50 protein-coding genes and 1 tRNA gene (2 of these 51 running past the window's edge) are annotated in these 57,671 nt (G+C 60.2%); 21 read left to right on the forward strand and 30 right to left on the reverse strand.

The features are described 5' to 3' along the window. Positions 1 to 676 carry the 5' portion of a hypothetical protein gene (locus ACWFVE_RS15475; RefSeq protein ID WP_447530152.1) on the reverse strand. 341 nt of this gene lie to the left of the window's left edge, so only the first 676 of its 1,017 coding nucleotides appear in the window; its start codon is at positions 674 to 676; the stop codon falls past the left edge of the window. Positions 677 to 1,066: 390 nt separating this feature from the next. Between ACWFVE_RS15475 and ACWFVE_RS15480 the strand changes: the two genes are divergently transcribed. Both ACWFVE_RS15480 and ACWFVE_RS15485 read left to right on the forward strand, forming a co-directional pair. Further along, on the forward strand, positions 1,067 to 2,524 hold the full coding sequence (locus tag ACWFVE_RS15480) for a carbohydrate porin (RefSeq protein WP_447530153.1): 1,458 nt from the start codon (positions 1,067 to 1,069) through the stop codon (positions 2,522 to 2,524). A gap of 195 nt (positions 2,525 to 2,719) precedes the next feature. Then, positions 2,720 to 3,760, forward strand: coding sequence for a LacI family DNA-binding transcriptional regulator (locus ACWFVE_RS15485; protein WP_447530154.1), 1,041 nt, complete (start codon positions 2,720 to 2,722; stop codon positions 3,758 to 3,760). Between the two features lie 35 nt (positions 3,761 to 3,795). Here the strand turns inward: ACWFVE_RS15485 and ACWFVE_RS15490 are convergent, their stop codons facing one another. From ACWFVE_RS15490 to araD, 7 genes are all read right to left on the reverse strand, one after another. Then, a complete protein-coding gene (locus ACWFVE_RS15490; protein ID WP_447530155.1) occupies positions 3,796 to 4,551 on the reverse strand; it encodes a TSUP family transporter in 756 nt (251 codons plus the stop codon). Then, entirely contained in the window at positions 4,551 to 6,662 is a 2,112-nt protein-coding gene (locus tag ACWFVE_RS15495) for an alpha-glucosidase (RefSeq protein ID WP_447530554.1), read from the reverse strand. Before ACWFVE_RS15495 ends, ACWFVE_RS15490 begins: the two co-directional genes overlap by 1 nt. After that, positions 6,614 to 7,381 (reverse strand): SDR family NAD(P)-dependent oxidoreductase, encoded by a 768-nt coding sequence (locus tag ACWFVE_RS15500; RefSeq protein ID WP_447530156.1) that lies wholly within the window; start codon positions 7,379 to 7,381, stop codon positions 6,614 to 6,616. The genes ACWFVE_RS15495 and ACWFVE_RS15500 overlap by 49 nt, the downstream gene beginning before the upstream one ends. A 9-nt stretch (positions 7,382 to 7,390) precedes the next feature. After that, positions 7,391 to 8,839, reverse strand: a complete 1,449-nt coding sequence (locus ACWFVE_RS15505; protein WP_447530157.1) for an NAD-dependent succinate-semialdehyde dehydrogenase — start codon at positions 8,837 to 8,839, stop codon at positions 7,391 to 7,393. Positions 8,840 to 8,882: 43 nt separating this feature from the next. Then, positions 8,883 to 9,764 carry an SMP-30/gluconolactonase/LRE family protein gene (locus ACWFVE_RS15510; protein WP_447530158.1) on the reverse strand — a complete coding sequence of 294 codons (882 nt, stop codon included), beginning with the start codon at positions 9,762 to 9,764 and terminating at the stop codon, positions 8,883 to 8,885. A 70-nt stretch (positions 9,765 to 9,834) separates the two neighbouring features. After that, entirely contained in the window at positions 9,835 to 10,635 is an 801-nt protein-coding gene (locus ACWFVE_RS15515) for an HpcH/HpaI aldolase family protein (protein WP_447530159.1), read from the reverse strand. Between the two features lie 12 nt (positions 10,636 to 10,647). Next, positions 10,648 to 12,381, reverse strand: coding sequence for an L-arabinonate dehydratase (gene araD / locus ACWFVE_RS15520; protein WP_447530160.1), 1,734 nt, complete (start codon positions 12,379 to 12,381; stop codon positions 10,648 to 10,650). Positions 12,382 to 12,752: 371 nt separating this feature from the next. Here araD and ACWFVE_RS15525 point away from each other — a divergent pair, with 371 nt between their 5' ends. Genes ACWFVE_RS15525 through ACWFVE_RS15535 form a run of 3 tightly spaced genes read left to right on the forward strand, consistent with a single transcriptional unit; the run spans position 12,753 to position 15,696 of the window. Further along, positions 12,753 to 13,304 carry a TRAP transporter small permease gene (locus ACWFVE_RS15525; RefSeq protein ID WP_447530161.1) on the forward strand — a complete coding sequence of 184 codons (552 nt, stop codon included), beginning with the start codon at positions 12,753 to 12,755 and terminating at the stop codon, positions 13,302 to 13,304. 2 nt (positions 13,305 to 13,306) lie between these two features. After that, complete coding sequence (locus ACWFVE_RS15530) at positions 13,307 to 14,596, forward strand: TRAP transporter large permease (protein ID WP_447530162.1); 1,290 nt, start codon at positions 13,307 to 13,309, stop codon at positions 14,594 to 14,596. A 32-nt stretch (positions 14,597 to 14,628) separates the two neighbouring features. Further along, a complete protein-coding gene (locus ACWFVE_RS15535) occupies positions 14,629 to 15,696 on the forward strand; it encodes a TRAP transporter substrate-binding protein (RefSeq protein WP_447530163.1) in 1,068 nt (355 codons plus the stop codon). A gap of 67 nt (positions 15,697 to 15,763) precedes the next feature. Here ACWFVE_RS15535 and ACWFVE_RS15540 read toward each other — a convergent pair whose 3' ends face one another. Both ACWFVE_RS15540 and ACWFVE_RS15545 read right to left on the reverse strand, forming a co-directional pair. After that, the gene (locus ACWFVE_RS15540) at positions 15,764 to 16,573 is read right to left on the reverse strand and encodes a cytochrome c oxidase assembly protein (RefSeq protein ID WP_447530164.1); all 810 of its coding nucleotides are present in this window, start codon (positions 16,571 to 16,573) and stop codon (positions 15,764 to 15,766) included. Beyond that, a complete protein-coding gene (locus ACWFVE_RS15545) occupies positions 16,574 to 17,041 on the reverse strand; it encodes a DUF2243 domain-containing protein (protein WP_447530165.1) in 468 nt (155 codons plus the stop codon). A gap of 242 nt (positions 17,042 to 17,283) precedes the next feature. Here ACWFVE_RS15545 and ACWFVE_RS15550 point away from each other — a divergent pair, with 242 nt between their 5' ends. The 3 genes from ACWFVE_RS15550 to ACWFVE_RS15560 all read left to right on the forward strand — a co-directional run bounded on the left by ACWFVE_RS15550 (position 17,284) and on the right by ACWFVE_RS15560 (position 18,242). Next, on the forward strand, positions 17,284 to 17,412 hold the full coding sequence (locus tag ACWFVE_RS15550; protein ID WP_447530166.1) for a hypothetical protein: 129 nt from the start codon (positions 17,284 to 17,286) through the stop codon (positions 17,410 to 17,412). Positions 17,413 to 17,421: 9 nt separating this feature from the next. Continuing rightward, positions 17,422 to 17,703: a hypothetical protein gene (locus ACWFVE_RS15555; protein ID WP_447530167.1), complete on the forward strand. Its 282-nt coding sequence runs from the start codon at positions 17,422 to 17,424 to the stop codon at positions 17,701 to 17,703. A 62-nt stretch (positions 17,704 to 17,765) separates the two neighbouring features. Beyond that, the gene (locus tag ACWFVE_RS15560) at positions 17,766 to 18,242 is read left to right on the forward strand and encodes a LabA-like NYN domain-containing protein (protein WP_447530168.1); all 477 of its coding nucleotides are present in this window, start codon (positions 17,766 to 17,768) and stop codon (positions 18,240 to 18,242) included. Here ACWFVE_RS15560 and ACWFVE_RS15565 read toward each other — a convergent pair. The 13 genes from ACWFVE_RS15565 to ACWFVE_RS15625 all read right to left on the reverse strand — a co-directional run bounded on the left by ACWFVE_RS15565 (position 18,239) and on the right by ACWFVE_RS15625 (position 30,883). Beyond that, complete coding sequence (locus ACWFVE_RS15565) at positions 18,239 to 19,048, reverse strand: alpha/beta fold hydrolase (protein WP_447530169.1); 810 nt, start codon at positions 19,046 to 19,048, stop codon at positions 18,239 to 18,241. The two genes, ACWFVE_RS15560 and ACWFVE_RS15565, sit on opposite strands and share 4 nt — an antisense overlap. Positions 19,049 to 19,086: 38 nt before the next feature. Next, positions 19,087 to 20,715, reverse strand: a complete 1,629-nt coding sequence (locus ACWFVE_RS15570; protein ID WP_447530170.1) for a putative bifunctional diguanylate cyclase/phosphodiesterase — start codon at positions 20,713 to 20,715, stop codon at positions 19,087 to 19,089. Positions 20,716 to 21,034: 319 nt separating this feature from the next. Beyond that, on the reverse strand, positions 21,035 to 23,305 hold the full coding sequence (gene gspD / locus ACWFVE_RS15575; protein WP_447530171.1) for a type II secretion system secretin GspD: 2,271 nt from the start codon (positions 23,303 to 23,305) through the stop codon (positions 21,035 to 21,037). Then, complete coding sequence (locus ACWFVE_RS15580; protein ID WP_447530172.1) at positions 23,302 to 23,817, reverse strand: hypothetical protein; 516 nt, start codon at positions 23,815 to 23,817, stop codon at positions 23,302 to 23,304. The genes gspD and ACWFVE_RS15580 overlap by 4 nt, the downstream gene beginning before the upstream one ends. Beyond that, positions 23,814 to 24,425 (reverse strand): type II secretion system protein GspM, encoded by a 612-nt coding sequence (gene gspM / locus ACWFVE_RS15585; RefSeq protein ID WP_447530173.1) that lies wholly within the window; start codon positions 24,423 to 24,425, stop codon positions 23,814 to 23,816. Before gspM ends, ACWFVE_RS15580 begins: the two co-directional genes overlap by 4 nt. After that, on the reverse strand, positions 24,409 to 25,446 hold the full coding sequence (locus tag ACWFVE_RS15590; RefSeq protein ID WP_447530174.1) for a PilN domain-containing protein: 1,038 nt from the start codon (positions 25,444 to 25,446) through the stop codon (positions 24,409 to 24,411). The genes gspM and ACWFVE_RS15590 overlap by 17 nt, the downstream gene beginning before the upstream one ends. Beyond that, complete coding sequence (locus ACWFVE_RS15595; RefSeq protein WP_447530175.1) at positions 25,443 to 26,156, reverse strand: type II secretion system minor pseudopilin GspK; 714 nt, start codon at positions 26,154 to 26,156, stop codon at positions 25,443 to 25,445. The genes ACWFVE_RS15590 and ACWFVE_RS15595 overlap by 4 nt, the downstream gene beginning before the upstream one ends. Further along, complete coding sequence (locus ACWFVE_RS15600; RefSeq protein ID WP_447530176.1) at positions 26,153 to 26,752, reverse strand: type II secretion system protein GspJ; 600 nt, start codon at positions 26,750 to 26,752, stop codon at positions 26,153 to 26,155. The genes ACWFVE_RS15595 and ACWFVE_RS15600 overlap by 4 nt, the downstream gene beginning before the upstream one ends. Beyond that, on the reverse strand, positions 26,749 to 27,117 hold the full coding sequence (locus ACWFVE_RS15605; protein ID WP_447530177.1) for a type IV pilus modification PilV family protein: 369 nt from the start codon (positions 27,115 to 27,117) through the stop codon (positions 26,749 to 26,751). The genes ACWFVE_RS15600 and ACWFVE_RS15605 overlap by 4 nt, the downstream gene beginning before the upstream one ends. Further along, positions 27,114 to 27,554: a pilus assembly FimT family protein gene (locus ACWFVE_RS15610; RefSeq protein ID WP_447530178.1), complete on the reverse strand. Its 441-nt coding sequence runs from the start codon at positions 27,552 to 27,554 to the stop codon at positions 27,114 to 27,116. The genes ACWFVE_RS15605 and ACWFVE_RS15610 overlap by 4 nt, the downstream gene beginning before the upstream one ends. Then, positions 27,555 to 27,977: a type II secretion system major pseudopilin GspG gene (gspG, locus tag ACWFVE_RS15615; protein WP_447530179.1), complete on the reverse strand. Its 423-nt coding sequence runs from the start codon at positions 27,975 to 27,977 to the stop codon at positions 27,555 to 27,557. It abuts the gene before it with no gap. 9 nt (positions 27,978 to 27,986) lie between these two features. Further along, on the reverse strand, positions 27,987 to 29,186 hold the full coding sequence (locus ACWFVE_RS15620; RefSeq protein WP_447530180.1) for a type II secretion system F family protein: 1,200 nt from the start codon (positions 29,184 to 29,186) through the stop codon (positions 27,987 to 27,989). Further along, on the reverse strand, positions 29,186 to 30,883 hold the full coding sequence (locus tag ACWFVE_RS15625) for a GspE/PulE family protein (protein ID WP_447530181.1): 1,698 nt from the start codon (positions 30,881 to 30,883) through the stop codon (positions 29,186 to 29,188). The genes ACWFVE_RS15620 and ACWFVE_RS15625 overlap by 1 nt, the downstream gene beginning before the upstream one ends. Positions 30,884 to 31,418: 535 nt before the next feature. Between ACWFVE_RS15625 and ACWFVE_RS15630 the strand changes: the two genes are divergently transcribed. Continuing rightward, positions 31,419 to 31,706: a hypothetical protein gene (locus ACWFVE_RS15630; RefSeq protein WP_447530182.1), complete on the forward strand. Its 288-nt coding sequence runs from the start codon at positions 31,419 to 31,421 to the stop codon at positions 31,704 to 31,706. A 49-nt stretch (positions 31,707 to 31,755) separates the two neighbouring features. After that, positions 31,756 to 34,452 (forward strand): glycoside hydrolase family 3 protein, encoded by a 2,697-nt coding sequence (locus tag ACWFVE_RS15635; RefSeq protein WP_447530183.1) that lies wholly within the window; start codon positions 31,756 to 31,758, stop codon positions 34,450 to 34,452. 35 nt (positions 34,453 to 34,487) lie between these two features. Here ACWFVE_RS15635 and ACWFVE_RS15640 read toward each other — a convergent pair whose 3' ends face one another. The 3 genes from ACWFVE_RS15640 to ACWFVE_RS15650 form a co-directional block, all read right to left on the reverse strand. Beyond that, on the reverse strand, positions 34,488 to 35,132 hold the full coding sequence (locus tag ACWFVE_RS15640) for a TetR/AcrR family transcriptional regulator (protein WP_447530184.1): 645 nt from the start codon (positions 35,130 to 35,132) through the stop codon (positions 34,488 to 34,490). 43 nt (positions 35,133 to 35,175) lie between these two features. Beyond that, a complete protein-coding gene (locus ACWFVE_RS15645; protein WP_447530185.1) occupies positions 35,176 to 36,555 on the reverse strand; it encodes an MATE family efflux transporter in 1,380 nt (459 codons plus the stop codon). Between the two features lie 162 nt (positions 36,556 to 36,717). After that, a complete protein-coding gene (locus ACWFVE_RS15650) occupies positions 36,718 to 37,476 on the reverse strand; it encodes a winged helix-turn-helix domain-containing protein (protein WP_447530186.1) in 759 nt (252 codons plus the stop codon). Positions 37,477 to 37,580: 104 nt separating this feature from the next. Between ACWFVE_RS15650 and ACWFVE_RS15655 the strand changes: the two genes are divergently transcribed. From ACWFVE_RS15655 to ACWFVE_RS15670, 4 genes are all read left to right on the forward strand, one after another. After that, on the forward strand, positions 37,581 to 39,881 hold the full coding sequence (locus tag ACWFVE_RS15655; protein WP_447530187.1) for a TonB-dependent siderophore receptor: 2,301 nt from the start codon (positions 37,581 to 37,583) through the stop codon (positions 39,879 to 39,881). A 205-nt stretch (positions 39,882 to 40,086) separates the two neighbouring features. After that, positions 40,087 to 41,061, forward strand: coding sequence for a porphobilinogen synthase (gene hemB / locus ACWFVE_RS15660; protein ID WP_447530188.1), 975 nt, complete (start codon positions 40,087 to 40,089; stop codon positions 41,059 to 41,061). Positions 41,062 to 41,319: 258 nt separating this feature from the next. Next, on the forward strand, positions 41,320 to 42,945 hold the full coding sequence (locus ACWFVE_RS15665) for a BCCT family transporter (RefSeq protein ID WP_447530189.1): 1,626 nt from the start codon (positions 41,320 to 41,322) through the stop codon (positions 42,943 to 42,945). Between the two features lie 343 nt (positions 42,946 to 43,288). Next, positions 43,289 to 44,209: a YihY/virulence factor BrkB family protein gene (locus tag ACWFVE_RS15670; RefSeq protein ID WP_447530190.1), complete on the forward strand. Its 921-nt coding sequence runs from the start codon at positions 43,289 to 43,291 to the stop codon at positions 44,207 to 44,209. A gap of 49 nt (positions 44,210 to 44,258) precedes the next feature. Here ACWFVE_RS15670 and ACWFVE_RS15675 read toward each other — a convergent pair whose 3' ends face one another. From ACWFVE_RS15675 to ACWFVE_RS15690, 4 genes are all read right to left on the reverse strand, one after another. Then, positions 44,259 to 45,413 carry a diguanylate cyclase domain-containing protein gene (locus tag ACWFVE_RS15675; RefSeq protein WP_447530191.1) on the reverse strand — a complete coding sequence of 385 codons (1,155 nt, stop codon included), beginning with the start codon at positions 45,411 to 45,413 and terminating at the stop codon, positions 44,259 to 44,261. 429 nt (positions 45,414 to 45,842) lie between these two features. Further along, a complete protein-coding gene (locus tag ACWFVE_RS15680) occupies positions 45,843 to 46,700 on the reverse strand; it encodes an alpha/beta fold hydrolase (protein ID WP_447530192.1) in 858 nt (285 codons plus the stop codon). Positions 46,701 to 46,967: 267 nt separating this feature from the next. Further along, positions 46,968 to 47,044 (reverse strand) — tRNA-Arg (locus tag ACWFVE_RS15685). A gap of 182 nt (positions 47,045 to 47,226) precedes the next feature. Further along, complete coding sequence (locus ACWFVE_RS15690) at positions 47,227 to 48,612, reverse strand: FAD-binding oxidoreductase (protein ID WP_447530193.1); 1,386 nt, start codon at positions 48,610 to 48,612, stop codon at positions 47,227 to 47,229. Between the two features lie 361 nt (positions 48,613 to 48,973). On the opposite strand from ACWFVE_RS15690, the gene ACWFVE_RS15695 reads away from it, so the two are divergent. The 7 genes from ACWFVE_RS15695 to fdhD all read left to right on the forward strand — a co-directional run. Beyond that, entirely contained in the window at positions 48,974 to 49,936 is a 963-nt protein-coding gene (locus tag ACWFVE_RS15695) for a TRAP transporter substrate-binding protein (protein ID WP_447530555.1), read from the forward strand. Between the two features lie 6 nt (positions 49,937 to 49,942). Next, entirely contained in the window at positions 49,943 to 50,476 is a 534-nt protein-coding gene (locus tag ACWFVE_RS15700; protein WP_447530194.1) for a TRAP transporter small permease, read from the forward strand. Further along, complete coding sequence (locus ACWFVE_RS15705) at positions 50,473 to 51,735, forward strand: TRAP transporter large permease (RefSeq protein ID WP_447530195.1); 1,263 nt, start codon at positions 50,473 to 50,475, stop codon at positions 51,733 to 51,735. Before ACWFVE_RS15700 ends, ACWFVE_RS15705 begins: the two co-directional genes overlap by 4 nt. Before the next feature lie 240 nt (positions 51,736 to 51,975). Then, positions 51,976 to 52,470 (forward strand): formate dehydrogenase subunit gamma, encoded by a 495-nt coding sequence (locus ACWFVE_RS15710; RefSeq protein ID WP_447530196.1) that lies wholly within the window; start codon positions 51,976 to 51,978, stop codon positions 52,468 to 52,470. Then, entirely contained in the window at positions 52,467 to 54,023 is a 1,557-nt protein-coding gene (locus ACWFVE_RS15715) for a formate dehydrogenase beta subunit (RefSeq protein WP_447530197.1), read from the forward strand. The genes ACWFVE_RS15710 and ACWFVE_RS15715 overlap by 4 nt, the downstream gene beginning before the upstream one ends. Beyond that, positions 54,020 to 56,911: a formate dehydrogenase subunit alpha gene (fdhF, locus tag ACWFVE_RS15720; RefSeq protein ID WP_447530198.1), complete on the forward strand. Its 2,892-nt coding sequence runs from the start codon at positions 54,020 to 54,022 to the stop codon at positions 56,909 to 56,911. Before ACWFVE_RS15715 ends, fdhF begins: the two co-directional genes overlap by 4 nt. Continuing rightward, positions 56,908 to 57,671: the 5' portion of a formate dehydrogenase accessory sulfurtransferase FdhD gene (gene fdhD, locus ACWFVE_RS15725; protein WP_447530199.1), read on the forward strand. The gene runs 88 nt beyond the window's last position; 764 of the gene's 852 nt are visible here — the first part of the coding sequence; its start codon is at positions 56,908 to 56,910; its stop codon lies off the right edge, out of view. The genes fdhF and fdhD overlap by 4 nt, the downstream gene beginning before the upstream one ends.

Consider the following 57,671-nt stretch of genomic DNA (forward strand, 5'->3'; position numbering starts at 1 on the left):
CGGCATTCTGCATCATCGGCTTGAGGTTCTGCCCATAAAGAATCAGGCCGTCCCGGGAGCCCGCCCACGCATTCGTTGAGCGTGTGCGCAGGCAGTACGCCAAAATCACTTCATCGATAAACCCAACCGCGATACGCAAAAACGCCTGCAGAATGTTCAAAAACTGCTGGGCCCCTGGAATGGGAAGAAGGCCGAAGACGGTTTTCACCAGGCCGATAAACGACTTGAGCACACCTTTAATCAGTTGATCGACCAGAAATAGCACGTTGGCTTGACCGAACCGCTCCTTGACGACTTGACTGGCGTGTTCAATTTGCCCACGCCCCTGGGGTAGCGTTTGTTCTTCCAGTAGCTCGACCAATACGGCGATATGTCCTGCCTTGACCATGTACAGGAGATACTCTCGCAAGAAGTACATGACGCCGCCCACGATACCAAACCCGATAGCGCCCCCCCAGAACGTGGTTGACTCCTGAAAGCCTGCGTCACCCAAACCGCCAACACCCCACCCAATACCGGCGCCGATACCAGTCATCAGCAGGTAGGCCAACGCCACCCCGAAATACACGGCTAACCGGAAAATAATAAAAGGTAACGTTTTGAGCATGAGGCCAATCGCCTGGCCAAGCCGGAAATCCCACATAGATACTCCCTTTCTTAAAAGTTGAAAATACACACACATCCAAGCCGAATGACATCGCTCACACGCCGCGATAATTCAGACAAAGCTAAAGCACCAGGAACGATAGCAAATTTTTGTTAGACCCGGGAGTTCGAGAAATGAAGTTTAAAGAAAGAAACTTACCGGCGATGCCGAGAGCGATGCCCAAAGGCGTACGAAAGCGCTTATGAATGATTACTTTTGAGTAGTGAATATGAAGCAGGACGGCCCCTCTTCCAGAAAAAGGTTTTCAACAGGGTCGATACTATCGTCTAGTACAAAATAAATTTCGTAGCGCTACGATGGCGTACTGCGTCAGCGCTCTATTTTTTTAATCGTTATATCTTAGCGCTACGAAATAACTCTGGATAACAACAACAGCTTATTAAGCAAAGGATCCTTACAATGAAGTTTTTGGCACTCGCTCCCTTAACGGCCGCCGTTGCATTTGCCGGCGTCAGTACATTCGCTCATGCAAACGACGCTGATATCGAAGCACGCCTGGCCGATCTCGAGGCGCGTTTGGAAGCAGCGGAAGCCCGCAACAATCAGCCCCAGGAACCCAATACCACATCGGTCTCTCAGCGTCTTGATGTGCTGGAAAGGCGCGCCTCCAGCGACGAGGGTCTTTCCCTCAATGGCTATGCCCGCTCGGGGCTACTCATTGGAGAGGATGGCAAAAGTATTTCAGGCGGCCCCTATGTGACACCCGTGGGCCCCTTGGGCGGCGCGGTTGGTCGCTTGGGAAACGAGCCGGATACCTACGTCAACCTGATGTTCAATTTACGCAAGCAGCTGGATAGCGGCGCCAGGTCGCTTTTCCGCGTGGCGATTGCCGACTCGGTGACCACGAGCAATGACTGGACGGCCAACGAGTCGGAACTCAACGTGCGCCAGGTGTACGTCGAGCTGGACCAGCTTCCAAGCTTTACCGGGGCATTCGAAGATGCCGCTATCTGGGCAGGTAAGCGTATCGATCGCGACACCTTCGATATCCATTGGCTGGACAGCGACGTGGTGTTTTTGGCCGGTACCGGCGCCGGGATATACGATGTAAAGCCCACCGATAACTGGCGTACCAATGTCTCGCTCTATGGACGAAGCTTTAACGACTTTCCAGTGGGTGACCCGCGCGACCCGGGGAGAGGCAGCACGGACAGCCTGATCTTGACGTCCAATAACTACGTGGGTAACTGGCAGATGATGGTCAACGCGATGTCTGCCGCTGATAACGACGACCGCCTAACGGAAAGCCGCGATACCGCCGCCGATAACGGCGCCCACGGCATGGTGGCTTACCATGGAGACACCTTTTTTGGACTCTCTGAAGGTAACTTCAAGGCGGCGCTGCTTTACGGCCAGGGGCTCGGCGCCGAGGTCAAACGCCTGGGGTCCAACGGGGATTTGATCGACGACGCTAAAACAGCCCGTTTAGCGGTCTACGGCACCACGTACCTCTCCCCTAACTGGCGTATTGCGCCGGCGCTGCTGGCCGAAACGAGTGAAGATCGGTTTTCGCAAGGGGATAGCTATCGCTGGGTTACGGCGAACGCACGGCTTGCCAACGAGCTGACGCAAAATTTCGAAATGCAGTACGAGGCGAGCTATCAATACATGGATCTCAGCCCCGAAGGGTATCGAAACCGCAATGCGGTCAGCGGGAATTTTGCCAAGTTCACCATCGCCCCCACGTTCAAGCTGGATGTAGGCGGCTTTTGGCAAAGGCCCGAGCTTCGTGCGTTTGCCTCCTACACCGATTGGGACAGCGACCTTAACGGCTATGACACTGAAGACCCCTTTGGTAATGATAACTTCACGGGCGGCCAATGGAGCTTTGGTGTACAGGCTGAAACCTTCTTTTAAGGTGCCGTTAACACCGCTCACATCGTGTTGACTGTCTTGATGTTCGTCTTTGCCCATGGAGCGCGCTCCATGGGTTTTTAGTGCTCACCCGTCGCTCCTAGCGCTACGAAAATGCCGCTTATGATATAATTAAACATGCTTTAAAGCGTGTAGGGTACCAAGCCCTCGACATCGTGTTTGCTAGAGAGCCAGGGTATGAATAATAAATCTCGCCAGCGTCGTTCGACCCAGCGCGTCACAATGAACGACGTCGCCAAGTTTGCTGATGTGTCGGCCAGCACAGTATCGCTTTATCTGCGTAAACCCGATGAGGTTTCCGGACAGTTGGGCAAGCGCATACAAGCGGCGATCGATACGCTGGGCTACGTGCCCAATTTGATGGCAGGCGCCCTTGCGGCCGCACGAACACGCGTCATTGGCGTAGTGGTTCCCTCCATGGTGAATGCCATTTTTGCCTCGACGGTCAACACCATGCAGAAAGCCCTGGGGGCACAAGGGTATCAACTGCTGCTGGGCCATAGCGACTACGCGGAGGCCGAAGAAGAGGCGGTGGTCAGAACGTTTCTGTCCTGGTCGCCCAGCGCCATGGTACTGACGGGCTTGAATCACAGCCGGGAAACCCGGCGGATGCTGAGCAATTCGGACGTTCCCGTCATCGAGATGTGGGAACTGGGCTCGAACCCGTTGGATACCCTGGTCGGCTTTTCGCATCACGATGTCGGCCGTGCTCAGGCACGTCACCTGATCGAATCCGGGTGTCAAAAGATCGCGTTTATCGGCACCCGCTTGAGCGTCGACGAACGCGCGAAGCAGCGCTGCGCCGGTAGCGAAGCGGCGCTGGTGGACCTCTTGGGCAGATCTCATACACGCGTTATCGACTGCGGGCCGGGGCGCATGGCAGAAGCGGCCAACCAGGCGTTCATCGACCTGCTCGCGAGCCATCCCGATACGGATGGCATCATTTTCGGTAACGATATGCTGGCCCTGGGTGCGATAGGTGAAGCCCAGCGGCGGGGAATCCGGATTCCTGACGATATTGCCATGATCGGCTTCGGTGACATGGACTTCAGTAACTGCACGCTCCCGCCTTTATCGACCATCCGCCCGCCCCGAGAGGAAATTGGCAACGTGGTGGCCCAGTGCGTTCTTCAACGCCTCCAGGGCCATTTGCAGGAACGTAGCCTGGATCTTGGGTTCGAATTGCTCCCCAGGGCCAGCAGCCTTCGCCAACGCTAGTTCTACGGGGTCGAATAACAAGGCGGGGCCATGCTTCAAGCCGCAAGAAGCGAAGAGGCGCATAAGCTCAAACCCGAGGCGAACAGCAGTAAAAAGGCCACCCGGCGTAAGCTTCGCTCACCAAGCGGTGGCGGGTAACGCCGCCCAAGCCAGGTAAACAGCATCACCACGGGTATCGCCGTCGCCGCCAATACCAGGATATTCAGGGTTAGCTGGCCGCTCATCCCCACGATGATCAGGCGCTGAAGCGAGTTGATTGCAAAGATCAGAAGCAAACAGTCGCGGATCACTGCCAGCGTCAGCGGCTGGCGGTAGAAGTGAAATACCAGCGGCGGGCCCGAGGTGGAGAACATGCCGCCCATAAAGCCCGACAAACCTCCAAAGAACAGAAACGATAGCCGCCCGGACCGGGCATTTTTGGGCACCGGATTAAGCACCAGCATCAAGCTACTCAAAATGATCGCTAGCCCCAAAATCAATTGCAGCCAGTGCACGTAGCTTCCGCTTAAAAACTCCAGCGCCCAAACCCCCACAATGAGCGTCGCGAAACCGCTCAGTGAGCATAAAACAATGATCTCCCAATCCAGGTTGCTCATGTTGCGATAAAGCGCCAGCGCACAGTTGAACAGACTCAGAATACTGATCAGTATGGCCACCATCGACACCGGTGCGAGCCCGGAAAGTACCACGCCCGCCATCAATATCAGCCCGAACGCGAACCCGGTGATCGTTTGGGCATAGGTGGCCAACGCCACCCAGCCCAGTAGCAGTAAGGTGGCCGAGACACTCATCACTTTTGGCCAGCCACTTCTTCAAATAGCGATGTCCAGGCACTATCGCCGCGGTAGAACACCGGGGGCTGCCCATAGGGGGCGTCTACCGTGACGCGCTGGCCGCCGGCATGGCGCTGCCCACTCCAAAGGTGTACCCACTCGACGCCTTTGGGTAAATAGACGCGCCAGTCGCTTCTACCCGCCTCGTGAACCGGCGCGACGAGCACATCCGGCCCATAGAGGTATTGATCCTGAATGGCGTAGCACTCCTCGTCCGCTTCGAAGTGCAAAAACAGTGGACGCTGTACCGGCACGCTCTTCTCGCTGCCCTCGACGACCAGTGACTTGAGATACGGCGATAAGCGCGCGTAAATGCGGCTCATGCGGGCCAGGTGTGCGGCTACTTCCTGGTCATCGAACCACTGAAGGTTCTCGGTCGGCCGGTTGGACTCGTGGGTACGCATGACCGGGGTAAAGGCGGCCATATCGGTCCAGCGCATGAACAGCTCGCCGTCGCGAGTGTTACCAAACAGGCTGGTATAGCCGCCAATATCGCTATGGTGGAAGGCGTTGCCCATCAACCCGGATGAGAGTGCGGCGCAGATAACCGTCGCCAGCCCATCATGACGTGTGAAATCGACCGATTGATCACCGGCCCAGAGCAGCGGGCAATGTGCCTGCACACCGCTGTAGCCCGCCCTCATGAAGAAGGTGGCCTCATCCGTCAGACCGGCTTCGGCAATCGCTTCTGCGTTCACCTGCGCCCAGCGTACCGGCCAGCGGTTATGCTCTTGCTTGGCACAGACGCCATTACTCAAGGTGACATCGATAGGCAGGTACTCACCAAAGTCCGCCATCCAGCCGCGCACGCCCAGATCCAGCATCTGCTGCTTGATGATGACGTCTTTAAACCAGGTGCATGCCGACGGATTGGTAAAGTCCACGACGCCGCAATCGAACTCACCAAAATCGACCACCGCCGTCTGGCCCTGCCCATCCGTCGCCAGGTAGCCCTGGGCCTGTGCTTCGGGGAAGAAGTGCCCATCCACGCACAGATAAGGGTTCACATAGCCAAGAAACTGCACGTCCTGTTGGCGCAACTCTTCGATCATCGAGTCGAGGCTTGGGTAGCGCTCGGCCTGCCAGCGCCAATCCCAGAAAAGCCTCGTACCGAAACTGGTTTCGCGCACGCCCGCCCAGTCTTCGCACCACAAGGCGGATACCGACATATTCGTGGCGAGCGCTTCGGCCAGTTTGGCTTCGGCGTGTTCCTGGCCGCGCTTGAGCCCCAAAATGACCCCGTTATACACCCATTCGGGCAGTTGGGGCTGGCGGCCAAAATGCGCGCCGATACGCTCGACCAGCTCGAGAAAGGTTGGGGCGCTGCGCAGCAAAATGGTCGATGGAACGCCCCATACCTGTAGCTCGTGGAAGGCGTCATTTCTGAAATCGAAATCCGCGTAATTGGTCGTCTCCAGGTCACAGAAGTAACGCCGCGAGGAAACGAAGGTCGGCTGGGGGTAGTTGGTGTGGTAATAGTCGCCGCCCGCGCGATTGACCACATCCGACTGCCACGTCACGTAGGTCGACTTGTCGCGCCCTACCCCGGGCTCGGACGTCCAGAGCGGGAAATGACGCCCTCTCAAATCGAAGTAGGACATCTGCTCGCCGCAACCCCATACCCGCTCTTCCTCTTGCGCCGCTAAACGCAGCCAGAAGCGGTTAACACCTTCGGAGGCGCCCAGCGACTCCAGACGAACCCCGTCTTCCACTTCGACCAAACGCAGCGTCAGCTGTACCTTGTCCTCGCGATAACGACGCAGCGCCAGCTGGATCCCGCCCGCCTCTTCAACGGCCGTTAAATGCGCCAAGGCTTCGCGACTTTCCAGATAATCCTCGATCTCGAAATTACCCCGGTACATCTCCATGCGCTCTTTGCCGCGGCCAATAAAGAAAGCCGGCGCTTCGGGTCGGTGAACAAGAAGGGCTTCGCCGCCCAGCGTCACACTTAGCTGGCCTTGTGTGGTCGTTATTTGCATAGGAGTTTCTCGTTGAAGGGGCGGCGCCGAACGCCGCTTAATCAGTTGAGGGTCAGGCCTGCATCGACGATGAAGTTCTGGCCGGTACAGCCGCGGCTCTCCTCGGAGCCGAGAAAGAGCGCCATGCGCGCGACATCATCAGCTTGAAGCCGGAATTTCAGCGCCTGCAGGTCAAGAAAGCGCTGATTGACTTCCGGCGTCAGCCAGAGCCGCTCCTGGCGCGGCGTTAGAATGGCGCCCGGCACCAGGGAGTTGACTCGAATGCCGTGCTCCCCCAGCTCCTGGGCCAGGGTGCGGGTCAACCCATTGATCGCTGCCTTGGCGGCGGTGTAGCCCACCATGCCGGGGCGCCCTCGCATCCAGGAAATGGAGCCCAGGTTGATGATGGCGCCAGTGCCGGCCGCCTTCATGGCAGGCAGTACGGATTGAGTGGCAAACACGTGATGGCGCAGGTTGATGGCCTGGCAGTTGTCCCAGTACTCAGGCGTAATGTCCTCAATGGAGTGCCGATCATCGAGCCCTGCGTTGTTGATCAGGATCTGCGTGGGCCCTTGCGCTGCCTCGATCTCTTTCACCACCGCCTGCAAGCGCTCGATATCGCGGATATCGCAGGCATGGAACGTAGCTTTCGGCCCAAGCGCTCGTACCAGCTCTTCCCCGGCATCCGTGTCGATATCCAGAAACGCGACTCGGGCGCCCTGGGCAATAAACGCCTTGACCAGCTCGGCCCCGATGCCCGACCCACCGCCGGAAATAATCACACGCTTGTCATTGAGCGACTGATACGTCACATCACGATAATCATTCATGAGAGCGCTTCACTCGATGGCCATGTTGATATATTTGGTTTCAAGGTAATCCTCGATACCCAGATAGGAGCCCTCACGACCCTGGCCCGATTGCTTGATACCGCCAAAGGGTGCCTCGCAGGTCGATACGTGACCGTTGTTGATACCGACCATGCCGTACTCCAGCGCTTCGGACATGCGCCAGGCGCGGCTCAAATCGCGGGTGTAGCAGTACGCCGCCAGCCCGTATTCGGTGTCATTGGCCTGGGCGATCACTTCGCTTTCGCTTTCGAAGCGGAACACCGGCGCCAGCGGGCCGAACGTCTCTTCACCAAAACAGGTCATCTGCGGCGTTGCGCCGGTCAGTACGGCCGGCGTCAGGAAGTTGCCTTCCTTGCGCTGCCCACCCAGCAGGAGCTGGCCGCCTTTGGCGAGCGCATCCTCGATCTGCTCCAACACCTTGTCAGCGGCCGATGCATCGATCATCGGCCCGACATCGACCCCGTCCTCGTGGCCTGGGCCCACTTTGAGCTTGGCGACCTCTTCGGCAAGGCGCTTGGTAAAGGCATCGTGGATACCGGCCTGTACGAAGATTCGGTTCGCACACACGCAGGTCTGCCCGGCGTTGCGGAATTTCGCCTGCATGACGCCTTCGATGGCCTTTTCAAGGTCGGCATCGTCGAACACGATAAACGGCGCGTTACCGCCGAGCTCCATCGACACTTTCTTGACGGTATCGGCGCTTTGCTTGAGCAGCATCTTGCCAATAGCGGTGGAGCCAGTGAAAGAGAGCTTGCGCACTTTCGGGCTTTCGGTCATGGCTTTACCGATAGCACGTGCCTCGCCGGTGACCACATTGACCACCCCGGCCGGAATGCCCGCCCGCATGGCAAGCTCCGCCATGGCAAGGGCCGAATAGGGCGTTTGCGCCGCCGGTTTGATGACGATGGTGCACCCCGCCGCCAGCGCTGGTCCGGCCTTGCGGGCAATCATCGCCGCGGGGAAGTTCCAAGGCGTAATCGCAGCACACACACCGACGGGCTGCTTGACGACCAGCAAACGGCGGTCACTTTGCGGTGTCGGGATCACATCCCCGTAAGTACGCCGGCCCTCTTCGGCAAACCACTCGAAGAAGCTGGCCGCGAAACCGATCTCACCGCGTGCCTCGGCCAGCGGTTTACCCTGTTCGGCGGTCATGAGTGCCGCCAGGTCTTCCTGGTGTTCGAGGAGCAAATCATGCCAGCGCCGCAAAAGCGCGCCGCGTGCCTTGGCGGTCATCGCCTGCCAGGCAGGCAGCGCCGCTTCGGCCGCATCGATGGCACGTAGCGTTTCGCCTTCGCCCAGCCGCGGTACCTGGCCCAGTACGCTTTCATTTGAGGGGTCGGTGACGTTACTTACGTCATTGTTATCAGCGCCTACCCACTCACCACCGATCAGGCACGCCTCACGCTGTAAAGTGGCATCGTTTAGTTTCAACATCATGTGCTCCTCAACGTTATTCGAATTCAGACCAGCTCAAACGCTAGCCAATGAACAGAGGCTCGCTCTGCCCTGCCACGTCTACGCGCATGGCAAAAAGATTCCCGGACTCGGGGTAGCGCTCGAGCTCCTCCGCCGAGCGCCCCTGGCGGGCCGAGGTAACATACAGGGTCTTTAAATCCGGCCCGCCGAACGCGCACATCGTGGGGCAACGGGCGGGCAGCGGGTACTCGGCCACGATCTCCCGCGCCGGCGATAAGCGCACCACCCGGCCGCCCTCGTAAAGTGCTGACCAGTAGTAACCTTCGCTATCGACCGCCGCCCCGTCGGGGCGCCCGTTACCAAAGGGGAAGCGATGAAACACTTCCCGCGGGCCCGCTATATCACCGGTTTCCGGGTTAAGGGGGTAGCGGTAAATCACGTGATTGGGCGTATCGGAGTGATAGGCCCAGCTACGGTCCGGCGGGAACGCGACGCCGTTGGAGACCTTGATATCACCCGCGAGCCGACGGCATTGGAGCTCTGCATCGACCTGAAAAAGCGACGCGGCCGGTACGTCCCGGGGCTCATGAATGGTGCCCGCCCAAAAGCGCCCCCAAGGGTCGACACGGCCATCATTGAAGCGGCTAATCGAGGTATCCTCGACCGGGCGCGCCACGCAGTGATCCAATTGCGCTTCGCTGTCCAGCAGCCATATTCCCGAACGCAGCCCTGCAATGAAACCGCCCCCCTGGCGGCGCCCGAAACAGCCGATATTTTCCGGCATCGGCCACTGCTGGTTCTGCTGAGTGGCCGGGTCAAACCGATTCAGGGCAGGGGCTTCGATATCCACCCAGTAAAGCGCCTGCTGGTCTTCGGCCCATACCGGGCACTCGCCGAGCAGGGCCTGAGCAGGCAGAACCGTCGTGAAGGAAGTATCCATCATGGTCACTCTCGAATCTCGGTTGCAGATGACAAAACATCGTGTCACGGCTGATGCCCAAACGGCGATGGCGTCAGTAGACGCCGCTATTGCCCGTGTCCACATCGCCGCCCTTGAGAGCGCCCACGTACTCTTTGGCCCGCGACATCATCAGGCTCATATCCGAACCCACGGCGACAAAACCGAAGCCCAGAGACCGGTACTGGCCCACCAGTTCGGGGTCGGCGCCCACGATGCCGCAGGGCAGCTTCAGCCGCTGGCTCTTCTCTACGGCCTCTTTGATGGCGGCCTGGACATCGGCGTGGCGTATATCGCCAATGTGCCCCATGGCCGCGGAAAGATCGCCCGGGCCCACGAAGAATCCGTCGATATCTGGCACCGCGGCAATGTCTTCCATGGCCGCCAGCGCTTCGGGGGTTTCCAACTGCAGGATCACCGCGATCTCTTCGTCCGCCTGCTGCAAATAATTGGCGACCGTGCCGTAGCGGCTGGCGCGGTGAACCGCTGCCACGCCGCGGCTGCCTTTACCGGGATAGCGCGTCGACGACACCGCCTGGGAGGCTTCCTCGGCATTTTGGATATAGGGGAACATCAGCGTCTGGGCGCCGCTGTCGAGCACCCGTTTGACGATGACCGGATCGTTCCAGGGAAGGCGCACCACGAGCTCAGTCGGCGTACCCGCGACGGCCTGCATGATGGCGACCGCCTCGGGGATACCAATGGGGACATGCTCCATATCGAGCACGACGTAATCGAAACCGGCCCAGCCAATGGCTTCGGCTACATTGGGGCTTGCCGTCATCAACCAGGTGCCCACGGGCACCTTGTCGGGTTCATTCAACCACTGCTTGAACTTGTTTTTGGGAAGGGTCATCGGATTGATTCCTTAAAAGATTTCCGGCTCTGGCTGACGCTGGCCGTTTTGTAGAATGTCGAAGTCGCAGCCCTGGTCGGCCTGGGTGACATGCTCCTGATAAATGGCGGTGTAGCCGCGATCGATACGCGGGCTGGGGGGGCGCCACGCCTGGCGACGCTTTTCGAGTTCGTCATCACTGATGCAAAGCGCCAGGCGTCTGTCGGCAACATCCAGCTCGATTTCATCGCCATTGCGCACCAGCGCGAGTGGCCCGCCAACGGCGGATTCGGGCGCAATATGAAGCACACAAGTACCGTAGTGGGTGCCACTCATGCGGGCATCCGACAGGCGCAGCATGTCTCTGACACCCTGGGCCAATAGCTTCTTGGGAATCGGCAAGGCGCCCCACTCGGGCATACCCGGTGCACCCTTGGGGCCGGCGCTACGCAATACCAGTACACTGTCCGCCGTCACGTCCAGATCCGGGTCATCGATACGCGCCACCATGTCGGCGTGGTTTTCAAACACGATCGCCTTACCACGGTGTCGAGTCAGTTTGGCATCGGCGGAGCTTGGCTTGATGACCGCCCCTCTCGGCGCCAGGTTACCGCGCAGCACGGCCAGCGCCGCACCGTCGCAGACCGGGTTATCCAGGCGGCGAATAACATTCTCGTCGTAGCACTCGGCTTCTTGCAGGTTCTCGCCAAGTGTCTGACCGCTGACGCTGGCCGTACCAAGCTCGAGGTGATCGCTCAAATGCAGCAGCAGGGCGGGTAGCCCCCCGGCGTAATAGAAGTCTTCCATCAGGTGGTTGCCTGACGGAAAAATATTCGCCAAAACGGGAATTTGGCGCGCGACCGTGTCCATATCGTCTAGGGTGAGCTCGACATTGGCGCGCCGGGCCAGCGCGATAAGGTGAATCGCGGCGTTGGTCGAGCCGCCCAGCGCCATATAGCATTTGACGCCGTTAAGAAAATTATCCCGGGTCAGGATGTCGGAAGGCTTAAGGTCTTCCCAGATCATCTCTACGATACGACTACCACACTCGGACGCCATGCGGGTATGCGCGGCGTCCGCCGCCGGAATGCTCGAAGCACCCGGCAGGCTAAGGCCCATCGCATCGATAATCGACGTCATGGTCGAGGCCGTGCCCATGGTGTTGCACGTGCCGTTGGAGCGCGTCATTCGCGACTCCAGGTCGATCCACTCTTCCTGGGTAATGTTCCCGCTGCGTAACTCATCCCAATATTTACGCGTATGGGTGCCAGCACCCAGCGTTTTACCTTTCCACTTTCCGTTGAGCATGGGGCCGGCCGAGCAGAATATCGCCGGTATATTCATGCTGATGGCGCCCATAAGCAAAGCGGGTGTGGTCTTGTCACAGCCGCCCAAAAGGACCACACCGTCGATGGGGTGGCAGCGGAGCAACTCTTCGGCTTCCATTGCCAGAAAATTGCGGTAAAGCATCGTGGTGGGTTTGACGAGCACTTCCCCCAGCGACAAGGCAGGCAGCTCGACGGGATACCCGCCGCTCGCCCACACCGCCCGCTTGACCGCCTCGGCGCGATCCCGCAGGTGCGCATGGCAGGGGCTCAAATCACTCCAGGTATTGATGATGCCAACGACCGGTTTGTTCATGAACTCATCGCGGCGCAAGCCCATTTGCTGGGTCCGTTGGCGATGCGCAAACCCTCGCATATCCTGGGAGTCGTACCAGCGCTGACTGCGCAGCTCTTCGATCTTGCGTCGCTGTTGTTTTGTCACGTCGTATGCCTTTAGGTCGTAACGGGCGTTTATAGGATGGCTTCCCTTTTTATTATATTTTCGTAGCGCTACGAAAATATAGCGTTCGGCGTTTAGAACTGTCAACTTCATGACGGGAACAGCCATCGAAATAATAGTAATAATAAATTAAAATCATAATCTTAACGATCTATAAGTTGGTTATTTTTTATATATAAGACTTATGTCTAAGCCTATAAACCTCTTACTGGCGCCGGTTTGCTTGACAGCCTATAGGGGCATCACTAACATTTTCGCAGCGCTACGAGAAACGCTATTAAAAGCTCACCTTTACTACTACAAAGAAGAAGGCAACCTCCCAATGGAGGCTTAACTGCCTTACGGAGGCGGCAATGCCCACGTTCATCGCCCTACTTGATCGTATAAACGGGATAACAACACGCTGGGCGGGATATATGGCAACGCTTCTGCTGGCCGCCATGCTCGGCATCATGATTACCCATGTTTTTTTCCGTTACGTGCTCAGCGACAGCTTCGGATGGACGGAGGAGTTGGCGCGTTTCATGATGGTATGGATGGCGTTTTTGTTCTTCCCCGCCGCCCATCGCCAAGGGCTTAACGCAAGCCTTGAAATAGTGACGGATTGGTTTAAAGACGCCTTTTTATGGCGACTTCTGCAGTTGTTGCTCGAACTATGTGTTTTAGCGGTACTGATATGGTGTATCAAACTCGGCTTTGACCGTATCGACCGAGGTGCCACGATCGCGAGTCTATCGCTTGGCATTAGCATGTCGATCGTTTACTACGTCCTCCCCTTAAGCTTTTTTCTCACGGCTTTAAGCTCTTTTGAACGCGTCCTGCGTTTGGGATATAGCCTCTTTTTTAACATCCACTTACCAGCCAGGCATGAAACGTCTGCTGATAACGACAACGTCGAGGTATAACCATGGCCTTTGCTTATTTATGGGTATTCCTCTTTCTTTTAATCGCGGGCATGCCGATTGTTTTTCTCATGCTTTTTGCCCCGGGCGTTAGCCTGCTGCTGGAAGGTCGGCCGGTCTTTCTCAATCTTTTATTCCAGCGTCTTTTTGCCGGTATCGATAGTTTCCCCTTGATGGCGCTGCCCTTCTTTATTCTGGCGGGCGAGCTGATGACAGCGGGCGGGGTCACTGCGCGTATCGTGCGTTTTGCCGAAACGATTATTGGCCACCGCAAAGCCGGCCTGGGCCAGGTCTCGGTTGCCTCCTCCCTCATGCTGGCGGGTGGTTCAGGCTCGGCAGTCGCGGATGCATCCGCCATGGGGTCCGTGATGATCCCGGCCATGCGCCAATCGGGTTACACCAACCGTTTCTCGGCGGCGATCACCGCCGCATCCGCGGTCATTGCCAGCATTATTCCGCCCAGCGGCATCTTCATTCTTTATGCGTTCATCATGAACGTCTCCGTGGCGGGCATGTTTGCGGGCGGCATCGTGCCGGGCATCCTGATCGGTGTAGGGCTCATGATCACGATTGCCATCATGGCCCGTTTCAAGGAGTTCCCGGAGCCGCTACGTAAAGCCACGTGGAAAGAGAAGTGGCAGGCATTCGTGACCGCCTTCATGCCGCTTCTTACGCCGGTCATTCTTATCGGCGGTATCGTGGGCGGTATTTTCACGCCCACGGAAGGCGCGGCCGTTGCTGCCTTTTACGCATTGATTCTTGGGCTTTTCGTGACCCGTGAAATCAGCTTCAAAGAGCTTCCCCGTCTGTTTGGTAAAGCTGCGTTGAACTCAGCGGTCATTCTGCTGCTGGTAGGGGCGGCCGTCGCGTTTGCATCGCTGGTCAGCCTGAAAGGCACGCCGCAACTCGTAAGCACCTTCATTCTCTCCGTTACCGACGATCCGCGGATTCTGTTCTTTCTGGTCGTGGTTTTTCTATTGGCCGTCGGCACCATCATGGATGCCGGGCCTGCCATTCTGATTTTGGGTCCCATCCTGGCCCCCGTCATGACCGGGGTCGGGGTTGATCCTATTCATTTTGCTGTCGTGATGAGTATCACCTTGATCATGGGGCTCATAACGCCACCGATGGGCCTGGTCCTCTTTGTGGTCAGCAGTATCAGCAAAGAACGCATCGAGAGAATCGCGTGGGAGATGCTGCCGCTATTTTTTGTCGAGATCGCGATCCTTTTCGCTTTGGTTTATATCCCTGACCTCATTTTGGCACTACCCAGAATGTTTGGTTATGTCGCTTGACCTGTAATAAAACTCCAAGGAGAACAATGACAATGTCCATGAAACACGCCCGTAAAACCCTCGCTACGCTGCTAGTGGGGGGCACGCTTTTCACGCCAGCTCTGGCGCACGCCACCGACCTCAATCTGGTGTTTCTCGCCAACGAAGAAGACCAGGAATATGACGCGGCGCTGGTATTCAAAAACTACGTGGAGAGCCGTACCGCCGGCGACATCAACGTCAATATCTTTGCCGGCGCACAGCTATGTGGCTCAGCCAACGAGTGTTTCGAAGCCATGCAGGCAGGCATCGTCGACATCTACACGGCGACGGCCGGTGGCGTCGCCTCGGTTTACCCACCGATTCAGGGGTTGGATATTCCTTACGCGTTCCCCGATGACCGGGCGGCGATGAACATGCTCACCGACCCGGAATTTACCGGCTTTTTACGCGATGAGATTCTCCAGGCCAGTAACGATGGCATCCGCCTGATGTCCATGACGCAGACCGGTGGCTGGCGCAACATCGTCAACGGTGAGCGTGAAATTCGCACGCCCAGCGATGCCGAAGGGCTTCGTTTTCGCACGATAGAGTCTGAAATCCAGCAGCTCATGGTCAGAGAAATGGGCGCATCGCCAACTCCGCTGCCTTGGCTTGAAGTGTATACCGGCCTGCAGACCGGCGTGGTCGACGGCACGCTCAACTCGATTTCAGACATCACCAACATGAACTTCCAGGAAGTCATCAAGTACATGACCATGGATAACCATGCGTACATGGCGGCCATGTGGCTCATGGGGAATCAGAAGTTTCAATCTCTGTCTGCTGAGCAACAGCGTGTGGTGGCCGACGGTGCGGCAATGATGGCGACGGTTCAGTTTGGTATCCAGCCACGCAAGGAGCTGGAGGCTTATCGCAAATGGGAAGAGGCGGGAGGCGAGATCTACACGCCGACCGAAGAAGAGATGGAAGAGTTTCGCGCCCTGGCCGACCCTGTCAGGGAGTGGTACCTGGAAACGTTTGACGAAGATGGCGAAAGCTTTCTGGACGCCTTCGAAGCGGCCCGTGACCGGGCAGAAGAGCGTGCCAATGCTGACCGGGATTCCATTCTGGGGTCATAAGCGCCGAACAATAGCTTAAACTTAAGATAACTGTCAGCCTGGCCACTCCACCAGGCTGACAGTCACACTACCCCCCTTGCACCCTCTTTCTTCCCCCTATCTCTTCTCGCCGCCCCACCGGCCGTCTCAACCAAAACGTCATCAACACCACCGCCAACAGCACCTCGGCCAGGTCGCCGCCGTAGTACATCAGCTGCGCGGCGGCTTGCACGTCTTCAAGAGCGTGGCCGGTGCCGCGGGGCAAACCTTGAGCGTACATCAGTTTGCCGAGCAGGCTGTGGGTGGCGATGGCGGCGAACAGCACGCCGAGGCGAAAGCGCAGGCTGAGCCGGTGGGGCGAGGTGTCGGGCTCGGCAAGGATCGCCCAGCAGAAAAGATAACCTGCCAGCAGGAAATGCAGGTGAATGGCGTAGTGAAGCGTCGGGCTTTCAAGCGAAGCGGCGTAAAGCGGCGTCATGTAGAGCACGTACATGCCGCCCACGTTGAGAAATAGTGCGGTGACCGGGTGAGCGATCAAGCGAACGAAGCGGCTATGCAGCAGCGCCACTACCACCTTGCCGCCCGGCTGTGGAAGCGTTTTGAGCAGCAATGTGACCGGGGCGGCCAACACCCAGGCAAGCGGCGCGAACATGCCGATCAAAAGGTGCAGCGTCATGTGCCCGATCAGGTCGTGGTGCGCCCAATTCATCAGCGAGGGCCAGAAAGCCACGCCCAGCAGCGCGCTGCCCAGCACGAAGAAGCCGCACCGCTTAAGGCTCCAGAACGCCCGGCGGTGAAGCCCCTGGGCGGCAACCAGGTACACCAGCGTGATGAGAACGACCAGCGCGAAGGGCAGCCAATCCAGCAGCGAGCCGTGGGGGTTGGCGTGGGTGTGCATTTAACGCGCGGCGCTTGACCGGGCGCGCCGGTAAAACCCCACCCCGACCAGCAAAAAGACGAGGGCGAAGGCGTTCCACACCAGGTCGTACATCAGCGGGTCCACGCCGTAACGAATCTGATGCAGGCCCAACACCTTGTGGTTGATCAGGCCATCGAAGAGCTGAAAGCCGCCCATCCCCAGAAAAAAGCCCGCTTTCGTCCAGGCAATGCTCAAACATTGGCGCTGAGAAAGATCCAGCAGCATGAAGACCCCCACCACCACCGCCAACAGCTCGAAAGCGTGCAGCAGCCCGTCGGACACAATGCCGAATGCCGGGGTGGAGAAGTCGAAAAAGTGGTGCCACTGCAAAAGCTGGTGGAAGACGATTTCATCGACGGCCGCCATGACCCCGATGCCCACCAGCACCGCCGCCCAAAGCGAGCGTTTTGCGCTCAACGTGGTAGATGCATTCGCCATTCTAGTCATCGCCGTTCTCCCTGACAGTCATGTAAGCGTAGGCAAGCCCAAACCCTGGGTAAAGGGCGGGCGGCGCCTGGCGCAATGAGCAATTGCCCTGCCCAGGGGCGCTCTCTAGAATAGCGCGCGTCGGTGTTTCTTCGGAAACTTAATAGAGAATCCAAAGCGGCCTTGCCGCGAACCGGAACTGCCGACGACTCTTCACTCACCACGGCGCCCCAGGCGGCCGCGGATCATGCACGGGAGTGTACATGATGCTGATATTACGCAAGGCGATGGCCCTTTTGGGCCTTTGCGCGGCGCCGGCTGCCTTGGCGGCCACCGACTACCTGCTCACGCTTGAAAAGGCGCCGGAGCAGATGGTCGGCACCTCACTTTAGGTCAACACGGTGCTCGATGCGTTGGAGCACCTCATTGACGACGCGCCCAGTTTTGAAAGCGTGATCAACCGAGAGCCAGACCTGGTGATTTCCGCTTTTGAGTGGATGGTCGGGCCGGCCGGTGTGGTGGGCACGCCCGAGATGTTCGACGATGCGGGGGTGGCGTTTTGGACCCTGCCCACCGAGGTGCTCACCCCGGCGCACATGAACACGCTATTTGCCGTGAATGCCCGCCTGGTGGACGACCCGGAAGGCGGCGCGCCGCTCATCGCTTTTCAAAGGATTCATTAGATGCCCCAACGACTGACCCGACTGTTTGGCGGCCCCTGCACCGCGCAAAAGGGCCCACGCCCATGACCACCGTCGCCATTTTTGTGGATACCCAAAACGTTTACTACACCGTGCGCGACGCGTTTGGTAAACACTTCGATTACCATGCGTTCTGGCGGCGGGTTAGCGCGAATCGCGAGGTAACGGCGGCCTACTGCTACGCCATCGACAAGGGCGACGCCAAACAGCGAGAGTTTCAGAACATCCTTCGCCGCATCGGCTTCGAGGTGAAGTTGAAACCGTTCATCCAGCGCGCCGACGGCTCGGCCAAGGGCGACTGGGATGTCGGCATCACCCTCGATGCCATCGAACACGCCCCGCTTGCCGATGTCATCGTGCTGGTCTCCGGCGACGGCGACTTCGACCTGCTCGCGGAAAAAATTCGCCGGGTTCACGGTAAACGCGTCGAAGTATACGGCGTCGCCCCGCTCACCGCCGCCTCGCTGATCCAAGCGGCCAGCGCCTTCATCCCTATCGATCAGGCGCTGTTGCGCACCTAGCGGTCGAGCCAGGCGTTGATTTCCAGGCCCACGGTCTCCGGGTCGGTCATGTGAATACAGTGGCCCACGCTTGGCAGCTCCCTCAACGTGCTGTCCGGCATATGCGCGTGCATATAGCGGCCCACCTCCGGGTTGGCCAGCGTATCGACCTGGCTTTGTAGCAGCAGCGCCGGATGGCGCACGCAGGGCAGCACCGCCCGGTAGTCTGCAAAGAACGTGGCCCGGGCGAATACCTTGGCAATAACCGGGTCGGTGGAGCAGAAGCTCTCGGAGAGCTCGCCGATGAGCTTCTCGGAGCTTTCCGGGCCCATGACCAGCGGCGCCAGATAGTGGGCCCAGCCGATGTAGTTACGCTCCATCAAATCCAGAAGCTCTTCCAGATCCTCACGCTCGAAGCCGCCGTGATAATCCGGCGGCCGGTTCAAAAAGCATGGCGAGGGGCAGATCATCAGCTGGCTGGCGAAGCGCTCGGGTATTTCGAGCGCGGCCAGTTGGCCGATGGTGGCACTGACCGAATGGCCGACGAAGTGCACCTCGTTCAAATCCAATGCTTCGATGATCTCGATGACGTCCCGGGCGTAACCCTGGAGCGTTGCGTAACGGTTCATATCGAACGCCGCTAGCTGCGACTGCCCGGACCCTACGTAGTCGAACAGCACCAGCGTATAGCGCTCTTTCAAGGCCGGCAGCAGGTAGTGCCATACCTGCTGGTCGCAGCCAAACCCGTGGGCCAACATGAGCGTTTGGGTGCCCTCGCCCACCACGGTAATATTGTTGCGCGCCATGACGCCCGCTTTGGTTAACAAACCGCTTCCTCCCTGGTTGAAACATTAATCCCCGTACTTTAATCCCCGTACTTTCTTTGAAACGCGTCTCGCGTCCACGCCGCGACCCAACCGGGGAAGTGGCTGGCGGGCATGGGGCGGGCAATGAAGTAACCCTGGCCTATTTCGCAGCCCAGTTCCAAAAGCGCCCGGCTATGCTCAAGGGTCTCCACGCCTTCGGCAATGACGCCGAATTCGAACGCCTGGGCAAAGCCGATCACCCCTTTCAAAATGGCCAGATCCCCCCGGCTTTCGAGCATGTTCTGGACAAAGCTGCGATCGATTTTGAGCGTATCCACCGGCAGCTCTTTTAAGTGGCTAAGCGACGAGTAGCCGGTGCCAAAATCGTCCAGCGATACCTGAAGCCCCAGGGCGCGGCACGCGCTGATCACCAGCGCCACTTGGTCGATATCGTCGATGGCGCTGGTTTCCAGCACCTCGAGCTCCAGGCAGCGTTTCGCTACCTCGGGAAAATCCGCCAGTATCGTGCCGAGCTCCTGTAAAAACCAGGGGTGCTGGAAGTGGTAGCCGTCGATATTGACACTCACTACCGTCTCCAGGCCTTGGCTTTGCCAGGCGCTTAGCTGGGCAAGCGCCTGGCGAATGACCCAGTATCCTAGCCGCACCCCGTTGGGCGTATTGCTCAATACCGGCAAAAATTCCTGGGGGCCGACCAGCCCCTGCGCTGGGTGGTGCCAACGTATCAACGCCTCGGCGCCCACGACCCTACCCGTGCGCATATTGATTTTAGGCTGGTAGAACAGCGCAAACTCCCCCGCGGCCATTGCCCGGTCGATCGCCACGAGCTCGACGTGGCGCTCCTTTTGCACCTCTTCGTCGTCGATATCGAAAAAGCATACCCGGTTTTTACCCGCGACCTTGGCCTGGTACATGGCCTGGTCGGCCTGGCGAATCAGCTGGTCGGGTTCCAACGCTTTGGCTTGCGGGTAGAGCGTAAGCCCGATACTGGCCGATAACATGAGCGAAACGTCGTTCACGAAAACCGGCTCTGCAAGGCGGTCGATGAGCCGATAAAGCGGGCTTTGAGCAAGCGCTTGATCGAAATAGCTATCCAGCACCACGACGAACTCGTCGCCGCCGAAACGGGCGACCATATCCTTGTGGCGAAGGGTGTCGGTCAGCCGCTTGGCAACGTGCTGCAGCACCTTGTCGCCGGTTTCGTGGCCGTACCGGTCGTTGATCTCTTTAAAACCATCCAGGTCGATGAAGGCGAGCGCAAAGCCCCCTTCCCGCGCGGCAATTTGACGATCGAGATGCCGGCTGAGCGCGGCGCGGTTGGGAAGCCCCGTAAGGGGGTCGACGCTTGAGAGCGCGCGCAGCTGAGTCACTTTCTGTTCCAGCAGTTGCTGCGTCTTTTTTAGCTCGACGAACATCTGCTCCGAGCGGTTCGCGTTCGCGATACTCCAAAAAAGACGCGCGTTAGCGCTATCGGCGACGACGCTCATGATCACCGGTTGGCTTTTTTGGGAAGGGGGGACCAGCGACAAGCGGATCTCTTCACACTGGCCATCGCGTGCCAGGGCGGGCGCCACGAAGGTTTCGATCAGCACTTGAGACGCTTTACTGAATAACTCGAACAGATCCCGGTTTTGCAGCGTCTCGAACGCGTAGCCGTACTGGTCGCTCATATATTGATTGCTATAGAGGATCCGGCGGCTATCATCGGTAACCATACATCCCACGGGGAACTCATCGAACGATAGCGGGCCGGGTGTGTACATCGTGAACCTTATGAACGCACTGAAAAAACCGTATTTTAACCGAGTTATATTATTAACATTTGTTTATCGGCATATTTCTATACCACGCCCCCCTAATAAGCCCAAATTTTATTGGTTTTTTCCCAGTTTTTTCACTCGGTCAACCCGCCACTTTTTAGGTGCCCGCCGCTGAGCTTGAAACGACAGACGGCCAGCGCTTCTCCCGCGCTGGCCGTTTAGGCGAAGCCTAGGGATCTACCGGTGCTTGCGTGGCGCTGCTCTCTTGCATGCGCGCGCGCAGTAGCTGCATCTGTTGACGGTAGCCGTCCGTTACCTGGCGGGCCTGCACGGGGTTATTGACCACGCGAGGGGTGATCAACACGATCAGCTCGGTGCGATCCTGGCCCCGCGACTCACTGCCAAACAAGCGGCCGAGTACTGGAATGGACGAAAGACCCGGCACCCGCGTCTCGGACTCGCGGTTATTTTGCTTGATTAGCCCGCCCAGCAAAACGGTTTGCCCGCTCTGCACCGCAACCTGGGTGGCAACGGAGCGCGTCGAGATACGCGGGTTGGACTGGTCGGCCGTTGTCGCACTGGCGTCGGCATCGCTGACCTGCTGCTGAATATCCATATACACCAGCCCGCCCGGGTTGATGCGCGGCACTACATCGAGAATCACGCCGGTTTGCACGTACTCGACGCTACTCAGAGTCGTGTCCGAGTTCGTCGTGCTGACGGTCGTCTGGCTAATCGGGATGTTGTCGCCTACCTGAATCTGTGCGGCCTGATTATTGAGGACGACCAGCGACGGCGCGGACAGCACCTGGGTCAAGCCACGCGTCTCCAGTGCGCGCAGCGCCACCTGAAGATTGTCGCTGACGAACGAGTAGAAAAACGAGCTGTTGCCGGCGCCAAGCCCGCCGGCACCCAGCGCCCCCTGGCTGCCACTGGCGTTGACGGCCGAGGCATTGGAGGCATTACCCGCCAACTGGCCCAGGTACCATTGAACCCCCAGGCTCAGATCCCCCGCCAGGCGAACCTCGAGAATGCGCGTTTCGATCTGAACCTGCAGCGGCGGCTGGTCCAGCCGTTTGATTGCCGTCTCGATCTCTTGCCACTGGGCAGGCCGGGTGCGTACCAGCAGCTGATTACTGCTCTGCTGGGCCGTAATGCGTACCGACTGGACCAGACTACGCGCGTCGCCCTGGCCGCTTGCGCCCCCGCCTACTTGGCTATCCGTTGGCTGGGTTGGCGCGCCACCGTCGTCGTTATCCTGCTCGGCGCTGGGCCTATTCTGCATTCCCTGCCCCTGGTCCAGGCCAGGGCTCGTGCTGGTGCTGGCCAAGCTCGACAGCGTGGTCGTTTGAAGACCGGGCGCCACCTGCGCCGGTGTATCGCCTTCGATCTGACCCGAACCGTAGATGTCACGCAGGTAGCGCGCCAGGTCGACCGCTTTCATATTGCGCACGTCATAAACGTACATTTGTGGCTCGTTCCCGCCCCCCTGATCGATGGTGCGGATCCATTCACCGACTTCGCGCAGGTAGTCGGGCTGCGCCGAGATGGCCACGATCGAGTTGGTCCGCTCGTTGGGCATGAAGTCGACCATGTTCGCAAGCGGCGTGCCGCTATCCGGGCCGAACAGGCTTTGAAGCTGGGGCATGAGCTCGCCCACCGAGGCGCGCTCGAGCTCATAGACGCCAATCGACATCCCCTTGAGCCAATCCACGTCGAAGGTGTCGATCACGTCCTGATAGTTGGCAAGCTCGCTGGGCGTACCGGAAAGGCTGATCAGGTTGCGCGCGGGGTCGACCAGTAGAAACGCATTATCGCGCACGAACGGCTGAAGCAGGCGCTGCATTTCGACCGCGCCGATGTAGTCCAACGGGTAAAGCCGTGCAGCGAGCCCGCTTGCGGGCTGCGCCACGGCTATGTCCGGCACGAGCTTACCGGCCACGGCCTGGCTTGCGGGCAGCACCACATAGCGGCCGTCCTGAACGATCATCGCGTTGTCCGTCCAGGAGAGCAGTGTTTCCAGTATCGACAGCGCCTCCTGGCGGTTCACCGGCTGGGAGGTCGAAAAGCTGACCGTGCCGTCCACGCCCTGGGCGATACTGTAGTTCTCCTGTAAAAGGTCGCCCATCACGCTATTGATGACCGCCTCGATGGGCTGGTCGGTGAAGTTGAAGACGATGTCGCCCTCTTCGCTGGCCGGCGCGTTACTGGCAGCGCCCTGAGCGGTGTTAACGAAGCGCTGGTTGCCCTCGATGATCCGCTGATTGGCCCCCGCGCGCTGCGTGGGCTCCAACGAGGTAGCCCGGGAGGCCGGCGGCGCCTGTTCGGCGACGGGCGCCGGGTAATCAGCGCCTCTTAATGCTTCGCGCATCAGCGCCTGGTCGGTTTTTAGCTCCCGGGGCGTGGTGGTACAGGCGGAAAGCGAAATGGCCATCACCAGCCCGACCAGCGTCGTGCGCATTAGTGAAAGCGAGGCAGGGGTGTCGTGCTTTGAAATCATGGTGTCGGGGTACGCGGCAAAGTAAGAGTGGGCGCCCTGGAAGGCGGCGGCAGGCGTAGCATCGGCAGGCTCAAGGTCTGCGTCTGCCCCTGGCGGACGAAGGTGGCGGTACGGGGGGTGAGGTGTTCGAGTGTCCAACCGTTATCGAGGGTGTCGCCTCGATTCAGTTTGATCATCGCCTGGCCTGGCTCATCGACGTAGACCCATTGTGCATCCCCCTCCTGAAAGATGCCGGCCAGCGTTAAGCTTGAAAGCGGGTTGGCGGTCACGGCCTGGCGGTCGGGGTCGGCTTGGCGGTCCGGGCTGAAGATCGGCTGGGTCCAGACCATCGAACGGCGCGCCGAGGCCAAATCCGCGCGCGCCTCTAACGGCGCCACGCTGGCCGAGGTGGCTTCCGGCGAGTCGGCGGGCAGCCACTGGGGCCTGGCGGGGGTGTAAAAGATCCACGCCAGTAGCGCCAGCAACAGAACATTGGCAAGCCCTAACGCTTGGGTAGAGAAGCGCATCCTCATGCCTGCCCCCCTTGCGCGCCGGCCTTTTGCAGATAGCCGCGCAGCAGCAGGTTCACTTCCAAACGCCCAGGCCCGCCGGTCGCCGGCGCACTCGAGGTGCGATGAACGTTCAATTGATCGACGAACAGCGCCGGCTGGCCGTATTCGAACGCATACAAAATCTTCGCCAGCGGCTCGATGGCGCAGTCGAGGGAAAGGCTCACCTTCACCTGCCGGTAGGGCCCCTCAAAGGTATTGTCAGACGCAACGATAGGCATACGCTGGGTAACCTCGCACCCAGGCCCCTGATCCGAGTGCTCGGCGATCCGGTCGATGGCCAGTTGCATCAAATCCGCCGCTACGGCGTTCGCATCATCACCGGCGAGCAACCGGTTATCGAGCGCCGGATCGTTTCGGGACGCGGCCAGCGCCGCCTCGAGCCCTTCGCCCTGGGCAATCAACTCGGCGTAGTGGCGCTGCTGTGTTTGCAGGGTGCTGCGCTGCTGCGCCATTTCGCGAAGAGGCGCCAAAAAAGGCACCTCGATCACGACATACCAGGCCCCCCAGAGCAAAAGCGCCAGCAGGCTTATGGCGGCAAATTTACGTTCGCGGCTAGTCAGCGGGCGCATCGTTATCCTCCTGAAGCCGTGCACTGATGGAAAAGCGCTCCTGGCCGGTGGTGTCGTCGGGCCGGATGACGCCCTGGAACTGGACCTGCTCCAGGCTTGGGCAGGTTTGGACGTGGGCGATCAACGCGCTTGCCCGCGGGCTTTGCCCCGAGAACGTCACGTTCACCCCGTCCTGCACTTCCAACTCGCTGATCCAGCTCTGCTCGCCAAGACACGTGGCGAGCTCGGCAAGCAACCGGCTCACGGTCGGGCGGCGCGCCTTGAGGTTGGCCAAATACCGGGAGGCGCCGACCGTTTCATCGAGCTGCTGGCGCACTTGCTGAAGGTGGCGCACCTGCTGGCGCTGATGCGCCACCACTTCGCCCATGGCGTCGAGCTGCTGCTGGCGCTGATGGATATAAAGCGAGGGAATCGCGACGCACACGGCCAGCGCGCAGGCCCAAAGCCAGCGATTGACTACGCCGGCCCGCGCCACTCCTTTCTGCGCACTGGCCGGCAGCAGGTTGAGCCGGCGGCGCTCGCCGGTGGTGCTCTGAACATCCAGCGTCGCCAAGGGCAGCCCGCGTTCGCGGCACGCCGTCAAAATCGCGTCGAGATGCGTCCAGGCGATCGCCACCAGCTCGATGTCCGCCTGGCCCTCGTGCTTGCCCACCACCCGTGCCACGAAATGCACCTGCTCGGCGGGGTAGGGGGTGTACTTGTCGAGTTCGTACCGGAGTACCTTGTGCAGGTTGCGCGCCGCCACGCTCGGCAAACGGATACGCTGCGCCAAAACTTGCTCGGTACGGAGCACCATGATGGCCGGACGCTCACAATCGACCGTCTCCGGCAGGGGCCAGCCGAGAAGCTGCGTCTCTTCACGCTTGCCCAAACGGGCGGTGATCGACGCGGGCAATAGGCCGGCGAGTTCGTCAAGCCACAGGTGCAGCCAGCGCCGCGCGGTACTTTCCCGCCACTGCTGCCTTGCCTGGCTGGCAAGGGCGTTGAAAGACGCCGTGTACTGCGCCCAACGCCGGGTCACTCCTGCCACCTCAATACGCGATAGGGCTTGGCGCCGGCGGTTAGTGTGTTGAGCATTACAAGCGTTACCGTTAAACGAGAATGAAAGCCGCTGGGGAGCGTCGCGGCGCTGGTCACTGTCACGATCTGGCCCGCATTGATCGGCTCGCCCTGGCGACGCGGCAGGCCAAGCACCCGCGCAAGCCAGGGGCTCGCCAGCACCGGGTCGGGCTGCGGATTGCCGGACCAGACCGTGACGTGTGCCTGGGCGCAGTCATAAAGCGCATAGCTCACCTCGGGCAGGGCACGTAACTCCTCGAGCAGGCGCAGGGGCGTGTCGCTCCGTCGGCGCTCGAGTGCCGTGGCGATGCGCTCGGCCTGGGGCCCGCTGGCCCCGCAGGCGGCCATGAGTTTTTCCACATCCCCCTTGGGGGCGGCGTTGAGGTCGAGCTTTCCGCGCTCGCTTTGCACGCTGATGGCAAGCTCTGCACCAGCGAACGACACTTGCTGAACCTCGCCATCGGCCTGCCAGCGCCTTTCGTTTTGCATCAGCCCGGCCACGGCCAGCCCCAGGCCCGCCTCGGCGGCCAACAGCGCCTGGGTTTGGTCGCGCTGCCAAAGCGACTGGCGCTGCTGCAGTTGAACGGACACCGCCAGGCTTCCCAGCAGTAGGCTTGCCAGTGCCAACACCCAGAGCGCAAGCAGTAGCGCGACCCCGCGTTGTGTTTTCATGCCCCCTCCCCGGAAAGATCGAGGCGCAGGTTGATTTGCTGCATCACCCAGGGCTTGGTGCCCTTCAAGCGCAGCTCGATGCGCACCGCCTGGGGCAGCCGGTCGGGCCAGGGCCAGCTCTCCAGCCATTCGGTGCGCTCGCCCAGCGGCGAGCGGCCGCGATAGCGAAAGTGGGCATCCAGGACCTCATCGAGCAGCGGCTGCGGCGCCCCCCAAGGCGCGAGCATTCGTCCCTCGAGCTGAGCCAGGTGGACCTTCAGTTTTTCGTCCTCGACCACTATGCGCTGGCGGTAGAGCCCGCCGCCTAGCGAGGCGGGCAACGGGGCGTAGAACATCAGCGACTCGGGCTCGCCTTGAAAACTCACACCGCGGGTTTGCCTGTCGCTTTCGACGCTGAGCGGAAGCGCCTGGCCAATGGCGTGCCTTAAAAAGCGCTGGGTGGCCCGAATATCCTCCAGGTGAGCGCTGGTACGCTGTGCCGTCGAGACCGCTTTATTGGCGGACACCACGGCGGTGCCCACCAGCCCCAGCAGCAGCCCCATCAGGCTGATGACGGCCAACACCTCCAAAAGCGTGAACCCGGCCTGGCGCTTCATGGCGTTGCCCTCGAGCCACGCAGTCGCAGCGTGCTGTAATGCGAACGCCGAGCGCCCTGGGTGAGAGTTAGATCCAGCCGGTAAAGGTCGAGCGCACCCTGGGCCTCCAGGGATACGTCGAGCTCCCAGTCAAGCCCGTCCCAACTGCCGCGCTGCGTTTTGACCTCGAGCGCCTGGCCTTCGACGCTGTCCAAAATGGAGCGGGCCGCCAGCGCCGCGCGGTCGCTTTGCTCGACCTGGTAGAGCGAACGCGCGCTTTGGCCAAACGCGCCCAGTAGCACCGTCGACCCAATGGCGAGCACCACGATGGCGGCGAGCATTTCGAGCAGCGTAAAGCCACGCTGGCGCTTGAAGGCCGCCCTCATGGCAGGGCCGTTAGCGTGGCGCGCCCGGTAAGCCAGGCGATATCGATTCGCCACTGCGCCTGCCCGCGCTTGATTTCGATATGCCCCCCGGTGGAGGCACCATCCGGGTAGAATTCGAACGCGGCGCCGAGGTTTTTAGCCGTGTGGAGCTGCACTTCCAGCGTGTCGGGCCAGGCGGTCGAGCGCTTTTCGGGCAATACGACCTGGCGCGCGCTCAAATCGAAGGTCGCACGCACCGGCTGGCCGCTACTGATGGCCTGCACCCGGGCGCGGCTCAAAGCGGTCATCATCGCCGTCACCGCGCTGCGCTCCTGGGCGGCCTGCAGGCCGCGGCCCAAGCCCCCGGACAGCACCGCGACCGCGATACTGACCAGGACGATGACCGCGAGCAGCTCAAAAAGGGTAAAGCCTGTTTGGCGCGGCGCCGAAGGCTGCATTTATTCCCAGTTGCCCAGGTCGGCGTTGTACCCCTCACCGCCGGGCGTACCGTCCTGACCGTAAAAGATCAGATCGAAGGTGGCGTGATTACCGGGGTAGCGGTAGCCAAAGTCGTGTCCGAACGGATCCTTGATATCCGACGGCTTGGCGTAGGGGCCCATCCACTGGCTGGCACCTTCGGGCTTGTTGACCAGCGCGTCCAGATTCTCCGGCGGCGTGCCCATATCCAGCGCGTAGCTTTCGATTTTCATGCTGAGGCTGGCAAGCTGTGCCTTGCCCGCCCCGTAACGCCCCTTGTCCACGTTGCCCCCCACCTGGGTCACGACGATGGTGGCCACGATGCCCAGAAGCACGATCACGGCCAGCATTTCGAGCAGGGTGAAGCCGGACTGGCGCGTTTTGACACGTTTCATTGAGGTCATGCGGTTTTCCTAGATATTGCTGGTCAGACTCATTAGCGGCAGCATGATGGCGAGCATGATAGCGGCCACCACGACGGCCATGACGATGGTGAGCGTGGGGACAAGGGCGGCCAGCGCGCGGTCGATCGCACGCTTGGCCTCGAGATCGAACACATCGGCGACCTTGATCAGCATGTCGCCAAGCGTTCCGGTATTTTCACCGACGTCGACCATCTGCACAGCAAGCTCGGGCAGCAGTGCGTCCGTGGCGATCGCCGTGGCAAAGCGGTGGCCCTGCTTGACGTCGTCGATGGCGTGGCGCATGTGGGCGCGCAGCGCGTGGTTAGTGCTGACATCGCGGGCAATGTTCAGCGCCGAAAGTAGCGTGACGCCGTTGCCCACCAGGGTGCCCAGGGTGCGCGCCAGTCGCGCGGTTTCCAGGCGCTGGATGAGCCCGCCCGTGACGACGCTTTTAAGAAGCCGCCGGTCCTGCTTATAGCGCCAGCCCGGGTGGCGACGCCCACCGATCACAAGCCCCATCAACGCCACGAGCAAGGCCAACAGCGCCAGCCCCCAGGTATTGATAAAGCCGCCCATGGCCAGAATGGCCTGGGTGATCCAGGGAACGGGCACCCCCAGGTCATTGAAGATGGGCACGAACTGCGGCACCACGTAGGCCAACAGTAGGGCGATGGAGCCGACCACCCCGACGACCAAAAAAGCCGGGTAGATCAAGGCGTTAATTACCTCGCCGCGCAAATGCTCGCTGCGCTCGAGGTAGTGGCTCAGTTGGCCGAGCGTCACGCCCAGCACACCGCTCGCCTCGCCGGCCCGCACCAGGCTTACATAGAAAGGTGAAAACGTCTCGCGGTGCTGCTCGAGGGCGTCGGACAGCGGCCGCCCGGCCTTGACTTCGTCTCTTACCTGCTCGAGCAAGGCGCGCGGGCGAGCGCTTCGCACCTGCTTGAGCACCGTCGTCAGGGCTTTATCCAGGGGCTGACCGGCACCGACCAGGGTGGCCAGCTGTTGGGTAAAACGAACCAGCTGTGCCCGCTTAAACGCGCTAGGAGCCTGATGCGGGCGCAGCCACTGACTGCCGCGGCGCAGGCTCAATACCAGCAGGCCGCGGCGCTGCAGTTCGAGCGCCGCGCGGCCTTCGTCAGCGGCGTCCAGCTCGCCGGCTTGCTTGCGGCCCTCGGCGTCCAGGGCGCGGTAGGCGTAGAGCGGCATCAATCGCCCCCCGTAACGCGCAAGACGTCATCCAGCGAGGTCACGCCGGCAAGCGCCTGGCGCAAGCCGTCTTCGTACAGGGTGACCAGGCCTTTTTGGCGCGCGGCGGCCTCCAGCGTGTCGGCGTCGGCCTGGCGCATCAGCAGTGAGCGAAGCTCCTCGTCCATGACCAGCAGTTCGGTAATGGCGCTACGCCCGTGGTAGCCGCCGCCGGGGCTCTCTTCGTTGGGGCGATAGAGCATGATCGGCCGTTCGGTGGTGTAGTGATCCAACCGGTGGCGCTGGATGAGTGCCTGGGGGGCCTCGAAGGCAATGCGCGTCGCCGGGTCCAGCCGGCGCACCAGCCGCTGGGCAAGAATGCCTTGCAGGGTCGAGGCCAGCAGGTAGCTCTCCACGCCCATGTCCAGCAGACGGGTGATACTCGCCGCCGCGCTGTTGGTGTGCAGGGTCGATAGCACCAGGTGCCCGGTAAGCGAAGACTGCACCGCGATCCGGCACGTGTCCAAATCGCGCATCTCCCCGATCATGATGACGTCCGGGTCCTGGCGCACGATGGAGCGCAGCGCCTGGGGGAAATCCAGCCCGATGGACGGCTTCACCTGGATCTGGTTGATGCCGGGCAACTGATACTCGACCGGATCCTCGACGGTTATGATCTTGCGCTCCTCGGTATTAAGTCCCGAAAGCGCGGTGTAGAGCGTGGTCGTTTTACCCGAACCGGTAGGCCCGGTGACCAGAAAAACCCCGTGAGGGCGGGCCAGCTGGCGCTGAATCGCGTCCAGGGTGGCGCCGGTAATCCCTAGGCTTGCAAAATCCAGGCTGACGGTTTGGCGATCCAGCAAGCGCATCACCACGGATTCACCAAAGCTTGTGGGCACGGTGGACACGCGAAGATCCAGCTCACGCCCCTGAATACGTACCATGATGCGGCCATCCTGGGGCAACCGCCGCTCGGCGATATCCAGCCGGGCCATGATCTTCAAGCGCGAGATCACCGCCGCCGCATAGCCCGCCGGCGGTGCCTGCTCTTCGATCAGCACGCCATCGACGCGATAACGCACCTTGAGCTGGTTTTCGAACGGCTCGACGTGGATATCCGAGGCACGACGGTCGACGCCATGCTGCAACATGAGATTGACCATACGGATGACCGGCGCCTCGGAGGCCATGTCCTTGAGCTGCTCGATATCATCCTGGGCCGACGCATTTTCATCGAGGGTTTCGATCAAGGCGCCCATGGCCGAACGCCCTGTACTGTAGGCCTGCTCGATGAGCTCGTTCACTTCGCTGTGCGTGGCGATATAGAGCGAGACGGTCTTGCCCGCCTGATAGGCGAGTGCGGCGACAGCGTACGCCGATACCGGAACCGCGGCGACCACGCTTAGCGCATCCGGCCTCTCGCCCACGCTGAGCACACCGTAATGGCGCGCGAAGCGCTCGGTACTGGCAGGCATGTCGCTATCCACCGTCACGTCGTCGGCCTGGGCCCACTTGGGCAGGTCCAACAAGTGCGCATAGGCGTCGGCCATCTCCTCGTCCTTGACCGCGCCCAGGCGCAACAGCGTGCGCAGGCTGTCACCGTCCTCCCCTTGCGCCGCGCCCAGCCGGTTGGCACGCGCGATGTCGGCAGGCTCGAGCGCGCCAGCCTCGACCAACCAGTGACATACTTCGTGCGCGGTGAGGGTATCCAATGGCATGAACGACATCTTTATCGCGTTAATAAAAACAAACGCCTGAAAATCAATCCAGGCGTTATCGAACAATCAACGTAGGTAGCAAAGAATCAATATAGAAACTATTGAAAAGGCACTTTAAATTCGCATAAAACCACGCACTACCAGGCAAATAAACCACGAGAAAAACTAAATAAGATAATGAGTCTTTAATATATCTTGCCAGTTTAACACAGCACAAAACCTAACAACAGGTATGTTTAGAATATAAACAAAAAGATTCAAAAAACGCCTTAAAATTAGAATTAAATGCCAATATATCTATTATATAAGCAATAAAAGTATAAAATTAACCCAATATCTAAATATAAATAGTTAAAAATTAAAAATAACACTTCTTGATAACACTATTTTATTACTCCTATAATGCGCGATCGCTAATTGACTAAAAAACGTTTTATTGAACTTGAACTTTTTATGTCGCCGACCAAACATATGCAGGCTCTCAAATAAACCAAGAGCCTTTGCGCATCGCCATCAAACGATAGAGACCTTACTCATGAATCATTCATTGCGTGCCTTGATGTATGCGGCGCTTTTGGCTGTCTCGCTGCCTGCGCTCGCGGGTTCCGAGACGTCTAATGCGTCAGAAACCGCTCCCTCGACGACCGACAGTGCGCAGCAAAAACGCCTTCAGGATCTTCGCGCCGAATACGAAGAGCGCCGCGACCGCCTCACCGGCGCCGACAAATTACCGGCGCGCGCCGCCCAATCGGGCAGCTTCTACGATGCGCCGGTGGATACCCGCGATGCGCCCGACCAGGCCTCTGATCGCTCATCTCGATAAGCGTGCCTTGATGTACTTCCACTACCTATATTGCAGAGGGATTTGACCCGTGATACCCATCAAACACACCGTTGGCTTTGGTCTGCTTGCGGTTAGCGTATTACAACCGGCTTTATCGATCGCGGATGAACCGACACGTTGGCAGCAAGTGGAAGCCCGCGTTAGCTCGATTCTGGATAACATGAACCAGTCGCAGAAGATCAACTTCACGCGGGTTGACGATGGTCGCATGATCCCCAGCCTGCCCGAATGGGGCATCGACGGTACCGTGGCCTACGACGCCTCCATGGGGGTGCATGTCAACAACGCCACCTTTGGCGCCCAGTACCCCTCTCAGTCGGGGCTGGCGGCGACCTGGAGCATCCAGCGTGCTCAGGAATTCGGCCTGGCCATCGGCTACGAAACCAGAATCGCCGGCGGTCAGCAGATGCTCTCGCCCACCGTCAATCTTTACCGCACCCCCTTTGGCGGGCGTAATGCGGAGTTCATTAGCGGCGAAGACCCCTTTTTGGGTTCGGTACTGGCGCCGGCCATCGTCAACGGCATTCAGGCCCAAGGCATTCAGGCCAGCGGCAAGCACTACCTGGCCAACGAGCAGGAAGCCAACCGCCAGAACGTCAACATCATTGCCGACCAGCGCACGCTGCGCGAGCTCTATCTGCCGCCTTTCGAGTCGATGGTCAAAAATGCCGATATCGCCTCGATCATGTGTGGTTTCAACAAGATCAACGATCACTACGCCTGTGAAAACCACCACTTGATCACCGAAATCCTCAAGGGCGAGTGGGGCTTTCAAGGCAACGTCATGAGTGACTTCAACTCCATTCATGACGCGTTCAAAGGCGCCTGGGCAGGCACCGATATCGATATGCCGTCAGGTCTTCAGTTCAACGAAGAGAAACTGCTGCCCTACATTTGGAGCGGCCAGCTTCATCAAAGCGTGATCGACGACAAGGCGAAGCGTAACCTGCGCGCCATCGTTAATTACGACTTCCAGGAAAACCTCAATACGGCGCAACCGCTCGATCATCCCGAGCACGGCATCACCGCGTCGCTCAACATGGCCCGCGAAGCCATCGTCTTGCTACGTAACGAAAATACCGCCGACGGCCAGCCGCTGTTGCCGCTCGACCCCGCTGCGAATATCGCAGTCATTGGCGACATGGCGTATCAGCCGCCGGCCTCGCCCTTCGGTACGTCGAATGCGAAGCCCAACGATTACGTCACCGAGATGGACGGTCTTCAGCATCTTGCCGAAAGCCCGGCCAACGTGACCTACCTCACTTCGATGGGTCTGGACCCGGAAACCTCGGCCTGGTATCAGCCGTCAAGCGATGAAGACGACAGCGGCTCCCCGGGCGTGCAAGCCGAGTTCTTCTCGAATGCCGACCTGTCCGGCTCCCCCGCCGTTACACGCGTCGAACCCGGGGTGAACTTCAACTGGCTGACCCAACAGAACATCACCGAACAAGCCTCATCTTCGCTTGCCGACACCGACATCGACACCACGCCGGGCAGTTTCTCCGCACGGTTTACCTCCACGATCAAACCGACGATCTCGGGTGATCACGCCTTCAAGGTTCGCATGGATGGCGCGGTCAAGCTTTGGATCGACGATGAGCTGGTACTGGAAAACGATGGCGAGCCCTACTCGTCCGACGTGGTCAACGCGCTGGCCTCCTCGGTCAAGGTGCCTGACCTCGAAGCGGGTGAAGAGTATACGGTGCGGCTCGAATACCGTCGTCTAAGCGACAGCTTCATGCCGGTACTGGGTAGTCTGCAAGGTCTTCAACTGAGCTGGGCGTCGCTGGCGCCGCCGGAGAACCTGGCCGACTACGACGCGGTCGTGGTGGCCGTGGGTACCAACTACGAAAATGAAGGTGAAGGCTCCGATATCGCCTATGCCCTGCCGGATCAACAAGGCACCATGGTCGAGCGAGTCGCCCAAGCCAACCCCAACACCATCGTCGTCATGCATGGCGGCGGTGTGTCCGACATGCAGCCCTGGGCCGACCAGGTGGGGGCTACGCTTCACGCCTGGTTCCCCGGCCAACAAGGTGGTCAGGCAGTAGCGGAGGTTCTTTACGGCCAAGTGAACCCATCGGGCAAGCTGCCGATCTCGATCGACAAGGCCATCGAGAACAACCCAAGCTACCCCTACTACTCTGACCCGGCGGCGTATCGCGGTGAAAACGCGCTCGTCGACATGGAGTACGGCGAAGGGCTTTACCTGGGCTATCGCGGTTACGACCAGAAACGTGAAGAGCCGCTCTACCCCTTCGGCTTTGGTCTTTCCTACACGACGTTCGAGTACTCGGACCTGTCTCTTTCGTCCAACGTCATGACCCCGGGTAACACCGTGAACGCCGAGTTCACGCTGACCAACACCGGCGACATGGCCGGTTTCGAAGTGGCCCAGCTCTACGTCGAGCCGATCGAGCCCCAGGTCGACCGCCCCGAAAAAGAGCTCAAGGGCTTTACCAAGGTGTATTTGGAGGCGGGGGAAAGCCGGACCGTGAGCATCCCGCTGAATGCGCGCTCGCTTTCCTACTACGTCGATGAATCCGCGAGCTGGGACGTCGATGCCGGTGCCTTCACGATCCGTGTCGGCCAGGATTCCGCGCATCTGCCGCTTCAGAGTACCCTGACCACGCTGATGCCGGAGCGTTTGACCACGCGTGACAGCAACCCCCTACCGTCACCCGTGCGTGATGCCGTTCAGATAAGCGCAAGCCAGGCTTACTAACGTCAAGCGGGCAGGCTCGACCTCGAGCCTGCCCCTTATTGGCGAATACTCCCTGCCAAACGCTCGAGATAGCCATCGAGTGTCGCCATGACGTCTACGCCATCCGGATTGCGTAGCCACTGAATCTGTAGCCCATCCATGACCGAAAAAAGCTCGACCGTGACGGCTCGGACATCGGTATCGGCACGCACCTCCCCCGCTTCGATCAAGGTTTCCAGGTGCGCGCGAGCATGGCCGTGAATGGTGTCGAATTTCTCGCGATACCAGTCATACGCTGGATGCTGCTCGTAAAGACTTTCGATGTTGATGAACATCGCCGCCTGACACTCCTGATGACTTTCCACGCTGAACCCCATGCTCATCTTGACGAAGGCGATGAACCCTTCGAGGGTCGGCAGGATTTCGAGCTCGGAAAACCGTTCGGTGATCCGCCGGTCGCGTCTTTCAAGCAGCGCCTCTAAAAGCGCCACCTTATTGGGAAAATGGTGGAGCAATCCGACGGTCGTAATACCGGCAATGGTGGCGATATCCCGCATCGACGACGCTGCATAGCCGTGCTTTGCGAATACCTTCGTGGCCGCATCGAGCAGCGCCGCGCGGCGCATTTCCCCCTTGGGCGCCCGGCGACGCTTGGTCGATGGCGTATCGTCTACGCACGCCTTTTCCTCCTGTCCCCCCATAATCTCCCCCCCTTTTTTTGTTACTTGATGAATATGGTCAACGTCATGGTACTTTGACGCGCTTTGCGTCGTGGTTCTGGTGTGCCTGCGTGAAGTGGCACCTAAAGTGGCGCCGTGCCAGCAGTACGGCAGTCGTAATCGAGATCAGGGCTATCCCGGCGTTGCCCAGCCACATGCCCAGGATGACACCGCTGGCGCCAAAGTACTTGGCCCCCAACACGACGAACGGCACCGTACCAAAGCTCGCCCTTAGCCATGCATAGAACATCACCCACCCGGTACGCTCGAGCGTAACGAAGATGGCAACGGCAATAAAATCCAGCCCCATCAACAGCCAAAGCCCGGGGCCAAACGCGCTCAAATCATCCAGCAAATGGCGTCCCGGTGTGGATAACCCAAAGACGGTGGCAAGCACGGGTACGATGACCAACAGTGCGCACCATGCCAAAAGCCCGTAAACGACGACCAGCTCGATGGCACTGACCAGCGCCGCCTTGAGCCGCCACTTCAGGTGCGCGTCGAGATGCTGAGCAAAGACCGGCACGAGCGCACCGGGTAGCGCAAAATAGAGGCAGTACGCGACCTGCAAGGTGGTGTCCATCAACGCCATTCCCGCCATCACCGACACCCCGAAAACCGCTAGCTGGCCCATGACGAAGGTAATGGCAAAGGGCATCGCCAGGTGACCCAGCGTATAAGGCAGCGTCACCCGGCCGATGTGCAGGCTTTGATGTTTCAACAGACGCCAATGAATACGCGAAGCGAGCCCTATCTTGCGTTTGACGCGGTAAAGCCCGTACACGCCAGCGACACCGGCGGCCATGATCATGGCAATGCCCGCGCCGATAAGCTCGAGCTCCAGCACGAAGATCAGGACGGGGTCCACGATCGCCAGCACACCCGCTGCCACCAAAAACAGACTCAGCGCCTGGCGGCTATGGCCCACCGCACGCAGCGCCTGGGCGCAGGTGTGGGTAATCGCCATGAGCACCGACGACATGAGCGCCATCCATAAAAACGGGCGAACCGATGCGCTGGCGGTACCTTCCCCCAGCCAGGCGATAAAATGGTCCAGGTAGTAGCCCTCGATGGCCGCCACCAGTACCGCAACCCCCACGGCCAGTATCAACACGTGCGTCACCAACGGCGGCAGTGACGCCTGAAGCCCCCGCCCCACCCGCCGGGAGATGAGCCCGCCAGCGGTGATCGCGATACCCGTGACCGCGATGGTGTTAAAAAACATCAACAGCTTACCAATGCCTACCGCCGCCACTAGTTCCTCATCTTTCAGTAGCGACACATAGGTAAGCGTCAGGATCTCGATCAAGAATAGTGCCAACAGGCTTAGCCCGCTGGTAATGGCCATCTCCTTCACGTGGCGGCCGATAGGCCCCCGCGTAAATAACGCGCCTGCTTTATGCATAACAACCGGATTCCCGCCACGAGCGTTGCATCACTGAAAACGTCACCGCTTGACGGGACGTGCGCGATGATAACCCGCTGCCTTCATGGCAAGAAGGGTGGCGGGGCTTTCGCCCGAATAATACGCAGAGAATAACGCGGCGCTTTGATGCGGATGCCTGCTTTACGTCGTCGCCAATTCGAGTAGATAGCCTTCATTGCGTACGGTACGAATAAGGCGAGGCTTGCGCGCGTTGTCTTCGAGGCGATGACGCAGACGGCTGATGCAGACATCCACCGAGCGGTCATTGAGGTAATACTCCCGCCCCAGGGCATGACGGCTCAGCTCATCGCGGCTGATGATTTGGTTGGGCGTCTCGCTAAGTGCCTCCAGCACCATGAAATCCGACCGGGTAAGATCGCAGACACGCCCAGTAGGGGAATGGAGCCGACGCAGCCGCAGATCCAAACGCCAACCGGCAAAGTAACGCTCGGTTTCCTGTGCGGGCGGCGCCGGCGCGAAGCCTGGCGCCACCCGCCGACGTACGGCGCGAATGCGGGCCAGCAGTTCGCGGAAGTCGAAGGGCTTGCAGAGGTAGTCGTCGGCACCGATTTCCAGGCCGATGATGCGCTCCGCCGACGCCCCCCGGGCGCTGGTCATGATCACCGGCGTCTTGCTCTGATAGCGCAAGCTCCGGCAAAGGCTTAGCCCATCCTCCCCCGGCAGCAGATGCTCCAGCAGCACCAGCGCCACGCGGTCATCGAGCTTCTCCCACATCTCGTCGCCGCTGGCCGCCCTAAGCGTGCGATACCCTACCCCTGCCAGGTAGCGACACACCTGGGCGCTGCTGTCCTCATCGTTGTCCACCACCAGAATGACGTCGCATTCAACTTGGCGGCCGGTGCTTGATGTAGTGGGTGAGCCCGCTGCCAAACAATCCATTACATACGCCTCATAGACCAAAACTTTCTTAAACCAAAGCGCTAATATAATCGCGGCTTCTAATATCGTAAATACTAATCATTATTATTTTAAGGGACATTTAGATGCTCGGTGTTCATCCCCCCTCGCTCGATACCGCTGAATGGTCAAAAAAGCCCCTCGCTATCGCTATTGCCGCCGCTGTTAGTGCCGGCCTGTTGAGTGGTGGCGCGTTAGCTCAAACCGATTCTGAAAGCCCGGCCAACGTCGAGATGGACACCATCACGGTCCAGGCCCGCTACCAGGGTGACCCGAGCAGAAGCTACACGGTTTCCGACACCGGCAGCTCCGCCGGGCTGGATCTTTCCCCCCGGGAGACGCCGCAATCGGTGACCAGTGTGACCCGCCAGCAGTTGGACGACCGGCGAGTGGTCAACCTGGAGGATGCGCTAGAGCTTACTCCGGGCATTACCGCCAACAAATCGGAAGTGGGTGTGCGTAACGCCTTCCGCGCCCGCGGCTACGATATCAGCAACTGGAAGATCGACGGCCTACAGTTTCCAGGCGACACCGGATTCGCGGGTGGCGGCAACTCTCTGAACCTGGATCTCTACGAGCGCGTGGATATCGTGCGCGGCGCCAACGGCCTGCTGGGCGGTACCGGCGACCCTTCGGCCACCGTCGACCTGATTCGCAAGCGCCCGGGCACGGAGTTTGGCGGCAACGCCTACGTCTCTTACGGGCGCTGGGACAACGCCCGGGCCGGGGCGGACTTGAACCTGCCGCTCACCGCGGATGGCAGCGTTCGCTCGCGCTTCGTCGTCACCCAAGGCGAAGGCGATGGCTTTCGCGATCACGAATCCAACCGCAACCGAGCGGCGCTGGCCAACTTCGAATTCGATGTAAGCGACGACACCACGTTCGGCCTGGGCTATCAGTACGAGTACAACAAAACCTCCGGTGCGGGCTGGGGCGCTAACGTGCCCATCTGGTTCGCCAACGGCCGCCGCACGGATCTTTCGCGCAGCACCAACCTGGTACCAGAGTGGAGCTACGCCGAGCAAGAGACCAACACCGCCTTCGCCTCGCTGACGCACCGTTTCAACGATGACTGGAGCGTCGAAGTCCAGGCCGCCCAAAGTGAAACCGATGCGCTGAGCAACCTTGCCCTGGGCAAGGTCAACCGCGGGCCCGTAAGTGGCACCTTCACCGGCTATTGGGAAGAAGATGGCGGCGGTGCCATTCTCAATGGTATGCGCAACGACAACGAGACGCGCCAGCGCTCTGCCAGTATCGACCTGAAAGGTGCCTATGATCTGCTCGGCCGCCGTCATGATCTGGCAGTGGGCTATAGCGACAGCCGCACCCGTTCACGCACGTATGATCACGACTGCACGCTGTCCAGCAACACGATGTCCGAATTTTCCGAAGGCTGTATGTACCGCAACGCCAATGGCCTGCCGATCACCGATTGGCGCAACGGCGTCGACCGCGACATTGGCCTGAGCGGCGCGCGAACCGGCCAGCTCAGCACCACCGAAACCGACCTGCGCGGCCTGTATGCCTCTACGCGGCTAAGCGTCACCGAACCGCTGTCCGTCATTTTGGGGGGCCGTACCAGCTACTATAAAACCGAAAACGAAACCGCCTCCGGCGACACCACCACCCGCCGCGAAACCGGTGTGTTCACCCCCTATGCGGGGCTGGTTTATGGCCTCACGGACCACCACTCGCTCTACGCAAGCTACACCAACATCTTCACCCCGCAAAGCAGCCAGACCGTTAGCGGTGACACGGTCGAGCCTATCGACGGCGACAGCTACGAGGCCGGTGTGAAGGGCGAGTGGTTCAACGGCCGCCTGAACGCGTCCGCGGCGTACTTCCGCACCCGCCAGGAAAACAGCGCCGTGCTCGACGGCGCCAACCTCACACCAGACGGCAACCAGGCCTACCGCGCCGGCACCGGTAACGAAACCGACGGCGTCGATCTGGAGATTGCCGGCGCCATTACGCCGAACTGGAACGTTTACGGTGGCTACACCTACCTGCACTTTCGTCGCGTCGACTCCGACGGGCGCAGCGACCCCTCCCACCTGCTCAAGCTCCACACCACCTACGCGCCGGCGGGTATGTTGAATCGCTGGACCTTCGGTACCGGTGTCTATGCGCAGAGCAGTATCGATGCAATCTCCAATCCCGCCGGTAAGCCCGTCGACGGCATCAGCACCGGCTCCACGCCCGCCAACTGGGCAGGTTACGCCACCGTGAACGCCATGGCGCGTTACGACGTGACAGACGCGACCAACGTCACCCTCAACGTCGATAACCTTTTCGACAAAACCTACTACGACAACTTCGGCTTCTACGCCGGCGCCGTCTACGGCACGCCGCGCAGCGCGACGCTCACCCTGCGCACCGAGTTCTAAGCCCGCCGCGCTTTCATCGAGCGCTCCCCCCATGCCGGTCAAACGCCGGCATGGGGTCTTGCCTTCCTCTGTCGGCCTTCTCTACGCCCTTGGGTAGGCGTGTCCTTCAATAGCATCCTTTCATGAGATTGATACCCTGACCGGCCTTGCGCACAGCGTTATACTGAGAACTGGAACGTCTTTTCCACTCTCATCAGGAGGTCTCATGCCGGCCCAGTTTCCCCAGGCCCGTCTTCGTCGTTTGCGCTCAAACGACGCGCTTCGCACCATCGTGCGTGAAACCTCGCTTCGCGCCGAACATCTGGTCTACCCCATTTTTGTCGAGGAGGAGACCGACGAGTACACGCCGATCGAAGGCATGCCCGGCCAGTACCGCGTGCCGGAAAGCAAGCTGGGTGACGAGGCCAGGCGCCTGAGCGCGCTGGGGCTTAGAAGCATCATGCCGTTCGGTATTTCCCATCACAAGGACGAAACCGGCAGCGACGCGCTGAAGGAAGACGGCATGGTGGCGCGCATGGTGCGGACCATCAAGGAGGCCGCGCCGGAGCTAGTGGTGATTCCGGATATCTGCTTTTGCGAATACACCACCCACGGGCACTGCGGCATCCTGAAGGGCAACACCGTCGATAACGACCGCACGATCACAAACCTCGGCGTTCAGGCCGTGCAGGCGGCCAAGGCCGGCGCCGACATCATTGCGCCGTCCGCCGCCCAGGACGGCCAGGTCGCGGCGATCCGCGCAGCCCTCGATGAAGCGGGCTTTTCTGATACCCCCATCATGGCCTACTCCACCAAGTTTGCCTCGGCGCTTTATGGCCCGTTTCGCGAAGCCGCGGGTACCGAGCTAAAAGGCGACCGCAAGACCTACCAGATGGACCCGATGAACCGCCGGGAAGCGCTCAACGAGTCGCTGGCCGATGAAGCCGAGGGCGCGGATTTTTTGATGGTCAAACCGGCGCTGGCGTATCTGGACATCATGGCCGATATTCGCCGCCAAAGCCTACTGCCACTGGTGGCGTACCAGGTCAGCGGTGAGTACGCGATGATCAAGTTCGCGGCCGCGCAGGGCGTGATCGACGAATCCGCCGTCGTGCGCGAGACCCTGGGCGCCATGCGCCGGGCCGGCGCGGATCTCATCATGACCTACTTTGCACCTCAACTGCTGGAAGAAGGGCTGTAGGCGCAAGCGTTGCCCGGTAGCCACTCAACGCAAAGCTAACGGGCCGCCGTTTTCACGCCACGCCATGGCACGGTGCGCCGGCGTGGCGTGAAGTCGCCGCCCTGGGCGGCGTGGTACCGACCCGTGAACCTGAAAGGGAACCCGAAAAAGGGTCGCGGGCACTCGACAGGCGAAGAAAAACGAACCGCCCCGGCACGCTTTGCTTTGGCGCTAAAAGCCAATAGCTCCTATGTTGAAAGAAATACAGGGAGCAAAAAGATGTTGAATGCACTTGCAGGGAAGCTGGGACTAAAAACCGACCCCTTCATATTTTTCACCTCGGCCGGGATCATGGTGGTTTTTCTGATCGTGCTGCTGATCGCTCCCGAGGCCATTGGCGACGCCTTCGGTGCCGGCCGTGAATGGATCGTGACCAACCTTGGCTGGCTGTTCATTTTCGGCGTATCGAGTTGGGTGGTGTTTCTACTTTGGCTGGCCATGAGCCGCTACGGCGCCATCCGCCTGGGCGGGAATGATGCCAAGCCCACCTACACCAACCTTTCCTGGTTCACCATGCTATTTGCCGGTGGTATCGGGACGGTCTTGATGTTTTGGGGCGTCGCCGAGCCCATTTCCCACTTTTCGACCCCGCCCCGCGCGGGGGTCGAGGCGTTCACGGTAGAAGCCGCCGACGACGCAATGAGCTTTGCCATCTACCACTTGGGGCTTCATACCTGGGCCATCTTCGCCATGCCGGGGTTGGCGTTTGCCTACTTTATCTACCGCTATGATCTGCCGATGCGTTTCAGCTCGGTCTTTTACGCGCTCATCGGCGACCGGATTTACGGCCCCATCGGCAAAACCCTCGATATCGCCGCGATCCTGGGGACGCTGTTCGGCGTGTCGGTCTCGATTGGCCTGGGCACGCAACAGATCAACGCAGGACTTACCGAGCTTTTCGGTATTCCCGACGCCGTGTTTACGAAGGTCGTCATCATCGCCGTCCTGACCACCGTGGCGGTCGGCTCGATCGTGGCGGGCCTGGACGCCGGTATCAAGCGGCTCTCCAACATCAATATCGGTATGGCCGTGGGGCTGATGATCTTCGTGCTGTTTACCGGCTCCACCGTCTTCTTACTGCGCGCGGTCGTGGAGACCTTTGGTCTTTACGTGACCAACCTGCTGCCGCTGGCGTTCTGGAACGACACCCTGGCAAGCTATGACGGCAACGGCGTCGACTGGGGCTGGCAAGGCAGCTGGACCGTGTTCTATTGGGCGTGGACGGTGACCTGGTCCCCCTTCATCGGGATTTTCGTGGCACGTATTTCCCGCGGGCGGACCATTCGCGAGTTCGTGCTGGGCGTGTTGTTCGCTCCGTCGATGTTTACCCTAGTGTGGTTTGCCATCTTTGGCTGGTCGGCCATGGAGATCGACGGCATTGGCCCCGAAGCACGCCAGGCGCTGGGCGAGCAGGCCGGTACGCTATCTGCGGCGGTAAGCGAGAGTATTCCGCTGGCCATGTTCGCGTTTTTCGATAACTTCCCCGCCGCCACGCTTATTCAGGGCCTGGCGGTCGTGATCGTGGCGATCTTCTTTGCCACCTCGTCGGACTCCGCCTCGTTGGTCGTCGATATGCTGTGCACCGGAAGCCCGGACCCAGGCCCTTGGCATCAGCGGGTATTCTGGGGGGTCTCCGAAGGCGTGCTGGCGGCGATGCTCATCGTACTGGCGGGCGATGCCGGGCTCACCGCGCTGCAGGAGGTGGTTACCGTGGTCGGCCTCCCCATGTTCCTTTTGGTATTCGCCATGATGTTCTCCCTCTACCGCGCGCTCTCCCAGGAAAATCTGCACGAAGTGACGGTCAAAGCCCCCCCCAGCCAAAGCGAGCTCAACCCGAAAGAGTAACCTAGGGTCTGTCTGAAAAGTCGACGAGCGAAGACAAGACAAGGCAAAAATTGGCGAAAAAACGGAGTTTACATGTGTAAATGAGTATTTTGAGCCAATTTTTAACGCCGTATTGTCGAGCGCAGGCACTTTTCAGACAGAGCCTAAAGCACCTGCCTGCCCGTTACTCGATGCCGCGGGCATGCCCACCTTGGGTTTCAGCGCTTTAACGCGTTCCCGGGCGAATCAGGGTAAGATACCAAAGGCGCCACTTTCTTGAAGACAGTGGCGTTTTACTGGCTTCTCGAATGGCCGGTCAATGCAAAGCCCGATATCCCCCGATGTATAAGGAGCGTAGCGCGCGATGGCCCACAACCGCACATTCGTCAGTGGCGTTCTCCTTCTGCTCCCCCGTCTGGCATCGTTTGCCTGGCGGGTACTGTGCCACTTTTTGAAAAATCGCGGCATCCTGCTGGCCGGCGGCGTGGGCTACAATATTTTGCTCTCCGTCGTGCCGCTCTTTGCTTTGCTGGGGGTCATGTCGACCCGCGTAGTCGACGAGCAGCATCTGCTGAACGTGCTGGCGATACAGGCCCGCCATCTTGCCCCGGCCCATGCCGATGTCGTGATGGACGCGGTACGCGGGCTACTCGACTCTCGCGACGTGATCGGCATTCTCAGCCTGCCGATACTGCTACTGCTTAGCTCGTTTGCCTTTCGTATGCTCGAAGATGCCCTTTCGTTCATCTTCCATGCCCCGGACTGCCCCCGGCGCAGTACCTGGGTCTCGCTGGTGCTACCTTACGCGTTCATGCTGGTGCTGGGCGCTGGGCTCATGGCGCTCACATTGGTCGTGACACTGGCAAGTTCGCTCAATGCGCTGGCACTTGCGCTGTTCGCCCAGGAACTCCCCCTGGCGGGCCTTTCAGAGCCCGTCCTGAACCTGTTCAGCTTTTTCGGCGTATTCCTGCTTTTCAGTGCGATTTACAAGATATTGCCAGTGGTCAAGATCGCTATCGGAAGAGCCGTGGTGGGCGGTTTCGTGGCAGCGCTTTTATGGGAGGGTGTCAGGCTCTTTCTGGTCTATTATTTTACCCATCTATCGTTCATCAACGCAGTGTACGGCTCTTTAGCGGCACTGATCATCGTTTTGTTGAGCCTTGAAGTGGGCGCGATCATTTTACTGCTGGGCGCCCAGGTCATCGCCGACCTGGAGCGCAACTCGCGCCTTGGCCTGGTGTGGTATGTGGACCCTGACCGCGAGGCGATTAGCCGGGTGGATTGAGAATTGATGCACCCGCTATCGATGGCAATGTGTGGTTTTACGTTTTCGCTTAAGCTTCCCCCCCGTTATAAAGAGAAACGCTCATTTTTCCGCGTTTTTTCACTTCATACATCGCCTTGTCAGAGAGGGCCATCAGCGTTGAGAGGTCTTGACCATGTAGAGGATAAAGCGATATGCCGACACTCACCCCAACGCGATAGTCCTTCGACGCTATCCTGATATTTCGGCTGATGTTTTTTATCAGCTTCTCAGCCAACAGAACCGATTGTTCGGGTTTATCCAGGTGAGCCGCTAATATCACGAATTCATCACCGCCCAAACGAGCGCAGACATCCGTCGCTCTTACGCAGCCGGTTATTCGTTTCGCTACTTTGGCAAGCACTTTATCGCCCACCTCATGTCCCGCCGAGTCATTGATCGGTTTAAAATCATCGAGGTCTATAAAAATGACGGCGAGTAGCGTTCCGGAACGCTCGGCAGAGCTGACCATATAATCAAAAATACCGTCCAAATAGAGTTTGTTATTCATGCCCGTCAGCGCATCGTAATAGGCCAAATGAAGCGCTTCGGCTTCGGCACGCTCCAGCCTCGCTTTAAAGGAGAGAAACACGCCCGCCAGTAGAAACAGATACAACCCCATCTTACTCACAGAGGTGATTATGAGTACGAAGGCTCCCCAGCCAGGGTAGTGCGCAAAGATAGGGTAAGCCAGCATCCAATTAATCGAAAAAGCCAAACTAAAAAAGGAGATCCCGTACATAACGCCGCCGGGGAAGGCCCTTCTATTTTTAAAGCAAATAATAGAAACATAAAGCATCGTCAAGCAGAAAAACGCGGCGCCTAACGGTCTCAACAACCAAATGGATAAATCGAAAAACCAAACCGAAAAAAACCATATCTCTAAAAAAGCGGCGATAAACCAAATGGCCACGATACTGCGATTTAAGTCTAAAAACCTGATAAGCCCAAGAATTAAAAGAGGCTTTTCTATAGCACCTAATGCGAAGTAGAGAACCGCGCTTACCTCGTTTTGTAAAGTAGGGGCTATGTAAAAAAGTGAAAGGCGGGAAAGTAGTGCAAAAAGCAGCGCCATGCACCACCACCCAGGCCCACTTTTCGTACCGGGCACATAGCTAACCCATAAAAAAAGAATCATCAACATTAAGTAGATAGTACAACCAAACACATTAATACTATTTTGCATCCGCGTACCTTTAAAACCTTCGATAACCAAGGCTGACTAATCGTCACTTGTAAAAGGAGGGCTAAAAACCCCGAAAATAAAAACTTTATTGAGAGTAATGTTTAACGCATTAAAATGAAGCAACTGTTAACTTAAAAAGAGTGAACACTCCTGAGATCTACGCCGCTGGCCCCTCCCGGCCGAACTGAGCAAGGCCCTTTCGGTTGGGCGAGGCGGCCCTGCCAGCACCTTGCAGCCAGGTGCCGAGACTGGAAGCAGCAGGCGCACTTAATCAATAGTAATAACCCAAAGCGATACTTCAAGAATTAATTAGAACCTATCCTCACTTGACGCAATGTCTAAATTAGCGGTTTAAAACCCACTCAAATTAACCATCATGATGCGTCTGACCCGAGAACACGCCAGACGAGCATCAAGTGGCTGATACGTCTACCGTCCCAAAAAGTCGAGAAGGGTGCTCGCCAGCGCCTCGGGGGCTTCCTCGGCCATATGGTGGCCGCAGTCAAGGCCGTGTCCCTCCACCGAGGTCGTCCATGGGCGCCAGACTTCGAGCACGTCGCCGTAAAGCCGCTCCAGATCGTCACGCAGCGACCAAAGCACCATCGCCGGGCATTGGAGGCGCTTGCCCTGTTCGCGGTCCCACCGGTCGTGGAGGTGGTCCACGCTCAAGCCAGCCCGGTAGTCCTCGACCATACCGTGAACGGTCGCTGGGTCGTGAATGGCCCGGCGAAAGTCCGCGAAGGACGCTTCTCCCATCGCCTCACGACTTCCGCCATACCATGCATCCGGGTCGGCGAGAATGGCGCGCTCGGGCTTGTCGAGCTGGGCGAAGAAGAACCAATGCCACCACTCGGTCGCGAAGCGCGCGTCGCAGCGCTCCAGCGCCTCGAGGATGGGTACGCCGTCGAGCATGACGGCCTTGTCGATCACCTCGGGATGATCCATCGCCGTACGAAAGGCGGTGTAGCTGCCGCGGTCATGGCCAACGATGGCGAAGCGGTCGAAGCCGAGGTGGCGCATTAGCTCGACGCAGTCCCGCGCCTTGGCGCGTTTGGAGGAGCCGGCATGGTCCGGCGTATCCACGGGCTTGGAGGATTCCCCAAAGCCTCGAAGATCAGGGCAAACGACGGTGTGATGCGCCGCCAGAAGCGGAGCGACGCGATGCCAGGTCATGTGGGTTCGAGGGTGGCCATGCAGTAGCAGCACCGGCGGCCCCAAGCCGCCATGTCTTACTCTCAACGTCGCCTCGGCCAGCTTGACCGTCTCCAACTTGAACCCCTCGAACATCACGCCCCCTTTGCCCACGTTGCGAAACGTTTCAGCTTAGACGCTCAGGTCACAGATTGCTCGCCAGGAGATAGGATAGCCGACGCTTGGTTGTGCATATTACACGCCAGAGAGGCTCAACCATTCGGGTGACTCTACACTCTGTTCTATACCACAAACGGGCTTGTATTCGGCAGGAACGCTTAGCAAATCGCGGGACAAAAACCGCTGATTTTGCTGTTTTTTTCGTCTACGGGGGGACTGACTGGAAGGCTTGAGAAGTCTGGATGGCGCGCCCGGCAGGATTCGAACCTGCGACCCTCGGCTTCGGAGGCCGATACTCTATCCAACTGAGCTACGGGCGCGTAGGGGGCGTATCCTACCTTTGTGGGCGGGCGCTGTCCAGCCGGGAAGCGGTGGACAGTACGGCGAACAGTTTGGCGCGTACCTGCCGCGCATTCGTGAGGCACTGGCCGAGTAAACCGCACTTAGCCGCCCGCACTAAAAAGCCGCCCCATGGGGCGGCTTTTGGCATCCCAGGATGCGCTTAGGCGAGCACCTTGCCCGGGTTCAAAAGCCCCTTCGGATCCAGCGCCTGCTTCATGCGCTTCATCAGTGCGATCTCTTCTGGCGAGCGCGAGAGCGCCAGGTAGTCGCGCTTTTCCAGCCCCACGCCGTGCTCGGCGGAGATCGAGCCCTGGTACTTTGCAAGCGCCCCGTATACCAGCTCCTCTACGTCGCGGCGGCTGTGCGGGCTTGCATCGCGCACGGTGATCATGATGTGCAGGTTGCCGTCGCCCAAGTGACCGAATACCACGAGTTGCGCGGTCTCCGGCCACTGCGCTTTCAGCTTCTCTTCGAGCGTGGTGACGTACTCGTCCATATGGGCGATGGGCAGGCTGATATCGAAAGAGAACATCGGGTTGAGCTCATACACCAGGGTTTCGATATCTTCACGAATGTCCCATATGCCCTGGCGCTGGGTGCTGGAGTTCGCAAGCACCGCGTCCGTTATCAACTCCTCCTCCAGTGCCTTTTCGAGCACTGCGGCGAAGGCCTCGGCGTCCTGCTCCTCATTGCTGCCCAGGGTTTCGATGATGGCGTAAAAGGGCGAGTCGCCGGCGAGGATCTCGGCGTGTTTGGTGGCATCACTGGTCATCAGCGCGTAGTGATTGTTCCAAAGCGCCTCGAAGGCGCTCAGGCTGTTGGCGAGCTCTTTGGAGGCGAGCTTTAAAAGCCCGGTGAGCGCCTCGAACGAGGGCACGGCGACCAGCGCGGTCTGCTCGCTGGGCATGAGCGGCTGCAGGCGCAGCACCGCGCGGGTGACGATACCCAGCGTCCCTTCGCTGCCGATGAACATCTGCTTCAAATCGTAACCGGCGTTGTTCTTGAGCATGGTGTTCATGGAGCTGACCACGGTGCCATCGCTCAACACCGCCTCGAGGCCGAGCACTTGCTGGCGCATCATGCCGTAGCGAATCACCCGGATACCGCCGGCGTTGGTGGCAATGTTGCCGCCAATGGTGCAGGAGCCGCGCGCGCCCAGGTCGAGCGGAAACTGCATGTCGATCGCCTCGGCCGCTTCCTGCACGCTTTGCAGCGTGGCGCCGGCCTGCACTTGCATGGTCGAGCCCACCGCATCCGTCGATTCGATCTTGTTCATCAGCTCGAGGGACACGACGAGCTCGTTGGGGCTGGCCACTGCGCCGTGCACCACGCCGGTCAAGCCCCCGTGGGTCACCACCGCCTGCTTGGCGCCATGGCAAACGGCCATCACCTGGCTGAGCTGCTCGGTGCTTTGCGGGCGAATGATCGCCTTGGCTTCACAAGGGGCTTTGGTGAACCAGTCGACGCTGCGCTGGGCAACGTCGTCGCCCAGCAAAACGCCTTTTTTACCAACGATGTTCTCGAGCTCGTTAATCAACGTGTCCATGATCTCAACCTTGAGGGCGGGCCCTGACGCGATGGTCCGCCTGTTTTTAATTTAGCTATGGCGTATATAAAACCACCCCTAACCGTATAAGCGCGAAAGCCTGACCGGCAAGCATGGGGGGTATGCAGGCTACCGCCAACAAAAGCCCCGCTCAAGCGCCCGGGGACCATAGTGTTCTTTTGGCTAATACCGCCCTTTCAGGCGGGGAATTGCGCGCCAAAACCGCTATGGTAGAGCATGCACGCCGTTATAATACGCCCGCCAATCACTAAAAAAGCGACTCACCCAAGGATATCTCGTGGAACATCCAACCTCTTCTCTCTCTTTCAGCTCCCCCTTGGCCCACCTGCGCGGCGCGCTCATGATCGCCGCCACAGGGCTTTTGGGTTTTACCAGCACGGCCAGCGCCGAGCTCCCGCAAACCTCGCTGCGCTTGGCCCACGTGGTCAATAGCGACGACACCTACCACAGTGCCGCGACCCGCTTTCAGGAGATTTTAAGCGAGCAAAGCGACGGCGCGATCAACGTCGAGATCTTTCCCAACGCAAGCCTGGGCGACGAGCGCACACTGCTCGAAGGCATGCAGATCGGCACCGTGGATATGGGTTTGATCACCAACGGGCCGGTAGCCAACTTCGTCGACGCGTTCTCGGTGTTCGAACTGCCGTTTCTCTTTCCCGATGCCCAAGCCGCTTATGAGGTGCTCGACGGCGAGATCGGCCAGGAGATTCTCGACTCGCTCGAAGACGTCAACCTGAAAGGCCTGGCCTTCGCCGAGCGCGGCTTTCGCAACATCACCAACAGCCGCCACCCGATCAATGAGCCGGCAGATCTGGACGGCCTGCGCCTGCGCGTGATCGAAAACGAAGTCTACGTGGATACCTTCCGCGCACTCGGCGCCAACGCCGTGCCCATGGCCTGGACCGAAGCGCTGACCGCCCTTCAGCAGGGCACCATCGACGGCCAGGAGAACCCGATCAACGCCATCCATGCGTTCAACCTGGCCGAGACCCAGGACTACCTGACCATGACGCGCCACATCTACGCCCCGGCGCTTTTTGTGATGAGCCTGCCCAAGTGGAACGCGCTCCCCGAAGAGGCGCAAACCCTGGTGCAGGAGGCCGCCCGCGAGGCTTCCCAATACGCGCGCGCGCAAAACGCCGAGATGGAAGCCGAGCAGCTCACCGCCCTGGAAGAGGCGGGCATGGAGATCAATGAATCGCCGGATATCGAGGCCTTCCAAGCGGCCGTGGCGCCGATCTACGAGCAGTACGGCGAGCAGTTCGGCGACTACCTGCCGCGCATTCAAGAGGCGCTCGAGTAAGCCGTCATGTCGTTAACATCGTCATTGAACGCTGCCGTTTCATTGTTGAGAACCATCGAGCGCGGCCTCGACGCCGTGCTCAAGCCCGTCGTGTTCGCCGGTATGGCCGCGCTCATCGGGGTGATCACGCTGCAAATCGTATCAAGAGTGCTGTTCACCGCCGTGGGCTGGACCGAGGAGGTCGCGCGCTTTCTGCTGATCTGGATCACCTTTCTGGCGGGTACGCTGGCCTTTCAGCGTGGTCATCATATCGCCGTGACCTTCGCCGTCGATGCGCTGCCCGCACGGCTTCGCCAGGTAGCGCGCTTTCTCGCAGTGCTCGCGGTCATCGCGTTCATGATCACGCTGATCGTGATCGGTTATCGCTACATGCAGGTGCAGAGTTTCCAGAAATCCGCCTCATTACGCCTGCCGATGTCCTACGTCTACGCGGTAATGCCGATCAGCGCCGCGATCATGGCCTGGTACGCGCTGGTGGATCTTTTCGAGATCGCCCTCGAGGGTGAGCCGAGAAAGCCGATGGGGGAGCAAACGCCATGACGCTGCTTCTTTTTGGGCTCTTTTTCCTGCTCATGCTGCTGGGCGTACCCATCGCCTTCGCCATTGGGGCCAGTTCGCTCTACGCGCTTTACCAGGCCGGCGTGCCGCTGATGGTGGTCACCCAGCAGATGTTTCAGGGCATCAACTCGTTTGCCCTGGTCGCCATCCCGATGTTCATTCTGGCGGGCGACCTGATGGCCCAGGGCAAGGTGAGCGAGCGGCTGGTAAGCTTCGCCGACTCCCTGGTGGGCTTTTTGCGCGGCGGGCTCTCGATCGTCTCCATCATGGCGGGCATGTTTTTCGCCGCGATTTCCGGCTCCGGGGCGGCGACCACCGCCGCGGTAGGCTCGAGTTTGGTACCGGAGCTCAAACGCAAGGGCTATGAGCCTGCCTCGGCGGCGAGTTTGATCGCGGCCAGCGGCACCATCGGCGTGGTGATCCCGCCCTCGGTGCCCATGATCATCTACGCGGTGATCGCCCAGCAGTCGGTTTCGACCCTCTTCTTGAACGGTTTTCTGCCCGGCCTGGCGATGGGCCTGGGCTTGATGGCCATTGCCATTACCCAGGCCTACAAGCGCCAGTACCCCAAGGGCACGCCGCTTTCACCCAAAACGATCTGGCGCACCTTCAAGTCCGCCAGTTGGGGGCTGATGACCCCAATAATCATTCTGGGCGGTATCTTCACCGGTATTTTTACACCGAGTGAGGCCGCCGTGGTGGCGGTGAACTACGCGCTGCTGGTGTCGCTGTTTGTCTACCGCGACTTGACGCTACCCCAGGTGTATCGGCTACTGATCCGCTCGGCGATGACCACGGCGGTCATCATGCTGGTGATTGCGATGTCGGCGGTGCTGAGCTGGACGCTTTCGAGCTGGCAGGTGCCCGGCGCCATTGCCCAATCGGTACTGTCGCTCTCCACCGATCCGCTGGTCGTGATGCTCTTGGTGGTCGCGGTGATCCTGCTCACCGGGGTGTTCATCGAAACCGCCAGCGCCCTGATCATCCTCACGCCGGTCTTGCTGCCGCTGGTGCTACAGCTTGGCATCGACCCGATCCACTTTGGCCTGATCATCGTGGTGGGGCTTTCGATTGGCATGATCACCCCGCCGGTGGCGATCAATTTATATGTGGCCTCCTCGGTCACCCAGCTCCCGCTGGAGCGCATTACTCGCGCGATCATCCCGTATCTACTCGGGCTGATCGGCGTGCTGCTTTTGGTGGTTTACGTGCCCATTTTCATGGGGTGGTCGGGGAACTAGCCGCCCACGTGTTCCACACACTTTACGCGCACTGACGCCAGGGGCGTGCCAAACGGCACGCCCCTGGCGCAATAAGCTTCATACGTGCCGGTATGAGATACCCAGGCCCTGGGCGGCGTAGGTTAATGTTGGCTTGATGCCAGCGTGACATTGACCGTGGTGCACGCCCTTTTAATGACCGTTTCAAACAAGCATAAGCGTGCATATTTATAATAAACAATCAGCACCGGGAGAGACCTGATGAACGAGTCTCGAGAATGGTCGTCGCCGTCGATACAGGCCGAGATCGACGCGCTTAAACACACGCCAGGCGCGCTCTTGCCGATTCTTCATGCCCTCCAGGACCGCTTTGGCTTTATCCCCAATGACGCCGTACCGCTGATCGCCGAGTCGCTCCAGCAGACCCGCGCCGAGGTACACGGTGTGATCAGTTTCTATCACCATTTTCGCACCACCCCGCCAGGGCGCCACGTCGTGCAGATATGTCGCGCCGAGGCGTGTCAGTCCGTGGGCGCACGCACGCTCGAAGCCCACGCCAAAACGCGGCTGGGGGTGGATTACCACCAGACCACGCCGGACCAGGAGATCACCCTGGAAGCCGTTTACTGCCTGGGTAACTGCGCCTGCGGGCCGTCGATTCGCGTAGATGACCAGGTGCGGGGGCGCGTCACGCCGGAGGCCTTCGATGAGCTGCTGGATGAGCTGCAAACGCGGCCGCTGGAGGTGATGGCATGAGTATTCGTGTTTACGTTCCCCGCGATACCACCGCGCTCTCCGTAGGTGCCGACGCCGTGGCTCGGCGCCTGGAGCGTGAGGCCGCCGCCCGCCACGAAGGCATCAGCATCGTGCGCAACGGCTCCCGCGGGCTTTTCTGGCTCGAGCCGCTGGTCGAGGTGGAAACCGCCCAGGGCCGGTTTGCCTATGGGCCCGTTACCCCAAGCGATGTACCCGCGCTGCTCGACAGCGGCCTGCTCGAAGGCAACGTCAGCCACCCGCTGGCGCTCGGCCTAACGGAGGAAATCGACTATCTCGCCCGCCAGCAGCGCCTGACCTTTGCGCGTATCGGCATCACCGACCCGCTTAGCCTAGACGACTACCGCGCCCACCACGGCTTTGCCGGGCTCGAGGCGGCGCTAAAGCTGTCAGGCCAAGACATCGTCGACGAAGTAAAAGCCTCGGGGCTTCGCGGGCGCGGCGGCGCGGCCTTCCCCACCGGCATCAAGTGGCAGACGGTGCTGGATGCGCCGGCGGATCAAAAATACATCGTCTGCAACGCCGATGAGGGCGACTCCGGTACCTTCGCCGACCGGCTCGCCATGGAGTGCGACCCTTACATGCTGATCGAGGGCATGGCGATTGCCGGGCTCGCCGTGGGCGCGACGCAAGGCTATATCTACCTGCGCTCGGAGTACCCGCTGGCGAAAGAGATTCTGGACGAGGCGATCACCCGCGCCGAGGCCGACGGGTATCTCGGCGATAACATTCGCGAGAGCGGTCGCGCCTTTCATCTGGAAGTGCGCCTGGGCGCCGGGGCGTATATCTGCGGGGAAGAGACCTCGCTTCTGGAAAGCCTGGAGGGCAAGCGCGGCGTGGTGCGCTTCAAGCCGCCGCTGCCCGCCATCGAAGGCCTGTTTGGCCGCCCCACCGTGGTTAACAACGTGCTTTCGCTCGCCGCGGTGCCGTTCATTCTCGCCGAAGGCGCGGCGGCCTACGCCGACCACGGCATGGGCCGCTCCCGGGGCACGCTGGCGCTGCAGCTGGCGGGCAACGTCAAACGCGGCGGGCTTATCGAGCTTGCCTTCGGCACGACGCTTCGAGCGCTGATGGAGGAGTTCGGCGGCGGCACGCTAAGCGGAAAGCCCTTGCGCGCCGTGCAGGTGGGCGGGCCGCTGTGCGCCTACCTGCCGGAGAGCCAGTGGGACATGCCGCTGGATTACGAAACCTTCGCCGAGGTCGGCGCGGGCGTGGGTCACGGCGGCGTGGTGATGTTCGACGAAAGCGTCGACATGGCCGAGCAGGCGCGCTTCTCGATGGAGTTTTGCAAGGTAGAGTCCTGTGGCAAGTGCACGCCGTGTCGCATCGGCTCGACCCGCGGCGTGGAAGTGATCGACCGGATCCGCGCGGATGACCACCGCGAAGATAACCTCGCGCTGCTGAGCGATCTTTGCGAAACGATGGAGGACGGCTCGCTCTGCGCCATGGGCGGCATGACCCCCTTCCCGGTACAAAGCGCGCTGAACCACTTTCTCGAGGACTTCCAGCGTCCGGCCAGCGGAGACAGATCATGATTGAACATTTCGATCCACGACGCCAGGCCAACAGCGTCGACTTCACCAAAGACTACGGCACCCCCGCCCCCACGCCAGACACCGAGGCGCCCCCGGTGAGCCTCGAGATCGACGGCATCACCATCAGCGTGCCCGAGGGGACCTCTGTGCTGCGCGCCGCGGCCCTCGCCGATATCAGCATCCCCAAGCTTTGCGCCACGGACAGCCTCGAGGCCTTTGGCTCCTGTCGGCTCTGCGCGGTCCAGGTCGAAGGCCGCCGGGGGCTGCCCGCCTCCTGCACCACGCCGGTGGTCGAGGGCATGAAGGTGACGACCCAAAACGAGCGCCTGGCCAAGCTGCGCCGGGGCGTGATGGAGCTCTACATTTCCGACCACCCGCTGGACTGTTTGACCTGCTCCGCCAACGGCGACTGCGAACTGCAGGACATGGCCGGCAGCGTGGGCCTGCGCGAAGTGCGCTACGGCTTTGGCGGCGAAAATCATCTGGAGGCCGAAAAAGACACCTCCAACCCCTACTTCACGTTTGATCCGAGCAAGTGCATCGTCTGCTCGCGCTGCGTGCGCGCCTGCGACGAGGTGCAAGGCACCTTCGCGCTGACCATCGACGGCCGCGGGTTCGACTCCAAGGTCTCGGCGGGTCAGGACGAAGCGTTTATGGACTCGGACTGTGTCTCCTGTGGGGCCTGCGTGCAGGCCTGCCCCACGGCTACGCTGATGGAAAAGAGCGTGATCGACCAAGGCGTGCCGGACAGAAGCGTGGTGACCACCTGTGCCTACTGCGGCGTGGGCTGCTCGTTCGAAGCCCAGATGAAGGGCGACAAGCTCGTGCGCATGGTGCCCTATAAAGGCGGCGACGCGAACCACGGCCACTCCTGCGTGAAAGGGCGCTTTGCCATCGGCTACGCTTCCCACCCGGACCGCCTGACCACGCCGATGATCCGCGACTCGATCGACCAGCCCTGGCGTGAGGCGAGCTGGGAAGAGGCGATCGGCTTCGCCGCGGGGCGCCTGAAAGCGATTCAGGCCGAGCACGGGCGCGAGAGCATCGGCGGCATTACCTCGTCGCGCTGTACCAACGAGGAAACCTACCTGGTGCAGAAGCTGATCCGCGCGGGCTTTGGTAACAACAACACCGATACCTGCGCCCGGGTCTGCCACTCGCCGACCGGCTACGGCTTGAAAACCACCCTGGGCGAATCCGCCGGCACCCAAACCTTTGATTCGGTCATGAAGTCCGACGCGATCATCGTCATCGGCGCCAACCCTACCGACGCCCACCCGGTGTTTGGCTCGATGATGCGCAAGCGCCTGCGCCAGGGCGCGAAGCTGATCGTCGCCGACCCGCGCCGTATCGACCTTTTAAAGACCCCGCACATGAGCGAGGCCCAGCACCTGCCGCTACGCCCGGGCACCAACGTCGCGCTGGTCAACGCCTTGGGTCACGTGGTGGTCACCGAAGGGTTGGAGGACAAAGACTTCGTCGCCAGGCGCTGCGATACGGAGGCCTACCAGAGCTGGCGCACGTTCATCAGTGAAGAGCGCCACTCTCCGGAGGCCTCTGAGCTCATCACCGGCGTGCCTGCTGATGCCGTGCGCCAGGCGGCGCGCACCTACGCAACCGCCGGCAACGGCGCGATCTACTACGGCCTGGGCGTGACCGAGCATAGCCAGGGTTCGACCATGGTAATGGGCATCGCCAACCTCGCTTTGGCCACCGGCAACATCGGCCGGGAAGGCGTGGGCGTGAATCCGCTACGCGGCCAGAACAACGTGCAGGGCTCCTGCGACATGGGCTCCTTCCCCCATGAGCTGCCGGGCTACCAACACGTTGCCGACCCCGCCGCTCGCGGGCGCTTCGAGTCAGTGTGGGGCGTGAAGCTCGACGACGAGCCGGGCCTGCGTATTCCCAATATGTTCGACGCGGCCATCGAGGGCACCTTCAAGGCGATGTACGTGCAGGGTGAGGACATCGCCCAGTCCGACCCCAACACCCAGCACGTCGAGGCCGCGCTGCGCTCGCTGGACTGTTTGATCGTCCAGGATATCTTCCTCAACGAGACCGCCAAGTTCGCCCACGTGCTGCTGCCGGGCTCCAGCTTTCTGGAGAAGGACGGCACCTTCACCAACGCCGAGCGGCGCATCAACCGGGTGCGCAAGGTCATGTCGCCGGTGGCGGGCAAGCAGGACTGGGAAGTGACTCAGGATTTGGCCAACGCGCTGGGCTACCCAATGAACTACGGCCACCCTTCCGAGATCATGGACGAGATCGCCTCCCTGGCGCCCAGCTTCGCAGGCGTCAGCTTTGAAAAGCTCGAGCAGTACGGCAGCCTCCAGTGGCCGTGCAACGACGACAACCCGCTCGGCATGCCGACCATGCACGAGTTCAGCTTCCCGATCGGACTTGGTCGCTTCGCGATCACGGAGTACGTCGCCACCGAGGAGCGAACCAACCGCCGCTTCCCGCTTTTGTTGACCACCGGGCGGATTCTCAGCCAGTACAACGTGGGCGCCCAAACCCGGCGCACCCACAACCAGCACTGGCACGACGAAGACGTACTGGAGCTGCACCCCAGTGACGCTGAAGTGTGCGGAGTGAACGACGGTGACTGGCTGGGCATTACCAGCCGCTCGGGGCAGACGGTGCTGCGCGCCCGGCTTAGCGAACGCATGCAACCTGGGGTAGTCTATACGACGTTCCACCACCCCGGCAGTGGCGCCAATGTGATCACCACCAATAACTCGGATTGGGCCACCAACTGCCCCGAATACAAGGTGACCGCCGTGCAGGTAGAAAAAGTAAGCCAGCCCTCCGCTTGGCAGCAGCGCTTTACTTCCTTCGATCAGACTCAGAAGCACCATCTGGCGAAGGCGCAACAGGAGGCGCCATGAGCGCCAGCCATGAAACGAGTATTGAGCACCTGCCCGTCGAGGTGCGCTACCACGCCAATGGCTGGCAGGGCGATAACGACAGGGACGCTCTGGCGCAGGAAGTACCGGTCGCGCTGATTTATAACGGCATCTCCCACGCGGTGATGATGGCAAGCCCCGACGCGCTCGAGGACTTGGCACTGGGCTTTAGCCTGACCGAAGGCATCATCGCGCACCCTCACGAGTGCTACGACTGGGAGGTCGTAGAAGAAGAGCACGGCCTGGCCGTTCACCTGGACATCGCCACCGAGCGTTTGATGGCACTGAAAGAGCGCCGGCGCAGCATGACCGGGCGCACCGGCTGCGGGCTTTGCGGCACCGAGGCGCTGGACCAGGCGATTCGCCCGATCCCCCGGGTAGCGGCGCCCGCCATCGAGGATGCCGCCATCGCCCAGGCGCTGGATACCCTTGCCGACCACCAGCCGCTCAAAGCCGCCACCGGTGCGGTGCATGGCGCGGCCTGGTGTAACGCGAAGGGTGAGATCCAGCGGGTGCGCGAGGACGTGGGCCGCCATAACGCCCTGGATAAACTCATCGGCGCACTGGCACGAAGCGAAGCGCCGCTGGATAGCGGCTTCGTGCTGGTCTCCAGCCGGGCCAGCTACGAGATGGTGCACAAGTGCGCCAGCGCCGGTATCGGTGCGCTGGTGGCCGTCTCCGCCGCCACGGCGCTGGCCGTCAAGCAGGCCGAGGCGGCCAATTTGCTGCTCGTCGGCTTCGC

It is taken from the genome of Vreelandella mediterranea (genome assembly GCF_970647075.1).

Excerpts from the sequence above, each read along its gene's own strand:
- ACWFVE_RS15480 (WP_447530153.1), top strand. The coding sequence starts at position 1,067 with ATGAAGTTTTTGGCACTCGCTCCCTTAACGGCCGCCGTTGCATTTGCC.
- ACWFVE_RS15485 (WP_447530154.1), top strand. The coding sequence starts at position 2,720 with ATGAATAATAAATCTCGCCAGCGTCGTTCGACCCAGCGCGTCACAATG.
- ACWFVE_RS15490 (WP_447530155.1), bottom strand. The coding sequence starts at position 4,551 with ATGAGTGTCTCGGCCACCTTACTGCTACTGGGCTGGGTGGCGTTGGCC.
- ACWFVE_RS15500 (WP_447530156.1), bottom strand. The coding sequence starts at position 7,381 with ATGAATGATTATCGTGATGTGACGTATCAGTCGCTCAATGACAAGCGT.
- ACWFVE_RS15505 (WP_447530157.1), bottom strand. The coding sequence starts at position 8,839 with ATGTTGAAACTAAACGATGCCACTTTACAGCGTGAGGCGTGCCTGATC.
- ACWFVE_RS15510 (WP_447530158.1), bottom strand. The coding sequence starts at position 9,764 with ATGATGGATACTTCCTTCACGACGGTTCTGCCTGCTCAGGCCCTGCTC.
- ACWFVE_RS15515 (WP_447530159.1), bottom strand. The coding sequence starts at position 10,635 with ATGACCCTTCCCAAAAACAAGTTCAAGCAGTGGTTGAATGAACCCGAC.
- ACWFVE_RS15525 (WP_447530161.1), top strand. The coding sequence starts at position 12,753 with ATGCCCACGTTCATCGCCCTACTTGATCGTATAAACGGGATAACAACA.
- ACWFVE_RS15530 (WP_447530162.1), top strand. The coding sequence starts at position 13,307 with ATGGCCTTTGCTTATTTATGGGTATTCCTCTTTCTTTTAATCGCGGGC.
- ACWFVE_RS15535 (WP_447530163.1), top strand. The coding sequence starts at position 14,629 with ATGTCCATGAAACACGCCCGTAAAACCCTCGCTACGCTGCTAGTGGGG.
- ACWFVE_RS15540 (WP_447530164.1), bottom strand. The coding sequence starts at position 16,573 with ATGCACACCCACGCCAACCCCCACGGCTCGCTGCTGGATTGGCTGCCC.
- ACWFVE_RS15545 (WP_447530165.1), bottom strand. The coding sequence starts at position 17,041 with ATGACTAGAATGGCGAATGCATCTACCACGTTGAGCGCAAAACGCTCG.
- ACWFVE_RS15550 (WP_447530166.1), top strand. The coding sequence starts at position 17,284 with ATGATGCTGATATTACGCAAGGCGATGGCCCTTTTGGGCCTTTGCGCG.
- ACWFVE_RS15560 (WP_447530168.1), top strand. The coding sequence starts at position 17,766 with ATGACCACCGTCGCCATTTTTGTGGATACCCAAAACGTTTACTACACC.
- ACWFVE_RS15570 (WP_447530170.1), bottom strand. The coding sequence starts at position 20,715 with ATGAGCGACCAGTACGGCTACGCGTTCGAGACGCTGCAAAACCGGGAT.
- gspD (WP_447530171.1), bottom strand. The coding sequence starts at position 23,305 with ATGATTTCAAAGCACGACACCCCTGCCTCGCTTTCACTAATGCGCACG.
- ACWFVE_RS15580 (WP_447530172.1), bottom strand. The coding sequence starts at position 23,817 with ATGAGGATGCGCTTCTCTACCCAAGCGTTAGGGCTTGCCAATGTTCTG.
- gspM (WP_447530173.1), bottom strand. The coding sequence starts at position 24,425 with ATGCGCCCGCTGACTAGCCGCGAACGTAAATTTGCCGCCATAAGCCTG.
- ACWFVE_RS15595 (WP_447530175.1), bottom strand. The coding sequence starts at position 26,156 with ATGAAAACACAACGCGGGGTCGCGCTACTGCTTGCGCTCTGGGTGTTG.
- ACWFVE_RS15600 (WP_447530176.1), bottom strand. The coding sequence starts at position 26,752 with ATGAAGCGCCAGGCCGGGTTCACGCTTTTGGAGGTGTTGGCCGTCATC.
- ACWFVE_RS15605 (WP_447530177.1), bottom strand. The coding sequence starts at position 27,117 with ATGAGGGCGGCCTTCAAGCGCCAGCGTGGCTTTACGCTGCTCGAAATG.
- ACWFVE_RS15610 (WP_447530178.1), bottom strand. The coding sequence starts at position 27,554 with ATGCAGCCTTCGGCGCCGCGCCAAACAGGCTTTACCCTTTTTGAGCTG.
- gspG (WP_447530179.1), bottom strand. The coding sequence starts at position 27,977 with ATGACCTCAATGAAACGTGTCAAAACGCGCCAGTCCGGCTTCACCCTG.
- ACWFVE_RS15620 (WP_447530180.1), bottom strand. The coding sequence starts at position 29,186 with ATGCCGCTCTACGCCTACCGCGCCCTGGACGCCGAGGGCCGCAAGCAA.
- ACWFVE_RS15625 (WP_447530181.1), bottom strand. The coding sequence starts at position 30,883 with ATGCCATTGGATACCCTCACCGCGCACGAAGTATGTCACTGGTTGGTC.
- ACWFVE_RS15630 (WP_447530182.1), top strand. The coding sequence starts at position 31,419 with ATGAATCATTCATTGCGTGCCTTGATGTATGCGGCGCTTTTGGCTGTC.
- ACWFVE_RS15640 (WP_447530184.1), bottom strand. The coding sequence starts at position 35,132 with ATGGGGGGACAGGAGGAAAAGGCGTGCGTAGACGATACGCCATCGACC.
- ACWFVE_RS15645 (WP_447530185.1), bottom strand. The coding sequence starts at position 36,555 with ATGCATAAAGCAGGCGCGTTATTTACGCGGGGGCCTATCGGCCGCCAC.
- ACWFVE_RS15650 (WP_447530186.1), bottom strand. The coding sequence starts at position 37,476 with ATGGATTGTTTGGCAGCGGGCTCACCCACTACATCAAGCACCGGCCGC.
- ACWFVE_RS15655 (WP_447530187.1), top strand. The coding sequence starts at position 37,581 with ATGCTCGGTGTTCATCCCCCCTCGCTCGATACCGCTGAATGGTCAAAA.
- hemB (WP_447530188.1), top strand. The coding sequence starts at position 40,087 with ATGCCGGCCCAGTTTCCCCAGGCCCGTCTTCGTCGTTTGCGCTCAAAC.
- ACWFVE_RS15665 (WP_447530189.1), top strand. The coding sequence starts at position 41,320 with ATGTTGAATGCACTTGCAGGGAAGCTGGGACTAAAAACCGACCCCTTC.
- ACWFVE_RS15670 (WP_447530190.1), top strand. The coding sequence starts at position 43,289 with ATGGCCCACAACCGCACATTCGTCAGTGGCGTTCTCCTTCTGCTCCCC.
- ACWFVE_RS15675 (WP_447530191.1), bottom strand. The coding sequence starts at position 45,413 with ATGCAAAATAGTATTAATGTGTTTGGTTGTACTATCTACTTAATGTTG.
- ACWFVE_RS15680 (WP_447530192.1), bottom strand. The coding sequence starts at position 46,700 with ATGTTCGAGGGGTTCAAGTTGGAGACGGTCAAGCTGGCCGAGGCGACG.
- ACWFVE_RS15690 (WP_447530193.1), bottom strand. The coding sequence starts at position 48,612 with ATGGACACGTTGATTAACGAGCTCGAGAACATCGTTGGTAAAAAAGGC.
- ACWFVE_RS15695 (WP_447530555.1), top strand. The coding sequence starts at position 48,974 with ATGATCGCCGCCACAGGGCTTTTGGGTTTTACCAGCACGGCCAGCGCC.
- ACWFVE_RS15700 (WP_447530194.1), top strand. The coding sequence starts at position 49,943 with ATGTCGTTAACATCGTCATTGAACGCTGCCGTTTCATTGTTGAGAACC.
- ACWFVE_RS15705 (WP_447530195.1), top strand. The coding sequence starts at position 50,473 with ATGACGCTGCTTCTTTTTGGGCTCTTTTTCCTGCTCATGCTGCTGGGC.
- ACWFVE_RS15710 (WP_447530196.1), top strand. The coding sequence starts at position 51,976 with ATGAACGAGTCTCGAGAATGGTCGTCGCCGTCGATACAGGCCGAGATC.
- ACWFVE_RS15715 (WP_447530197.1), top strand. The coding sequence starts at position 52,467 with ATGAGTATTCGTGTTTACGTTCCCCGCGATACCACCGCGCTCTCCGTA.
- fdhF (WP_447530198.1), top strand. The coding sequence starts at position 54,020 with ATGATTGAACATTTCGATCCACGACGCCAGGCCAACAGCGTCGACTTC.